Annotated in this window: 53 protein-coding genes (2 of these 53 only partly in view); 28 read left to right on the top strand and 25 right to left on the bottom strand. The window is 55.2% G+C overall.

All coding sequences use genetic code 11. The features are described from left to right. The 3 genes from CWM52_RS12395 to CWM52_RS12385 all read right to left on the bottom strand — a co-directional run. A protein-coding gene (locus CWM52_RS12395; RefSeq protein ID WP_100684390.1) for a carbohydrate porin crosses the window boundary here: on the bottom strand, positions 1-564 show its 5' portion. It extends 789 nt beyond the left edge of the window; only the first 564 of its 1,353 coding nucleotides appear in the window; the start codon lies at positions 562-564; its stop codon lies beyond the left edge, outside the window. A 118-nt stretch (positions 565-682) separates the two neighbouring features. Next, positions 683-2,116, bottom strand: coding sequence for a glycoside hydrolase family 32 protein (locus CWM52_RS12390; protein ID WP_100684389.1), 1,434 nt, complete (start codon positions 2,114-2,116; stop codon positions 683-685). An 18-nt stretch (positions 2,117-2,134) separates the two neighbouring features. Beyond that, complete coding sequence (locus tag CWM52_RS12385; RefSeq protein WP_100684388.1) at positions 2,135-3,376, bottom strand: MFS transporter; 1,242 nt, start codon at positions 3,374-3,376, stop codon at positions 2,135-2,137. A gap of 245 nt (positions 3,377-3,621) precedes the next feature. On the opposite strand from CWM52_RS12385, the gene CWM52_RS12380 reads away from it, so the two are divergent. Next, positions 3,622-4,617: a LacI family DNA-binding transcriptional regulator gene (locus CWM52_RS12380; RefSeq protein WP_100684387.1), complete on the top strand. Its 996-nt coding sequence runs from the start codon at positions 3,622-3,624 to the stop codon at positions 4,615-4,617. On the opposite strand, the gene CWM52_RS12375 is transcribed toward CWM52_RS12380, so the two are convergent. Both CWM52_RS12375 and kduD read right to left on the bottom strand, forming a co-directional pair. Next, complete coding sequence (locus CWM52_RS12375) at positions 4,618-6,036, bottom strand: sugar porter family MFS transporter (protein ID WP_100684386.1); 1,419 nt, start codon at positions 6,034-6,036, stop codon at positions 4,618-4,620. Positions 6,037-6,413: 377 nt separating this feature from the next. Continuing rightward, complete coding sequence (gene kduD, locus CWM52_RS12370) at positions 6,414-7,175, bottom strand: 2-dehydro-3-deoxy-D-gluconate 5-dehydrogenase KduD (RefSeq protein WP_100684385.1); 762 nt, start codon at positions 7,173-7,175, stop codon at positions 6,414-6,416. 536 nt (positions 7,176-7,711) lie between these two features. Here kduD and CWM52_RS12365 point away from each other — a divergent pair. Then, positions 7,712-8,887 (top strand): oligogalacturonate lyase family protein, encoded by a 1,176-nt coding sequence (locus tag CWM52_RS12365; protein ID WP_100684384.1) that lies wholly within the window; start codon positions 7,712-7,714, stop codon positions 8,885-8,887. Positions 8,888-9,105: 218 nt separating this feature from the next. Here CWM52_RS12365 and CWM52_RS12360 read toward each other — a convergent pair whose 3' ends face one another. The 3 genes from CWM52_RS12360 to CWM52_RS12345 form a co-directional block, all read right to left on the bottom strand. After that, on the bottom strand, positions 9,106-9,801 hold the full coding sequence (locus CWM52_RS12360; protein WP_100684383.1) for an oligogalacturonate-specific porin KdgM family protein: 696 nt from the start codon (positions 9,799-9,801) through the stop codon (positions 9,106-9,108). 253 nt (positions 9,802-10,054) lie between these two features. Further along, the gene (locus tag CWM52_RS12350; protein WP_100684381.1) at positions 10,055-11,233 is read right to left on the bottom strand and encodes an acetyl-CoA C-acetyltransferase; all 1,179 of its coding nucleotides are present in this window, start codon (positions 11,231-11,233) and stop codon (positions 10,055-10,057) included. Positions 11,234-11,338: 105 nt separating this feature from the next. Continuing rightward, complete coding sequence (locus CWM52_RS12345; protein WP_100684380.1) at positions 11,339-12,220, bottom strand: LysR family transcriptional regulator; 882 nt, start codon at positions 12,218-12,220, stop codon at positions 11,339-11,341. Positions 12,221-12,360: 140 nt separating this feature from the next. On the opposite strand from CWM52_RS12345, the gene CWM52_RS12340 reads away from it, so the two are divergent. The 6 genes from CWM52_RS12340 (at position 12,361) to CWM52_RS12315 (ending at position 17,706) form a co-directional block, all read left to right on the top strand. After that, the gene (locus CWM52_RS12340; RefSeq protein WP_100684379.1) at positions 12,361-12,822 is read left to right on the top strand and encodes a multidrug/biocide efflux PACE transporter; all 462 of its coding nucleotides are present in this window, start codon (positions 12,361-12,363) and stop codon (positions 12,820-12,822) included. A 133-nt stretch (positions 12,823-12,955) separates the two neighbouring features. Continuing rightward, the gene (locus CWM52_RS12335; protein ID WP_100684378.1) at positions 12,956-14,185 is read left to right on the top strand and encodes an amino acid permease; all 1,230 of its coding nucleotides are present in this window, start codon (positions 12,956-12,958) and stop codon (positions 14,183-14,185) included. A 115-nt stretch (positions 14,186-14,300) separates the two neighbouring features. After that, positions 14,301-15,167: an aldo/keto reductase family oxidoreductase gene (locus CWM52_RS12330; protein WP_100684377.1), complete on the top strand. Its 867-nt coding sequence runs from the start codon at positions 14,301-14,303 to the stop codon at positions 15,165-15,167. Positions 15,168-15,580: 413 nt separating this feature from the next. Then, the gene (locus CWM52_RS12325) at positions 15,581-16,276 is read left to right on the top strand and encodes a flagellar brake protein (RefSeq protein WP_100684376.1); all 696 of its coding nucleotides are present in this window, start codon (positions 15,581-15,583) and stop codon (positions 16,274-16,276) included. A 4-nt stretch (positions 16,277-16,280) separates the two neighbouring features. Beyond that, entirely contained in the window at positions 16,281-16,856 is a 576-nt protein-coding gene (locus CWM52_RS12320) for a response regulator transcription factor (protein WP_100684375.1), read from the top strand. A 133-nt stretch (positions 16,857-16,989) separates the two neighbouring features. Continuing rightward, positions 16,990-17,706 (top strand): EAL domain-containing protein, encoded by a 717-nt coding sequence (locus CWM52_RS12315; protein ID WP_100684374.1) that lies wholly within the window; start codon positions 16,990-16,992, stop codon positions 17,704-17,706. A gap of 46 nt (positions 17,707-17,752) precedes the next feature. On the opposite strand, the gene CWM52_RS12310 is transcribed toward CWM52_RS12315, so the two are convergent. The 8 genes from CWM52_RS12310 to CWM52_RS12275 form a co-directional block, all read right to left on the bottom strand. After that, positions 17,753-18,340, bottom strand: a complete 588-nt coding sequence (locus CWM52_RS12310) for a fimbrial protein (protein WP_416308807.1) — start codon at positions 18,338-18,340, stop codon at positions 17,753-17,755. A gap of 77 nt (positions 18,341-18,417) precedes the next feature. Beyond that, positions 18,418-19,401, bottom strand: a complete 984-nt coding sequence (locus CWM52_RS12305) for a fimbrial protein (protein WP_100684372.1) — start codon at positions 19,399-19,401, stop codon at positions 18,418-18,420. After that, a complete protein-coding gene (locus CWM52_RS12300) occupies positions 19,392-21,878 on the bottom strand; it encodes a fimbria/pilus outer membrane usher protein (RefSeq protein WP_100684371.1) in 2,487 nt (828 codons plus the stop codon). The genes CWM52_RS12305 and CWM52_RS12300 overlap by 10 nt, the downstream gene beginning before the upstream one ends. A gap of 11 nt (positions 21,879-21,889) precedes the next feature. Next, complete coding sequence (locus CWM52_RS12295) at positions 21,890-22,591, bottom strand: molecular chaperone (protein WP_100684370.1); 702 nt, start codon at positions 22,589-22,591, stop codon at positions 21,890-21,892. 95 nt (positions 22,592-22,686) lie between these two features. Next, a complete protein-coding gene (locus tag CWM52_RS12290) occupies positions 22,687-23,295 on the bottom strand; it encodes a fimbrial protein (protein WP_100684369.1) in 609 nt (202 codons plus the stop codon). A 481-nt stretch (positions 23,296-23,776) separates the two neighbouring features. Beyond that, on the bottom strand, positions 23,777-24,478 hold the full coding sequence (locus CWM52_RS12285; RefSeq protein WP_100684368.1) for an ArsR/SmtB family transcription factor: 702 nt from the start codon (positions 24,476-24,478) through the stop codon (positions 23,777-23,779). 6 nt (positions 24,479-24,484) lie between these two features. Then, the gene (locus tag CWM52_RS12280; RefSeq protein WP_100684367.1) at positions 24,485-24,874 is read right to left on the bottom strand and encodes an amino acid-binding protein; all 390 of its coding nucleotides are present in this window, start codon (positions 24,872-24,874) and stop codon (positions 24,485-24,487) included. After that, positions 24,867-25,193, bottom strand: a complete 327-nt coding sequence (locus CWM52_RS12275) for an antibiotic biosynthesis monooxygenase family protein (RefSeq protein WP_100684366.1) — start codon at positions 25,191-25,193, stop codon at positions 24,867-24,869. Before CWM52_RS12275 ends, CWM52_RS12280 begins: the two co-directional genes overlap by 8 nt. A gap of 385 nt (positions 25,194-25,578) precedes the next feature. On the opposite strand from CWM52_RS12275, the gene CWM52_RS12270 reads away from it, so the two are divergent. Further along, positions 25,579-25,791 (top strand): YdgH/BhsA/McbA-like domain containing protein, encoded by a 213-nt coding sequence (locus CWM52_RS12270; protein ID WP_015585822.1) that lies wholly within the window; start codon positions 25,579-25,581, stop codon positions 25,789-25,791. Between the two features lie 95 nt (positions 25,792-25,886). Here CWM52_RS12270 and CWM52_RS12265 read toward each other — a convergent pair whose 3' ends face one another. Then, positions 25,887-26,759: an EamA family transporter gene (locus CWM52_RS12265; RefSeq protein ID WP_100684365.1), complete on the bottom strand. Its 873-nt coding sequence runs from the start codon at positions 26,757-26,759 to the stop codon at positions 25,887-25,889. An 81-nt stretch (positions 26,760-26,840) separates the two neighbouring features. Here CWM52_RS12265 and CWM52_RS12260 point away from each other — a divergent pair, with 81 nt between their 5' ends. Next, complete coding sequence (locus CWM52_RS12260; RefSeq protein WP_100684364.1) at positions 26,841-27,347, top strand: MarR family winged helix-turn-helix transcriptional regulator; 507 nt, start codon at positions 26,841-26,843, stop codon at positions 27,345-27,347. On the opposite strand, the gene CWM52_RS12255 is transcribed toward CWM52_RS12260, so the two are convergent. Continuing rightward, positions 27,344-28,300: a nickel/cobalt transporter gene (locus CWM52_RS12255; RefSeq protein ID WP_100684363.1), complete on the bottom strand. Its 957-nt coding sequence runs from the start codon at positions 28,298-28,300 to the stop codon at positions 27,344-27,346. The genes CWM52_RS12260 and CWM52_RS12255 overlap by 4 nt on opposite strands. A 386-nt stretch (positions 28,301-28,686) precedes the next feature. Then, the gene (locus CWM52_RS12245) at positions 28,687-29,160 is read right to left on the bottom strand and encodes an Lrp/AsnC family transcriptional regulator (protein ID WP_100684362.1); all 474 of its coding nucleotides are present in this window, start codon (positions 29,158-29,160) and stop codon (positions 28,687-28,689) included. Positions 29,161-29,311: 151 nt separating this feature from the next. Between CWM52_RS12245 and CWM52_RS12240 the strand changes: the two genes are divergently transcribed. The 13 genes from CWM52_RS12240 (at position 29,312) to CWM52_RS12180 (ending at position 44,197) form a co-directional block, all read left to right on the top strand. Then, the gene (locus CWM52_RS12240; RefSeq protein ID WP_100684361.1) at positions 29,312-29,923 is read left to right on the top strand and encodes a LysE family translocator; all 612 of its coding nucleotides are present in this window, start codon (positions 29,312-29,314) and stop codon (positions 29,921-29,923) included. Between the two features lie 1,065 nt (positions 29,924-30,988). Beyond that, the gene (locus CWM52_RS12235) at positions 30,989-31,594 is read left to right on the top strand and encodes a tyrosine-type DNA invertase (RefSeq protein WP_100684360.1); all 606 of its coding nucleotides are present in this window, start codon (positions 30,989-30,991) and stop codon (positions 31,592-31,594) included. A 532-nt stretch (positions 31,595-32,126) separates the two neighbouring features. Beyond that, positions 32,127-32,723 carry a type 1 fimbria switch DNA invertase FimE gene (fimE, locus tag CWM52_RS12230; RefSeq protein ID WP_100684359.1) on the top strand — a complete coding sequence of 199 codons (597 nt, stop codon included), beginning with the start codon at positions 32,127-32,129 and terminating at the stop codon, positions 32,721-32,723. A 496-nt stretch (positions 32,724-33,219) separates the two neighbouring features. Then, complete coding sequence (gene fimA, locus CWM52_RS12225) at positions 33,220-33,768, top strand: type 1 fimbrial major subunit FimA (RefSeq protein WP_100684358.1); 549 nt, start codon at positions 33,220-33,222, stop codon at positions 33,766-33,768. Positions 33,769-33,840: 72 nt separating this feature from the next. Continuing rightward, positions 33,841-34,380, top strand: coding sequence for a fimbrial protein (locus CWM52_RS12220; protein ID WP_100684357.1), 540 nt, complete (start codon positions 33,841-33,843; stop codon positions 34,378-34,380). A 35-nt stretch (positions 34,381-34,415) separates the two neighbouring features. Beyond that, entirely contained in the window at positions 34,416-35,141 is a 726-nt protein-coding gene (locus CWM52_RS12215; protein WP_100684398.1) for a fimbria/pilus periplasmic chaperone, read from the top strand. 73 nt (positions 35,142-35,214) lie between these two features. Next, positions 35,215-37,851 (top strand): fimbrial biogenesis usher protein, encoded by a 2,637-nt coding sequence (locus CWM52_RS12210; RefSeq protein WP_100684356.1) that lies wholly within the window; start codon positions 35,215-35,217, stop codon positions 37,849-37,851. Positions 37,852-37,861: 10 nt separating this feature from the next. Beyond that, entirely contained in the window at positions 37,862-38,392 is a 531-nt protein-coding gene (locus CWM52_RS12205; RefSeq protein ID WP_100684355.1) for a fimbrial protein, read from the top strand. A gap of 12 nt (positions 38,393-38,404) precedes the next feature. Beyond that, the gene (locus CWM52_RS12200) at positions 38,405-38,908 is read left to right on the top strand and encodes a fimbrial protein (RefSeq protein ID WP_100684354.1); all 504 of its coding nucleotides are present in this window, start codon (positions 38,405-38,407) and stop codon (positions 38,906-38,908) included. Between the two features lie 17 nt (positions 38,909-38,925). Further along, a complete protein-coding gene (locus tag CWM52_RS12195; RefSeq protein ID WP_100684353.1) occupies positions 38,926-39,831 on the top strand; it encodes a fimbrial protein in 906 nt (301 codons plus the stop codon). 55 nt (positions 39,832-39,886) lie between these two features. Further along, positions 39,887-41,308 carry an EAL domain-containing protein gene (locus CWM52_RS12190; RefSeq protein WP_206057715.1) on the top strand — a complete coding sequence of 474 codons (1,422 nt, stop codon included), beginning with the start codon at positions 39,887-39,889 and terminating at the stop codon, positions 41,306-41,308. Between the two features lie 435 nt (positions 41,309-41,743). Next, positions 41,744-42,454, top strand: coding sequence for a lysogenic protein (locus tag CWM52_RS12185; protein WP_100684351.1), 711 nt, complete (start codon positions 41,744-41,746; stop codon positions 42,452-42,454). Between the two features lie 504 nt (positions 42,455-42,958). Beyond that, complete coding sequence (locus CWM52_RS12180; protein WP_100684350.1) at positions 42,959-44,197, top strand: MFS transporter; 1,239 nt, start codon at positions 42,959-42,961, stop codon at positions 44,195-44,197. A 161-nt stretch (positions 44,198-44,358) separates the two neighbouring features. On the opposite strand, the gene CWM52_RS12175 is transcribed toward CWM52_RS12180, so the two are convergent. After that, positions 44,359-44,631, bottom strand: a complete 273-nt coding sequence (locus CWM52_RS12175; RefSeq protein WP_100684349.1) for a GNAT family N-acetyltransferase — start codon at positions 44,629-44,631, stop codon at positions 44,359-44,361. Between the two features lie 11 nt (positions 44,632-44,642). Beyond that, positions 44,643-44,873 (bottom strand): 4Fe-4S mono-cluster protein YjdI, encoded by a 231-nt coding sequence (yjdI, locus tag CWM52_RS12170; RefSeq protein ID WP_100684348.1) that lies wholly within the window; start codon positions 44,871-44,873, stop codon positions 44,643-44,645. Between the two features lie 271 nt (positions 44,874-45,144). Between yjdI and CWM52_RS12165 the strand changes: the two genes are divergently transcribed. The 4 genes from CWM52_RS12165 to CWM52_RS12150 are packed head-to-tail and all read left to right on the top strand — an operon-like array spanning position 45,145 to position 49,877. Further along, entirely contained in the window at positions 45,145-45,417 is a 273-nt protein-coding gene (locus tag CWM52_RS12165) for a YtcA family lipoprotein (RefSeq protein ID WP_100684347.1), read from the top strand. 6 nt (positions 45,418-45,423) lie between these two features. Next, the gene (mdtN, locus tag CWM52_RS12160) at positions 45,424-46,452 is read left to right on the top strand and encodes a multidrug transporter subunit MdtN (protein WP_100684346.1); all 1,029 of its coding nucleotides are present in this window, start codon (positions 45,424-45,426) and stop codon (positions 46,450-46,452) included. Positions 46,453-46,461: 9 nt separating this feature from the next. Beyond that, a complete protein-coding gene (locus CWM52_RS12155) occupies positions 46,462-48,399 on the top strand; it encodes an FUSC family protein (protein WP_100684345.1) in 1,938 nt (645 codons plus the stop codon). A gap of 5 nt (positions 48,400-48,404) precedes the next feature. After that, complete coding sequence (locus tag CWM52_RS12150) at positions 48,405-49,877, top strand: MdtP family multidrug efflux transporter outer membrane subunit (protein ID WP_206057714.1); 1,473 nt, start codon at positions 48,405-48,407, stop codon at positions 49,875-49,877. 15 nt (positions 49,878-49,892) lie between these two features. Here CWM52_RS12150 and CWM52_RS12145 read toward each other — a convergent pair whose 3' ends face one another. Then, on the bottom strand, positions 49,893-52,622 hold the full coding sequence (locus tag CWM52_RS12145; RefSeq protein ID WP_100684343.1) for a LuxR C-terminal-related transcriptional regulator: 2,730 nt from the start codon (positions 52,620-52,622) through the stop codon (positions 49,893-49,895). A gap of 196 nt (positions 52,623-52,818) precedes the next feature. On the opposite strand from CWM52_RS12145, the gene CWM52_RS12140 reads away from it, so the two are divergent. Next, positions 52,819-53,598 (top strand): acetoin reductase, encoded by a 780-nt coding sequence (locus CWM52_RS12140; RefSeq protein WP_100684342.1) that lies wholly within the window; start codon positions 52,819-52,821, stop codon positions 53,596-53,598. A gap of 184 nt (positions 53,599-53,782) precedes the next feature. Here the strand turns inward: CWM52_RS12140 and CWM52_RS12135 are convergent, their stop codons facing one another. The 3 genes from CWM52_RS12135 to CWM52_RS12125 form a co-directional block, all read right to left on the bottom strand. Beyond that, positions 53,783-55,336 (bottom strand): peptide MFS transporter, encoded by a 1,554-nt coding sequence (locus CWM52_RS12135; protein WP_100684341.1) that lies wholly within the window; start codon positions 55,334-55,336, stop codon positions 53,783-53,785. Positions 55,337-55,948: 612 nt separating this feature from the next. Beyond that, a complete protein-coding gene (locus tag CWM52_RS12130; RefSeq protein ID WP_100684340.1) occupies positions 55,949-56,335 on the bottom strand; it encodes a VOC family protein in 387 nt (128 codons plus the stop codon). Between the two features lie 159 nt (positions 56,336-56,494). Continuing rightward, positions 56,495-57,671, bottom strand: partial view of an MFS transporter gene (locus tag CWM52_RS12125; protein ID WP_100684339.1) — the 3' portion only. 110 nt of this gene lie beyond the right edge of the window; only the last 1,177 of its 1,287 coding nucleotides appear in the window; its start codon lies beyond the right edge, outside the window — the gene reads right to left on this strand; the stop codon is at positions 56,495-56,497.

Genomic DNA, 57,671 nt, shown 5'->3' with positions numbered 1-57,671 from the left:
CAGCGGGAACATATCATAGGCTTCAAAGCGCCCGACCTTTATTTTCCAGTCATTTTCACGACCGAAGAAAAATGCCGCATCATCAAGATTCATTTTTCCGCGCAGATCCGCCAGTGGCTGCACGCTGAATCCGGCATATTTTCCGTCAGCCCCTTTACGCAGGCCATCAAAACCCAGCAAGATTCGGCCATTAATATCCCAGCGTTCTTTATTTCCCGGCGCCCAGTCTTTATTAGCCGAGGTTTTTACCGACGTCAGGCTGCCGGTCCGACTGGCGCCATCCATATTAAACTCAACGTCACCATAGAATTTTAACTCGCCAAAATCATTAAGCTGCAATGTCGGCTTCTTCGCCCCGGCGGCGGCCGTCACCGCCGCGGCCGGCGGCTGCGGCTGTTGCTTCAACGCACGAATCTCCGCCTCCGCGCTGCTCGCCCGTTGCTCTGTCGCTTTCAGGCGCTGCTCCATCTGCGCCAGCCGCTCTTCAAGCGAAACGGACTCCTGCGCACTCACCGCGGGAATCAATATAGACGTCAGTAAACATCCGACCCAGATATTTTTCATCGGCAAACCCTTTATTATTATTTCAAGGAAGGTACTTTTATTTATGGTAAAACCGGCGACAGCGACAATAATAACCCGCCCGTCGCCACGAACGGGTTATTAACAACATTATTTTAATTTATTCTAATTGCCAGGCACCCGCTTCCGATAATAAAGCGGTACCGCTCCAGGAAAATAAGGATAATTCCCGATGCGCCGCCTGCGGATAAATACGGCTACTCAGGCAGGCCTCGCCATCATTAACAAATACTTCGACTGAAGAGCTATCAAAGAACAGACGCAGTTTTAACGGCGATGTCATCGAGAGCGGGACACTCCGTACGCCGCACAGACCGTGCTGCGGATAGTGTCGCTCCAGCACCAGGCGCTGCATCTGCGCATCAACGTAGACCCGCAGCCCCTCGCCGAAGCTCAGCCCATACTGTTCTGCCGTACTGCCCGCGCAGTCCCAGTGCAGGATCACCTCCATCGCCTCACCGTTTTCCGCCATCAGCGACCGTTGGTTTTTCAGCGTGCTGACCGGCCACGGGAACCAGGCTCTGCGCAGGCACTCCACCTCTTTCGCCGGACGCATCTGCAGACGGTTATCGGCGCTCAACGTCAGCTCACGCGGCAGAGAGAGCATACCTGCCCAGCCATCCTGCTGTTCCGGCAGCGGTGATTCCCACATGTCCAGCCAGCCGATAACGATGCGGCGCCCGTCGGGAGCGAGGAAGCTCTGCGGAGCATAAAAATCATGGCCATGGTCCATCTCAACAAATTCACCTTCCCGGACAAACGGCTGCCCGGGCTGCCAGTCGCCGAGCAGATAGCCGCTCTGGAACAGGTTACGGTTGTGATAGCCCTGTGCTGCCAGCCCCTGCGGAGAGAACATCAGCACGCGCTTACCGCCGAGGGGGAAGAAGTCGGGGCATTCCCACATAAAGCCCATCTTATCTTCGGCTTCATCAAGGATCCCTTCGTCATGCCACTGGCGCAGATCGGCGGAACGATACAGCCGTACCTGACCGGTATCGCCAACGCGGGCGCCGACGATCATGTACCAGCTATCCCCTTCGCGCCACACTTTCGGGTCGCGGAAATGGTGCAGGCCCGGCGGGGTATCCAGCACCATACCCTGACGGTCAAAATGAATGCCGTCGCGGCTGGTCGCCAGACACTGCACCTGATAAAGGTTGGCTTCGTCGCTGGGATCGCCGTGGAATTTATGTCCGGTATAGATCAGCGCCAGCGTATCGCCATCCACCACGGCCGAGCCGGAGAAGCAGCCATCTTTATCCTCCGGCCCTTCCGGCGCCAGCGCCACCGGCAGGTGTTCCCAATGGACTAAATCCTTGCTGCGCGCATGACCCCAGTGCATCGGCCCCCACTGCGTGGAGTAAGGATGATGCTGATAAAAGGCGTGATACCAGCCGTCAAACCAGACCAGACCATTGGGATCGTTGATCCAGCCCGCGCGGGCGGCGAGATGGTAGCGTGGATACCAGCGCAGGTTTAACGTCTCGCGTTTCGCCTGCAGTTCCTGTTCAGCGTTAGCAACGGTGTACATCATATTCTTCACTCTTTTCATTCAGATAGCGGAGGGTTGCGACATCATCGGATCGGAAGATGAACGACTGGATCGCAACAAGAAAATGGAGATAAAGGTGGTGCAGAACACCAGCAGTCCCATAATCAGATAGGACTGGGCGAAGCCGTATTTCTCATAGCTGTAGCCCGCCAGCGGCGACAGCACCGTAGCAATCACCGAGCTGGTGCAGGCGAAGCCCACCAGATACAGCGTGGAAGAGAGGCGTTTATCAAAATTTAAGCTGTTGTATTTAAAGATGGCGACCAGCAGTACCGGCAGTTCCACCGCATGCAGCAGCTTGGTGATGGAAATCAGCAGCGGCCCTTCCACCAGCCCGGAGGCCACCATGCGCATCGCCATCACCATCCCGGCGAAGATCAGACCGTTTTTCGCGCCGATGCGGTTAACCAGCCACGGCGCGCAGAACATCCCGGCGGCTTCAAGGAACACCTGGAAGGAGTTCAGGTAGCCGTACATCGCGTTGCCTTCCTGCAAGGTCGCAAACTGGGAAGAAAAGTAGACCGGGAACTGCTGGTCGTAAACGCCGTAGATACAGGTGCCAATCACGAAGAAAACCAGCGCCCAGAAACGCGGCAGGGTCAGCAGACGCAGGGCGTCTTCCAGCGTCACTTTACCGCCGGATACCGCTTCCTGCATGGCGTGCGGCGCGGAAGAGACCCGCAGTCGCGCCAGCAGAATAAAGAACACCAGGCCGGAACCGCTGGCGACCGCAAAGTTGAGTTTCGGGTTAATGTTAAACAGCAGCCCGGCAAAAAAGGTCGCCACCGCCCAGCCCAGCGAGCCCCACATACGCGCCCGACCAAACTCAAACTGGCTCTGGCGCGCCACGCGTTCGGTGTAGGATTCGAGGACTCCGATACCGCCGTTAAAGGTTAAGCCGATATAGATCCCGCCAAAGATACTGCCGAGCAGCACGTTTATTTTCAGCAGATAACCAAACAGCAGATACGCCGGTCCGGAGAGGATCAGCAGCACGGTGATATACCAGAGCAGATTTTTACGCAGCCCGAGTTTGTCCTGGATAAAGCCGTAACACACCTGGGCAAACAGCGCTGATACGGAAAGCACGGCATAGATGATCCCGGTATCCCCCGGCTTAAGCCCCACTTCCTGGTGCAACCAGATAGAGAGCAATGAGCCGGAAGAGGACCAGGTGACAAAAAAGAAAAACAGTAACGCACTGAGTAACGGATAGCTGTGAGAGTGATGGGCTTTCATCATGACTTTCTCGTGTAGGGGTAATGCATGCAATGGTAACGTTAACAAAAAACATAAATCATGCCGTTTTACTGAGATACATGATGTTAATCACAAAAGTTAACGTTAACATAACAGAGGTGCGATCGCGATCAAAGAATCCGCTCCACTGACAGAACACGGCGTGCGATAGAATATCGTATGATCCTTTTACATCAGCGACTTAGTTGTATAGCCTGTTGCATGGCGGCAACGGTGGAGTGGGAAATATGGCATCCTTGAAAGATGTGGCAAAACTGGCAAACGTATCTCTGATGACGGTTTCACGGGCGCTGAACAACCCGGAACGTCTGAAACCCGAAACGCTGGCTCGCGTTCAGTCTGCTATCGAGCAGACCAACTACGTCCCCGACCTGTCAGCCAAGAAAATTCGCGGCGCGCGCGCCACGCCGAATACCATTGGCGTCCTGGCGCTGGATACCGTCACCACGCCGTTTTCGGTTGAGATCGCGCTGTCTATCGAAGAGACCGCCCGCGCGCACGGCTGGAACAGCTTCGTGGTGAACATGTTTTCCGATGACAGCCCGGAAAACATCGTCGACCTGCTGCTCTCCCACCGCCCTGACGGTATCATCTACACCACCATGGGGCTGCGCCAGGTGCCTGTTCCGGCCAAGCTGCTGACGCTCCCCTGCGTCCTCGCCAACTGCGAAAGTCTTAACGACCCGATCGCCAGCTATATTCCTGATGATGAACAGGGTCAGTACGTCGCGGTAAAAGCCCTGCTCGCCGCAGGCTATCGTAATCCGCTCTGTTTACACCTTCCGGCCAACCATCTCGCCACCGTGCGCCGTCGCCAGGGGCTGGAGCGCGCCTGCCGCGAAGCCGGTATCGACCCGGATACGTTGGTGCACAGCTATATGGCCTTCGGCGATCAGCACTACCATGATATCCCCGCCGTGGTGCAGAGCCATCTCCGCGAGGGAAAACCGCGATTCGATGCGGTTATTTGCGGTAACGATCGTATCGCCTTTATGGTCTACCAGACGCTGCTGGCGCAGGGATTGCGGATCCCGCAGGATGTTGCGGTGGTGGGCTACGATAATATGGTCGGTATTGGCGATCTGTTTTTACCGCCGCTGTCGACGGTGCAGCTGCCGCACTATGATATCGGGCGCCTGAGCGCCCTGCATATTATTAACGGCGATAGCCATCGGGAAACGATACGCGTAGCCAGTCCGTGGCTACCAAGAGCATCCCTGTAATTAATTACCGATGTTGCGCAGCTTTTCACCGGACATCAGTCGGCGCTCGATGTGTTCGAGCGTGACGTTTTTGGTTTCCGGAATCAGCCAGAACGTCACGCCGATAAACGCCACGTTCAGCGCGGTATAGAGCCAGAAGGTCCCCGCCGCGCCAATGCTGTCCAGCAGCGTCAGGAAGGTGGCGCCGATAATCATGTTCGACACCCAGTTGGTGGTGGTTGAACAGGTAATGCCGAAGTCGCGGCATTTCAGCGGCTGAATTTCCGAACACAGGATCCATACCACCGGCGCGGCGCTCATCGCATAGCCCGCGATACACATCATGGTCATACCGACGGAAAGCCAGGACAGGCCGCGGGAGGCGGTGCCGTTATCAAACTGCATCAGGCAGTAACCCAGCACCAGCGTACCGATAGCCATCACGCTAAAGCCGATTTTCAACGCCGGTTTACGCCCGGCTTTATCGACGGTAAAGACCGCGATAAAGGTCGCAAACATAAAGGTCAGACCCACCACCAGCGTGGCAATCATCTGCTGCTCAGTGGTGGTGAAACCGGCCATTTTAAAAATACGCGGCGCGTAGTACATGATGATATTCATGCCGGTAAATTGCTGCATCGCCTGCAACAACATGCCAAGAAATACCGCGCGGCGGACGTTGCGATTGATCTTAAACAGCGCCCAGCCGCCTTGCTTCAGCTTCAGGCTTTCGCGGATTTCATTAAGCTCATCACGGGCTTTTTCCGAGGTATCGCGCAGCATGCGCAGCACCTCTTCCGCTTCGATATGGCGTCCTTTTTCCGCCAGCCAGCGCGGACTGTTCGGCAGGAAAATCACCAGAACGATCAGCAGAATCGCCGGCAGCGCCAGCACGCCCAGCATCGCCCGCCAGTTACCGCTGTAGCTGAATGCGGTATCGGACAGGAAGGCCATGACGATCCCCAGCGTCACCATCAACTGATACATACTGATCATCTTGCCACGCACGTTTTCACTCGCCATTTCAGAAAGATACAGCGGCGCGGTATAAGAGGCGATGCCCACGGCGATACCGAGAATGATCCTCGCTGCCAGCAGCATTTCGACGCTTGCGGCAAACGCCGATCCGATTGACCCGGCCACAAACAATATCGCCCCCGCCATCAGGCTGTATTTACGCCCCAGGCGGAAGGAGAGCCAGCCGTTGAACAGCGCGCCAACCGCCGCCCCCAGCATCATGCTGCTGACCACCCACTCCTGCAGTCGGCTGGATAAGACAAAATGATCGGTAATAAAGGGCAGCGCCCCGGCAATCACCCCAATATCGAGGCCAAAAAGCAATCCAGCCACCGCAGCGGCAATAGAAACAAACTGATTCATACGTCGGGTATCACGCTGGCTACGCGCCAGCACCGTCGAGCCGTCACTGATTGAGGTCATTTTTTTCCTGCCTGAGCAAAGTAAGACATGCAGTGAAAGTACGCGATCGGTGCGACAAGGTGTCAGGGATGAGACGTCAAAAATATGGACTAAATTGCTGGAATGACTTGTTTTGTGATGGACATTAAACTTTCTATTATTCCCGATTCATCAATCCATTTTCATTAACCCCTTTTATCTATTGGGATGTTGATGAGAGCCCGATGAAATGATATGGACGATTTTTAAATCCATCACCATATCAATATGGATAATTAATGTTCATCTTTCATCACCATTGCGTCGGTTGCCGCATCGGGAAGTGGCCTGCCCCCCGCCGCCAGCAATAAAAAAACCCTGCCGTCAAAGCAGGGTTTATCGCCTGTCGCCGCGCTGGCTTAGCGCGCCAGCCAACCGCCATCGACCGCCACGGTGTAGCCGTTAATGTAATCCGCTGCGCGGGAAGAGAGGAAGACCACCGGCCCCATCAGATCGCCCGGTAAACCCCAGCGCCCTGCCGGAATGCGGTCAAGAATTTCCCCGCTGCGCTGTTCATCGGAGCGCAGCTGCTGGGTATTGTTGGTTGCCATATAGCCCGGCGCAATCGCGTTGACGTTGATGTTGTACTTCGCCCATTCGTTCGCCAGCAGACGGGTCACCCCCATCACGCCGCTTTTTGATGCGGTGTAGGACGGTACGCGAATGCCGCCCTGGAAAGAGAGCATCGACGCGATGTTAATAATCTTGCCGCCGTTACCCTGGGCAATAAAATGCTTCGCCGCCGCCTGGGACATAAAGAACACGGTCTTGATATTCAGATCCATCACGTCATCCCAGTCTTTCTCGCTGAATTCAAGGGCATCCTGACGGCGAATCAGACCGGCGTTGTTGACCAGAATATCGATATGGCCAAATTCGGCCACCGCGCGCTCCAGCAGTTGAGGAATACCATCAATCTGGCGCAAATCGGCGGTCAGGCTGAGGAAACGACGTCCCAGCGCGGTGACGCGCGCAATCGTTTCTACCGGCTCGACAATATTAATGCCGACAATATCGCAGCCCGCTTCGGCCAGACCGAGTGCCATACCCTGGCCCAGCCCGGTATCACAGCCGGTGACAACCGCCACTTTACCCTGTAGAGAGAATGCATCGAGTATCATACTTTGTTCCTTAATCTTTCAGAGCCCGTACAACACAGGCAAGGTTCTATTTGTCCGATCCGCATCCCTCACGGTTGCTTACGCCAGGGAAAACGCTCTGGGTATGACCCACCTAAAAAATAAAACATAGTTTCGTTTTACTGTTGTCGACATCTTACCTTCGGGGAAAGTCGTTTTCAATTTTTATTAAAACAACGTTTCATATTTTTGTGGTCTGTTTAGCAAAAATGCAAAACAGATCGCCAGGCGAGAGACGGGAAAAGAAATAAAAATGATAAAATACAATAAATTAATTGACCTTTGAAAAATGGCGACAAAACGCAAAAAACGGGTATGAAAACAAAGTCAGCCTCGGTAAAGCGGAAGAAAGAGCAAAAAAACCGCGATCCAGTGCAAGATTTTATAGTGAATTGCGTTCGTCATCACAAACAATGAAACGATGTTTTGATAAATTAACACCCATCTTTTAAATAGACTTCCCTGGCTATACGTCCCCTGCCAACAGACGACATCGCGGGAAGGAAAAGGAGTACATCATGGCTAAAGGCATGCGGGTAAAATTGAATTATGCAGTCAGTCGCGATCCGGATACCGGCGCGGAGATCACCCGCTTAACCCCTCCGGAAGTCACCTGTCATCGTAACTATTTCTATCAGAAGTGCTTTTTTAATGACGGTAGCCACCTGCTGTTCGCCGGCGAGTTTGATGGCCACTGGAACTACTATCTGCTAAATATCGCGACAGCCGAGGCCGTACAGCTCACCGAAGGCGCCGGTGATAATACCTTTGGCGGCTTCCTCTCGCCGGATGACTCCACGCTCTATTACGTGAAAAACGACCGCACGCTGCTGGAAGTCAACCTTTCCACCCTCGAGGAACGTCAGGTCTATCGCGTCCCGGATGAGTGGGTCGGCTACGGTACCTGGGTCGCCAACAGCGACTGCAGCAAACTGGTCGGCATTGAGATCGCCAAAAGCGACTGGACGCCGCTTAACGACTGGCAGATTTTCCACGACTTCTTCCATAAAGGCCCGCGCTGCCGTCTGCTGCGCGTTGACCTGCAAAGCGGCGAAAGCCGCGTTATTCATGAAGAGAAAAAATGGCTGGGTCATCCTATCTATCGTCCGTTCGATGACAATACCGTCGCTTTCTGCCATGAAGGGCCGCACGACCTGGTCGACGCCCGGATGTGGATGGTCAACGAAGATGGCAGCCACGTGCGAAAAGTCAAAGAGCATGCCGCTGGCGAAAGCTGCACGCACGAGTTTTGGGTCCCGAACGGTTCGGCGCTGATTTATGTCTCCTATCTGAAAGGTCAGCAGGGACGGACGATTTATCGTTTCGATCCGGATACCGGCATCAATACCGCGCTGATGCAAATGCCCGCCTGCTCGCATCTGATGAGCAATTTCGACGGCACGCTGTTGGTTGGGGATGGCTCTGGTACGCCGGTGGATGTCAAAGATACCCGCGGCTACACCATTGATAACGACCCGTATCTCTACGTCTTTGATGTTGCGAAACAGGCTTACTTCCGCGTTGCCCGGCATGATACCTCCTGGGCGACGGTCGCCAATAGCCGTCAGGTCACCCATCCGCATCCTTCGTTTACGCCGGACGATAGCGCGATTTTGTTCAGTTCGGACAAAGACGGGAAACCGGCTATCTACCTGGCGAAACTGCCAGCGCACCCGGAGATGCTACAGGCGTAGCATCCGTATCGTTTTTGAGTGTGTTTCTGTTACTGGCCTTGCCCTCCTACACGGGGGGCTTTTTTGCTGCATGTGACCCGCCCCTCCGCAGGCCCTCGCAACAACGCGAGCGGCAAAACACGCTTTCACCTCAATCAACGCGAAAGGAAGCGCCGCCGGACCACAAAAACAGAAAACCCCGGCTGACGGCTCCGGGGTCATGACGGAAGAGGGTTTTATCAGAAGCTGTAAGCTACCCCGACGCGGAAACGGGTCTGGCGATCGCTGCGATCATTTACGCCCACGTTGCCCACTTCACCATATGGCGCCCAGTTTTTGTCCAGCTTATAGGCCAGCTTCACGTTGTACTCCTGGGAGTACGGCTTGTTGTCGTTGCGCTTCACGCCCTCGGTGCTGCGGGCATAAACATAGTTCAGCTCGGTACGCCAGTTGCCCATCACAAACCCGGCCCACGCATCGCCACGGTTCACTTTATCGTCTTCTTTACCGGCGTTCGCCGGGTAGCGGGTATAGTCGTAGCGATAACGAGCTGCCACGTAGAAACCATTATCGAAGCTGTACTGGACGCGCAGATTGGGTTTGTAGATTGAGCGGCTATCGTTGCTCTCAATATTAAACCCCGGCGTCACGGAGAAGTTCTGATTCGCCTTCCACTGCCAGCTAATAGTCTCTTCGTGGCCATTGCCGACAAAATCTGAATACGGCTGCGCGGTATTATCGCCGCCTGACTTCCACTTCGCCTCAACGGAGAAGCCGAATCCGTTGGCAAAGCGATGGGAGACCGAGACGCGGTCGGCATTGGTTTTATCCGTCTTACCTCCATCAATAAATTCATGACGCAAATCAACCGTGACGGCGGAAGCGGAAAAGGCTGCGGCACAGAGCGTAGCAAGGGCCAGAGATCTTGCAAACATAGGGCACCCCTTCAAAATTAAAATTATGTTTCTATTTTATGAAACTTTATTTTATTTTTTAAGGAATATAGTTTTAGTGATCAAGATCGTAATTATTTGTTTCAAAAAACATGGCACAGCAGGACGTGACCACGCTCAACAAAAAGGGCCTTTATCGCCCCTTTTTCGCTGAATTTTCCCGGTTCTGCGGGAAGAAAAACCAATAAAAAAGCCTCCGCAAGGAGGCTTGAGAAGCAGGTAAAGCAAAGAGGGATTAGGCGCGTTCTACCGCCAGCGCAACGCCCTGGCCGCCGCCGATACAGAGCGTAGCCAGCCCTTTGCGGGCATCGCGTTTAATCATCTCGTGCACCAGAGACACCAGAATACGACAGCCGGATGCCCCGATGGGATGGCCCAGCGCAATCGCTCCGCCGTTGACATTGACCCGGCGCTCATCCCATTCCAGCACTCTGCCGACAGAAATCGCCTGGGCGGCAAATGCCTCATTGGCCTCGATAAGATCGACCTCATCGAGCCGCCAGCCCGCCCTTTCCAGACAGCGGCGCGTCGCGTGTACCGGCGCGATCCCCATCAGTGCCGGATCGACGCCGACGCTGGCAAAAGCGCGGATCCGCGCGAGGATCGGCAGCCCCAGCTCCTGCGCTTTCGATTCGCTCATCATCATGACCGCCGCCGCGCCGTCATTGATGCTGGACGCGTTGCCCGCGGTCACCGAGCCCAGCCGATCGAAGGCGGGTAACAGGCTGGCCAACCCTTCGGCGCTGGCATCGACCCGCGGCTGTTCATCGGTATCAACGGTGCGCGGCACCCCGTTCAGCTCGGTCATCACCGGCACAATCTCGTCGCGAAAGCGCCCTGAATCAATCGCCCGCCGGGCCTTATGCTGTGAACTCAGCGCCCAGGCATCCTGCAGCTCGCGGCTGATACCATATTCACGCGCCAGGTTTTCCGCCGTGACTCCCATGTGGTAGTCGTTGAAGGCATCCCACAGGCCATCATGAACCAGGCTGTCAATCAGCTGGCTGTTGCCCAGCTGAGCGCCGGTACGGCTATCGGTGAGAACGTGCGGCGCCCGGCTCATATTTTCCTGGCCACCGGCAATCACCACGTCGGCTTCGCCGCACTGGATTGCCTGTGTCGCCAGATGCAGCGCCTTCAGTCCGGAACCGCAGACATCGTTAATCGTAATGGCGGAAACGGTATTCGGCAGCCCGCCGCGGATCGCCGATTGACGGGCCGGGTTTTGCCCGGTCCCCGCGGTCAGTACCTGCCCGAGGATCACCTCATCAACACGTTGCGGATCGATGCCGGTACGTTCCACCAGCGCCTTAACCACAAGACTGCCCAACTCTACCGCAGAGTGGCGCGACAACGTCCCCTGAAAACACCCGATAGGGGTGCGCAACGCACCAACGATTACGACATCTTTCATCCTCTACCTCTGCCCTGCCTCTGCGCAAAGAAACAGCAACATAGTAGAGAATTGTTATCAAAAAATTTCGCAATTGTTTAAAAAAAGTGAGACAAATCACAAAGATTAGCCCCGCGTGGCGGGTTCCTGGCGCTGTAAATGCTGACGCAGCCAGCTTCCGGCTTTCCCCGGCGGCGCCTTCTTATTCCACAGTAAATCAACGGAAATCGCCCGCGGCCAGCCGGGAATGTTCAGCGCCACCAGCGTGCCTGAACCGGCAAACTCCTCCACCAGCGCGCAGGGTAAAATGCACCATCCCAGCCCCTGTACCGTCATGCTGAGCAGCAGTAAATAGTTCGGCGCCGACCAGACCTGCCCTTTCGCTGGCTCCAGCGAGCTGGCCAGAAAAGTGCTCAGGCGTAGTTCTCGCCAGCTATGCAGCTCATCCCAGGCGACCCGTCCCTGTGCCGCCAGCGGATGCGCGGGGGCCACGTAGATAGCCATCGCCGTTTGTAACGGCAGGCGGGTGCTGCCAATCTCCGTCGGATAGCTATCCCTGGCCTCAATCAGCCCCACCTGCGCGCGCTCCTTCTGCAACAGGTCAATGACATCCTCATCTTCCCCTATCAGACACTCAAACTCGGTGTGGGGAAAACGACTATCGAACTGCTGCAGCAGATCCTCCAGCACATCCGGGTGCAGCGTATCGGAAAGCACAAACGTCAGGCGCGCTTCCGTTTCATCAGACAGGGAAATAGCCAGCTCATCGAGCCGATCGCTGGCCGCCAGAATCGCTTTGACGTAACTCAGAACCTGTTCGCCCTGTGGCGTCAGCGTGGGATGGCGGGTCGTGCGGTCAAACAGCGCGACGCCCAGATCGGCTTCAAGGTTAGAAATGGCGGTGCTGATGGTGGACTGGCTTTTGCGCAGCCGACGGGCGGCGGCGGAAAACGACCCGCAGGCCACGGCTTCAACAAATGCGGTGAGAGCTTCAGGAGAATAGCGCATGAACTATCTACTTTATCGATGGAATCCATCTTTTTTTTATCATATTTATCCATAAAATGCGGAGGAATTTCTCAGAATCGGTTCTCTCCCTGTCGCAGAAGAACCGGTCAGAACAACGGCTTTTTCGGAGGTAGCAAGCCATGCAACAGAACACATTTCAGCGCAAGACGCTGACAGAGCGCATTATCCATGCGGTCAGTTTTGAAGGACTCGCCACGTTAATTCTCGCCCCGACCGCCGCCTGGCTGATGCAGCGTTCGGTTCTTGAAATGGGTGGGTTGAGCGTGCTGCTCGCGACGCTGGCGATGGTATGGAACCTGATATACAACGCCGCTTTTGACCGCCTCTGGCCGGTATCTCGCGTGGCGCGGACCCTGAAAGTCCGCGCGCTGCACGCCATCGGCTTCGAGTCCGGGTTTATTGTTATCGGGATCACCGCCGTGGCGCTGCTTCTCGGGGTCTCGCTGATCCAGGCGTTTATGCTGGAAATCGGCTTTATGCTGTTCTTCCTGCCCTACACCATGCTGTTTAACTGGGTATGGGACACGTTGCGCGAGCGCGTACTGAAATATCGCCAGCAGCGGATCCTGGCGCGCAGCTAACAGTTCTTCATCGCCGGGAGGATGCCCGGCGCCCCCTGTCTTATTTGTCATCCGAAAGTATCGCAACGGCTCATTCATTGTTGTGGTAAATTACACTCCTTTTTTTTGTTCTTACGGTTGATAAATTCACACAATGTCTAAAATTTGGTCTAAAGAAGAAACTCTTTGGAGTTTTGCCTTATATGGCACTGCCGTAGGCGCTGGCACCCTGTTTTTGCCGATCCAGCTGGGGTCTGCTGGCGCCATTGTTCTGTTCATCACCGCGCTGGTCGCCTGGCCGTTAACCTACTGGCCGCACAAAGCGCTGAGTCAGTTCATCCTCTCCGCGAAAGCTGCGCCCGGCGTCGGGATCACCGGGGCGGTTAACCATTACTACGGCAAGAAAGTGGGTAATCTGATCACCGCGCTCTATTTCCTCGCCTTCTTCGTGGTGGTGCTGATTTATGCCGTGGCCATCACCAACTCGCTCGCCGAGCAGCTGGCAAGGCATACGCCGATTACCCCCGTCGTTCGCGCCATGCTAAGTCTGGCCGTGGTCATGGTGTTGAACCTGATCTTTTTGATGGGTCGCCATATCACGATTAAGGTGATGGGTTTTTTGGTGTTCCCGCTGATTGCCTGCTTCCTGTTCTTGTCTCTCTATTTAATCGGCGACTGGCAGCCTGAGCATCTCACCAGCCAGTTGCAGCTGACCTCACAGACCTTTCACCAGGTCTGGATCTCGATTCCTGTGATGGTTTTCGCTTTTAGCCATACACCCATCATTTCCACTTTTGCTGTCGATCAGCAGGAGAAATATGGTGAGCTGGCGATGGGTAAATGCAAAAAAATCATGAAAGTGGCCTATACCATCATCTGCGCCAGCGTGCTGTTTTTTGTCTTCAGCTGCCTGCTGGCGATACCGGTCTCCTATATCGAAAACGCACGTAACGAAGGGGTGACCATCCTCTCCGCGCTGTCGATGATGCCAGGCTCCCCGGCGTGGCTGTCGGTAACAGGCATCGTGGTCGCTGTCGTAGCCATGTCGAAGTCATTTCTCGGCACCTATTTTGGCGTGATTGAAGGCGCCAGCGAAATTGTGAAAACGTCGCTCAATCAGGTCGGCATTCGCAAAAGCCGCGCCTTTAACCGCGCGATGTCGATTCTGCTGGTCTCGACGCTGACGTTCATGGTTTGCTTTATCAATCCGAACGCCATTTCCATGATCTACGCCATCAGCGGCCCGCTGATCGCCATGATCCTGTTCATCATGCCGACGCTGTCGACCTATATCATTCCCGCGCTCAAACCCTACCGTTCAGTGGGTAATTTCATCACCCTGGTGGTCGGACTGCTGTGCGTTTCGGTCATGTTCTTTAGCTAATCTTCCCCTCTGCGGCGGCGGTTATCACCGCCGCCGCACGTTCTGCCAATATTCCTGCCATCCGGACTTCTTCGCCAGGTTTACACTTAGGGTTTGCACATCAGGGGGAGTCGTCATGTCCAGCGTAAAATTATCCGGAAGCGGAACATTAGGTCAGCGCCAGGTCTATCGTCTGGGCTACGGAGCCATGCAGTTAGCTGGCCCCGGCGTATTCGGCCCGCCAGCCGATCCGCAGGCCGCTATCCGTGTCCTGCACGCCGCGGTAGAGGCGGGAGTCAATCATATTGATACCTCCGATTTTTACGGCCCGCATATTACTAACCAGCTGATTCGCAAAGCGCTCCATCCTTATGCCGACGATCTTTGTATCGTGACGAAAGTCAGCGCACGTCGCGATGAAAAGGGCAACTGGCTACCGGCGATGTCGCCTGAGGAGCTCACGCAGGCGGTGGAAGATAACCTGCGTAATCTGGGGCTCGATGTCCTGGAGATCGTGAACCTGCGCAGTATGCTTGGTACCCACGGACCGGTAGAAGGTTCGCTGGAAGCCCCGCTGACCACGCTGCTTGAGCTTAAAGAGCGTGGCCTTATCCGCCACATCGGCCTTAGCAACGTAACCGCGAAACAGGTGGCCGATGCGCAAAAGATGACGCCCGTTGTCTGCGTGCAAAACCAATATAACGTCGCCAGTCGCGCAGACGATGCGCTGATTGATGAACTTGCCGCACAAAATATTGCCTACGTCCCTTTCTTTCCGCTGGGGGGATTTACCCCGCTGCAGGCCCAGGAGCTGAACGACGTTGCCGCCGCGCTGGAGGCGACGCCGATGCAGGTTGCGCTCGCCTGGCTGCTGCAGCGTTCGCCTAATATTCTGCTGATCCCGGGCACCTCTTCGCTCCAGCACCTGCAGGAGAACCTGGCCGCAGGCGCGTTAACCCTGCCTGCGCAAGCCATCGCTACATTAGCGAAACTGCAGCGCTGACCCTCATCGGCACACCTGTGCATTTCCCTGTGCACAGGTCCGTGCCAGACGCCATTTTCTCTCCGGCTATTTGTCTGGAATTAGCCCAACGCGGCTGGCACTATATATCCTAAAAACGGCGATATGTTTGCACTATTCTGCGCTCAACAACCCTATATATAGCATTGATTTATATCCTTTTGACAAGTCTCCTTATTGGGGACTTTTGTCGTTTATGCCTTCCCCGGAATTTTTTCAACGCTTAATTACAGGAAAAACAATATCTGATTCGACGTTTATACAAATCAATTTGGCGATAAAGATAGCTAATAACATCGGACGCTCATAAAAACATCTGGTTAATGCAATCAGAATGTTGGTATAGGCATAAGAAAAATTAACTACACACAATAAAAAATCAACAAGGATTTTACATGACAGAGGGAACAATAAAGACCAGTCGGTATGAAATCATTGCTATTTTCAGGGAGGAACTGAGAAAACGCTCCGGGATAGAGATTTTCTTTAATAACAAAAACATCATGACCCAGATTACCCGGGTAGATTTTGCTGAGTTCCATATCGTCACCCATAGCAAGATCCCACCCGGACATAAATATAAATTCATCCTGCATAGTGATTCAGGAAAGATTGAGTTCAGTTCGACGCAAAAGAAGAGTTATAACACCGATGCGGAGCGCGGCAATAAAGTCTCCTTTGCCTTACCGGAATGCATTCACGTGGTACAAAGACGCCGCGCCCCCCGCATTCGGCTGCACCACCGTTATGACTTTTTTTGTCGTGGTCGACACAGGAATGGCGAAAACTATCTTTTCGAGATTAAAGATATTTCGGATGGCGGCTGCGCACTGATGGCGAAAAGCCCGAATCTGAAGTTCCTCACACATAATTCAATCCTCAAAAATTCAGTTCTGTCTCTGGCTGAGTATGGTGAAATCACCATTGATTTAGCCATTAAAAATGTTGTTGAAATGACCTTCGATGAAGACAGTGAAAGCTATCACCAGGTTTCCTGTCAGTTTAAATTCCGCCACCGCGAAGATAAGATCAAAATAGAGAAAATGCTGCTCGATTTGATTCTGGAAGCTAAGCGAAAAAAGAGAGTCTGACCCCTTGGACAGGATATTTTTGTATACCGATGATAATTTAATCGGTCAATCAATTCATAGGTATCTGCTTGATAAAAATAAAGACATTACCACCTTCCGTTATCAGGATATCACTCAGGGGGCAATCGCTCCCCTGTCTGGGATCGTTATTTTTAACGTCATTCATAAGGACTTTTCTGCTGCCAACACGATGTTATTGCTCAACAATATGCGCTGGTGTCTTCTGCACTGCACCCGGGTAATCCTGGTGGTCAGAAGCGATATCGCCAGCCTGTTCAGCGAGTTAATAACTATAGATAACACCATGATTATTACAGAAAAAACATCATTACACGATTTTTATCGCGCCGTCAGCGCAAGCGCAGACGGCGGCGATTTTTCCCTGCCGAAGAAGCTCTCCGCCAGAGAACGCCAGGTGCTGGAGCTGACCATGGCCTGCCATAACAACAAAAAGATTGCCAGCCTCCTGAATATTGACCATAAAACCGTTTACAGCCACAGGATTCATATCATGCAAAAACTAGGCATGCAGAGCTCGCGGGCGATGCACGATAAAATCGTCGACATGTATCAATGCTAGAAAAACCATACCCCAATCACAACCGGACAATTAATTGAAAGGTTACTTTTAATAAACATTCCAAACTGCAGGTATGTCACTTATAATATTTTCACCCTGCAGTAATGTTCTGTAAAATTCCTGATACGAAAAAATGAACGCTAAAATATTTTCTGACCATAACTTATCCCGTGACGACATCTCTGTTCGCTATGTTTTTCAAAAAATGTTCTCTCCGCAGGACACCCTCGTTGCAGTGGAATGTTTAAGCCGCTTCGACTCTATTCCTGTGGCCCCTGAATTTTTCTTCCTTCATGCCAATGCAGCGCTCCGTGAAAGTATTTTTATGGAGCAACTGGCATTGATTGAAAAGCATCAGGCATGGTTTATTGATAATGGCATTTCCGCCACAATCAATGTCGACGATCATATTCTTGGCATTTTGCACCAGCCGCAAATCGAAGCCTACATTAACCATCTGAAGTGTGTGCATTTTGAAGTTACGGAAAATGCCAAAGGCCTGCTTAATAATGCATTAGCCAGCTGGAACGGTCCGCAGACGTCCACATTGTGGCTCGACGATTTTGGTTCTGGTTATGCCGGCATTAGTGCTATTCGCAGATATCATTTTGATTATGTCAAAATTGACAAAGATTTATTCTGGCACCTCATGCAGAAAGAATACGGACGACCGCTGATGGATGCCCTGGTGACCTTCCTTTCACGCAATAACCACAATGTTATTATTGAAGGTGTCGAGAGCGAAGCGCATAAAAACTGGCTGCAGGGAATGGAGTGGTTTGCTATTCAGGGTCATTACTGGAAAGAAGTCAGCATTGAACAACTGGTTCAGGAAAAGGTTAGCGCATAAAAATACCGGGGTCATGCGGTATTTTTATACGCTAAATACCGCACGCTTAATTATACACCAGTTCCCAGGTTGCCCAGCTGGTCAGTGGACCGGTGGTCGCCTTTTCCGGGGACGGCGTGACGTAGCCGATATAATAAGTAAATACGCCGCCATTAACCGATTTTTCAACAATCGGTACGCGGTTTTGTTGCGGATCGGCGGGGACAATTTTATTACTCTTATCCAGCGTATTGTTATCATTCGTTGACAGCGCCAGATAGATATTCCGCGCCCCATCCGGTAGCGTGTTCGCCAGATAGCCCGCATTTTCATTCGCGACAGCTTTGATCGTAAATCCATCAATCCAGCGCACATTCACCGCACGAATCTCATTTTTATCCGCCGCGCCGCCATCGTGGCGGAGCTGGCAATTCGACAACTCAAGCGTGAAAGACTGCGGCTTCATAAAGGCGCCGGCCCCGCGGTCGTGGACTTCCGTCAGGTTCACCGGCGCCAGCCAGACGTTGCCGCTGCCGGCATTATTACCGCCGTTAAGCGCGACGCTGCAGGAGATATCCGTTACCCGGCCAACAAAATCAACGCGTCCGTTATCATAATTGGTCATAAAACCGTAGGCCGACGAAGCGGCAAGCATCGCGCCAGCGACGGCCAGCCTGATGCATTGTTGGCTATATGTGCCACATCCATATTGCTTCATGCCCGCCTCCTGAATTAATCGTACGTCAGGTTAAAGATCATGTGCGATTCCACCTCGCCGGTGCTCGTGGCCGCCGCATACTGATAAAAACGCGCAAAGAAAGGCAACGTGATGTAGCGAGTTTCCTGATTGTTTAAGGTACCGATGTTGTACTTTTTGTTGAACTCAACCGGCACGCCAGATTTCAGTACCTGGATCCCAATCCCTTTGGCAATAGAGCTACCGGCTTTTTCGTTCAACAGCGCTCCCCGCGTGACGGTAGTGCCGGTTGCCAGAGTACCCGAGAATGAGGCTTCGATATTGGCATAACCGGATGCGCTTAGCCCGCCGCTGCACTGCAGCTCAATATTAAAATTTTTGCCGCCGGCGTAGGTGCCAACGCCGTTTAGATCGCTGCGCTTAATGGTCCCGACATTAACGTTCATATTCTTCCCGCTCAGTACCGTACAGGACGGCGAGACCACGGTTATGGCATTGGCGCTCAGAAACGTCACCAGGATCGGGTTATTACCGTATTCCCAGTCATAGGAGGTATATTTGCCCGCCGCCAACGTACCGCTGCCGGTGACGCTCGCGGTTTTAATGACCTCCAGCGTAAAACGCGACCCTTCAAGAGAAAAATTCCCTCCCCCTGTCGTAAACGAACCGGGATAGACAATATTGACTGTTGAACCACCGCGACTGAAACGCAGTCCGATGCCAGGTACATTGGTGGAATAAACTTTGTTTCCCAGATCAGTGACCCCTGGAGCAACAATGCTGGCTTTGAAAACGGTGGTACCGGAGCATCGATAGTTAACGCCAGTTCCCGCAGGCATGGTCCAGTTTTGTGTGGCGATGACGCTCCCCACGGCTAAATCAGGATTCACAACCACTCTGCCTATGGCCATATCCAGCTGAACCGTAGGTGCCGGGCCACGGGTACAGGCAGCCCAGGCGGAGGTGGTTCCCAGCACCAGCAAGCCAATAAAAAGTGTCAGTCGTTTACTCAGCGACATAGCGTTTCCTTTGTTTTTGCCTGACTTAAATTTACCGAACACTGTCCACCGCTCCACTTAACGGTCGCGCGCTCAACGCTGGCATCGCTGATAAACATCATGCTGCCCTGGCCGACAACGCCAATCTCTTTGCCGCTCGGATCAAAAATGCTGGCAGCGAACGGTAGCGGCTGGTTATTCGCCTGACGCGCCTGAATCGTCATGTTGTTCTGTACCGTGGTGCCGAACGAGACCTTCACGACGCTGCCTTCCCACGGCACCACCTGGGCCACGGTACGATCGAAGGCAATATCATCCTTGCTGCCCTTCGGGTCGATCTCGATGGCGTTAATCCGGTACGGGCGCAGATAAGGCAGGATGGCATAGCCGTTGCTGTCGACGCGGGTACCCGGCGAGCCTGGCAACATAGCGCCTGCGGCATCTTTGGCTTCAATCAGCGCCATGGTGTTGCCGCTCTCCGGTGAGAACACCACGCCATGACGATGGGCAATAAGCGTCCCGCTGGCGCCCAGCCCGCTCTGCCGGTAACCTTCGCCCTGGCTATAGCTACCGTTAAGGGTGGTCCACGGCGTGCGGTAGCTGCCGTTTAAGGCGACATCATGCTGACCACCGCTCGCCGCCGTAGTTGAAATGCCGTAGTTGAGGTTGTTCTCACTATCCAGCGAGCCGTTGATCCCTATCTGCGAGCTGCTAAAGCGCGAGTTATTAAACGAGGTATTCGACGTCAGGTTGGCGGTACGGTTTTCGCCAAACCACAGCGGATAGCTGAAGTTCAGCGAGATGCGATCGTCACGCCGGTGGCCGGAATTATCCGGCGTATACACGCGCTGCGCGCTGGCTGACCATGAGAGGCGACCGAACATATTGTTGTAGCTAAGCTGGTACTGCTTCTCGGTACCCGAACGGTTCCAGTAATCTGCAATCTGGCCGCTGAGATAAAAACCGCCCCAGCCGTCCGGCAGGTTCTGGTTAACGGTGAAGGTCATCCCGTTTTTCTGCCGCCACAGGGTATAGTTGCTATTGCGGTTCTTCTCCTGATCGACGGCATACAGCGCGTCGTTCAGGTTATAGTAGCCTTTCGTGGAGTAGCGGTACGCCGCCAGCACGATGCTGGTCTGGGTATCGGTAAACATCCGGTTAAAGGTGGCGCGATAGCTCTGCCCTTTTTCATCGAGGGTATCGCTATTCAACCGCGACTGGGTAATGTCAAATGACAGCGCGCCAATACCGGTATTCATCCCGGTACCCAGCAAAAACGCCTGATAATCATCAAAACCCGTCACGCCGGTGTAGCCGGTAAACATGTTGCTCAGGCCACGCTGCCAGGTGGCCTGGTAGAGCATAGGCTTATTGCGCAGCGAATTATCATCGACTTTACCGGCCGACAGCGCATAGCGGGTCATGCCGGGACGCAGCAGCTGCGCCACCGACGCATACGGCACGCTGAAGACCTGCACCGATCCATCGGCCTCTTTTACCGAAACCTCAAGGTCGTTACCGTATCCGGACGGGTAAACATCCTGCAAAGTGAAAGGCCCCGGCGGTACCGTGGTCTGATAAATAATATTGTTGCCCTGGCGCACCGTCACCAGGGCGTTGCTCTGCGCGACGCCGCGAATTTCAGGCGCATAGGAGCGCATCCCGTCCGGGAACATGTTGTCATCGGTTGACAGATTGACCCCACGCAGGCCAATGGTGTCGAAGAATTCGCCGTTGGTAAATATCTGCCCGCCGCTGACAATCGAGTTGATTTGCGGGATTGGGCGCTGAAGATAGGTCTGGTTGCTGTTCCAGTGCGCCTTCCCCTGCTGCTGCTGCCAGTTGAGGTTGCCGATATGCTTGAGCAGCCAGCCATCCCACGACAGACCGGCATTCATGCCGAGATAGGCGCTGCTGTTATCCGAACCGTTCGCCGCTGAGCTGTGGCTGGTCCAGGTGTTCGCCATCCAGCCAAGATTGAGCGCCGCAATGCCTTTATCCCAGAATTCCGGGCTGACAAAATTTTTCAGGCGTTGATCTTCGTAGATTTGCGGTACGGAAACTTCCAGCCGCAGAGAGGACTGTATCAGGTTATCTTTGACGTTTTCTTCATTACGCCACTCCTTCAGACGTCCACAGTAACCTTCCTGCTGGCTGAGCTGAGGATTGAGCTTTTCTGCCGAAATGCCATAGCGCTCAAGCATGTCACGGGTGTAGCAGATCCCCATGTTGCCATCTTTATCGCGGGTGACATTCAGCTCATAGCGCCCTTTCCACTCATTGTTGGTATACACATCGAGCGAATAGGTCCCTTCCGTAATGGCGCTGGCAGAGAAGCGAGACAGATCGACCTTTTCCCGGCTACCAACGATAAAACCATCGTTAAACTGGTAAACCGTTCCCGCGCTTTCCTGTCCGCTGGAAAATGGCGGAAAGCAGAACAGCGCCACGGCGATCGCTGTACTTAATCTTCCCGGGCAGATAGACCTCTGCTTCATGATAGTGTCCCTTATTTAACGGTTACTTTCACTGCCACATCTGCGCCATAGTCATTGATATTATTGATAGTCAGGGTCTCGCCTCGGCTCACGGAAGAAGAGAGGGCCACGGTCTGACTGGACTGCGGAGCAAGCATCACCGTTTTGCTGTTCAGGGCTTGACTGCCATCGCGGGAAATACGGCTTACGGTGAGATAAAATGGCGTAGGGTTGCTGATTGACAGACTGCTCCCGCTGGCTGAAAGCGCTAATTTCTCCGGCGCCGCGTCGCGGTTACCCAGCCCGGCAGGACGGTAGATGAACTTAAAGCGCGAACGGATCGCCAGTTGCAAAATGTTCTGCCCTTCATTTTTTTTATTAGCCTCTACCGGTGGGATTTCCAGCAGATTCAGCCACCACAGCGTTTCTTTATTTTGCGCCAGTCCGGCGGCGCTACCCAATTTAATACGTAAAGTCTGGCCGCTCTTTGCATCGACGCGTGAAATCGGGGGCGTAATAATAAACGGTGTGGTAATCGTATCCGGCGTAGCATCGGCATTGCCGTTATCCAGCCAGGCTTGCGCCAGCGCCGGACGGTCTGCGGTATTAGAAAGCTGTACCGTTATTTCTTTTTCATTTCCCGGATAAATAAAGCGGGTGCCGTTGACAATAATATTATTGGCACTGGCCGCAAAACTAAAAATGAAACAGAAAAAAAGGACAATATGCTTCATGCTGACCTCAGAAGAAAAAAAATAAGCGGCAGCAATGGCCGCTTTATCATTGTTTTAAACCGCCTGGAACAAGGCGGTTTTATTTCTGGCGATAATTACTGGTAAGTAATTTCGTAGGTCGCGTAGCTGTTAACCACACCGGTAGTTACAGTATTCGGAGTACTGGTCGCGTAACCAACGAAATAAGTGAAGCGTGCGCCATCCTGAACGGCAGAAGAATCACCGGTAGCTTTAGGCTGAGTGCTGTCGCCCGGGATGATTTTGTTGCTCAGGTTGGTCGCAGCGTCAGTAGACAGAACCAGCTGGATGTTTTTCGCGCCAGCCGCTTCGGTGTTAGCCAGGTAGCCAACCTGCTTGCCCGCTGCGCTTGCCAGCAGGTTACCGCCGGTCCAGTTCACGCCCAGTTTGCTCACGTCATCCTGCTTAGTACCGTCGGCAGCCTGACAGTTGGAAACATCGATGGTGAACGATTTCGGTTTCAGGTAGGTGTCTGCGGTGGCAGCTTTCACTTCGGTCAGCGTAACCGGAGACAGGTATACGTTAGCATCGCTACCCTGGCCGTTGACGGAAACAGTACAAGATACATCGGTAACTTTACCGAAGAAATTAACCTGGCCACCACCCACGGTAGTATCAGCAGCGTTCGCTGCGGTCATACCGAAAAATGCTGTTGCCATCGCTGCAGAGAGAAGAACCTTTTTCATTGCCATTTCCTTGTCAGAGTGAGTTTTATATCAATGAACCAACAGTAAATCTGCACAGAGTCAGAAGCGTTATGCGATGCTCACTTGTGCAACTGTGAATAGAAACTTCGACTGACCGGAAGCCGCAATATTTAAGGCGTCAGGACATGAATTCCGTAAAGAATCCGTTAATGCTGTCGGCGTCAAAGAATGCTATTTTCGTTGGTAAATATACATTTGCTTATAACTTGTTACACCGGGCTGGTGATAAATTTCAACTATCAATCACCATAAAACAATAGTTAAAAACAACACTCATGTTATTTACATCAGAAGGGACAAGGCGCGAGAGAGATATTTCGAACGGGAATTATCATGGCAAATAATACGAAGCCATGACTATAGAGAACACTCTGAATAATACTGAGAGGTGGGTTACTGAAATAGCATAAAGCTGGTTAAAAAAGTTTTTAATCCTGGCCATCAGGCGTTGAGCGGCCCGCTACAGCTGCAGGTCGAAGTGCTGGCGCAGCGCGAGCCGGCCTGCGCGGGTGATACTTACTTCGCGAAATCCCGGCGTCAGGGTGAACCAGCCTTTTCGCTGACCATGGTCCAGCAATGCGGCCCCCACGGCGCCACCGGGATGGAAACGCCGCTCGCTCCAGTCCAGACATGCGCAGCATACCCTGCGCCGGTTCCCGCCCGGCAAGATAATGCCTGAACGGGCAAACTGCGTCTCGCCGAATGCTGTCAGCGCGCTACCGTCCGGCACGATCCACGCCTCGCGCAACAGAAAATCATAGATAGCCACCGCCACTTCACCGGCAAGGTGATCGTAGCAGGTCCGGGCGGTACGCAGATTCGCCGGGGTCCGGGTCGTCAGCACAATCGCGCTTTTTCCGGCCATCGCCATCATATTCTCCAGCAGTCCGGCGACATCGGCGCCCGCCAGCCTGTAATAGCGATGCCGCCCCTGCGCCAGACAAACCAGCAAACGGGAACTGACCAGACGGCTGAGATGAGCGCTGGCGGTCGAGGCCGAGACCTCGGCCACCGTCGCCAGCTCCGTCGCGGTCCACGCGCGCCCATCCATCAATGCACAGAGCATTTTCATCCGTGACGCATCGGCCATGGCAGATGCCAGCACCGTGATGGCAACGGCCAGCGACTCATCATCTTCAATAACATGGGCGGGTTTTAGCATAACGCCTCACAACGTCGTGGCCCAGGAACGCGTGACTTCCTGCGCCAGTGGAAAGTTATCGGTCACCAGAATCAGGCGGTTAGCATGATCGCTGTATTGCGTCAGGATATTCACTCCGTGGGCGGCCAGCGCGTGGGCTATCGCCCCCAGCTCGCCGGGCTGTTCCTGTTTTAAGCGGCGAATAAGCGGCAGGTAAACACCCGTTACCGGGATCCCCGCCTGCTCCAGCACCGCTCTGGCCCGCTCCCCCTCGGCCACCAGAAAATGGGCATGGCATTGCTTGCCGACGGTGAAAACACCGCCCCCTTCAAGTCCCACGCCATGTTTCCCCAGCGTGTGACCTAACCGCGCCAGCTGGCCGGGACTATCTGGCAGGATCACATGAATATCATACATCGCCGCGCTCCTCCCGCACTTCTGAGCCCCAGGCGCGAATGACCTGCACAATGCGAATCTGGTAAGAGGCAAAAAGGGTCGCTTTCCCCTCCTGCTGGGCCGCCTGATGGCAGAGATTGTTTTTCCAGGCCCGCACCGCCTGTTCATCACGCCACCAGGACAGGGACAGGATCTTGCCCGGCGTGGTCAGGCTTTGAAAACGTTCAATGCTAATAAAGCCGTCAAGCGTAGCGAGCAACGGCTTCAGCTCCGCCGCCAGCGCCAGGTAACGGGCCTGTTTTGCCGGGGTGACATCGGCTTCAAAGAGTACCGCAATCATCGTGTCGTCCTTCCTCAATCCACAGTGACGCCACTTTATCGTATCCCCACAGGCCGATACTTCGCTGCTAAACGAAGTATGCCCACCCCAGGAAAGCGGGAAAAAGACCGTCCGTACATTCATTCAGGCAATCCCTTTGCGTAATTTTTCAAAAAAAGCACATGGCGATAACAATATTTTTCCATTCATAACACCCGTTAAGAACAGAACAACACGTTGTTTTTTAATTAAAAAATAAACATACCTTCAAGATTTGGTCATCTTACTGACATGAAAGTGTGATCTAAATCGCACTTTTTGCCACTCTGCTTATAATTAGCAGGCTTATTATAAGTCCATCGAAAGCACCACGCTTTCCACCTGAAAAGTTAAAAGGAAAAACACCATGAAAAACGTAAAATTACTTGCCGCCGCCGGTATGCTCTCTCTGGTTTCTTTCGCCAGCTTCGCTCAGCACCCGGTCAGCGTAACGGCTGATACCCTCGACAGCGCAGAAGCGAAAATTGCGACCATTGCTAAAGATCAAGGCGCGTCTTACCACATTACCGAAGCCTATACCGGTAACCAGGTTCATATGACCGCTGAGCTGTCGAAATAAGAGAATGGTTGCAGAGGGAGCTGCCGGACAGGCCGCCAGACGGCGGCTGGTTTCGCTCCCGCCGCACCCTAACTACCCAGCAATGTCGGGCCCCTTTATGGGGCTTTTTTTGTTAAGGCGCGCTGTATCGACAGCACGCTCAGCAACACCACGATAAGCCCCACCAGCGCGACCCCTTCAATCTTCTGACCGAGAAAGATCCAGCCCAGAAGCACTGCCGTTACCGGGCTCAGCAGGCTGAGCGCGGATACAGCGACCGATGGGAGACGGCTAATGCCGCGAAACCACAGCCCGTACGCAATCATCGCGCCAGCCACGCAAAGCCACAGATAGCCTGCCGCCTGAGTCAACGTCACCCCCTGCAGCGGCGGATCCACCAGCCATGCCACGGGAGCCAGCACCACGCCGCCAGTCAGCAATTGCCAGCCGGTCAGCGCCACCACCGGCAGCGAAATCGCCCAGCGACGAGACAGCCAGGTCCCCAGCGCCATGCTGACCGCCCCTGAGAACGCCGCCATGATCCCCAGCGGATCCAGCACCGTATGCGGCGACAGCAGCAGCAGCGCCATGCCGATAATGCCGGTCACGGCCGAGAGCACCGCCACCCACGGCGAACGCTGCCTGTCGACACACCATGCCAGCATCATGACCAGCAGCGGCTGAATGGCCCCAATCACTGCCGCCAGCCCGCCGGGTAAACGGTAAGCGGCAATAAACAGCAGCGCCTGAAAAGCGCCAATATTGAGGATCCCGGTCACGATAAGCTTCCACCACTCATTGCGCAGAGGAAAACGGCGGCACCAGATAAGCAGCGCGATCCCTGCGGGCAACACCCGCAGCAGCGCCGCAATAAAAGGTCTGTCCGGCGGCAAAAACTGGGAGGTGACAATGTAGGTCGTCCCCCAGATAGCCGGGGCCAGGGCAGTCAACAGCAAATCGATAACGGGCGAGCGCGAGAAAAAGGTCATGATTTTATCTTCACATCAAGGTAAATTAGTGGCTAAAGTATGTATCGATAAATGTCTTGATATCAAGATAAGTGAGCACAATTGGACAAATCATCCCAGGCTGACGCCGTAGATCGGATTCTTGAACAGTGGCAACGGGAGCGCCCGGATCTCGATTGCAGCCCGATGGGCCCCATCGGGCGCCTGAAGCGCTGTACTCTGCTGCTGGAGCCGCGCATCGAGTCCGCCTTTATTCGCCACGATCTGGTGCGCTGGGAGTTTGACATGCTGGCCACCCTTCGCCGGGCCGGCGCGCCGTTTATCCTCTCTCCGACCCAGCTTTTCTCTACGCTGATGATCACCTCTGGCACCATGACGCACCGGCTTAAGGCGCTGGAAAAACGCGGATTTATTACCCGCTTACCCGACCCTGACGATGCGCGAAGCCTGCTGGTCGCCCTGACTGAGACGGGACGCGCGCGGATCGATGAGGCGGTGGAAAGCCACGTGGAAAACGAACGCCAGCTGCTGGCCGGACTCTCCGCAGAGCAGCGCCAGCAGCTGGATCAGGCGCTCAAGGTCTTTATGCGCCTGTTGGAAGGGCCCTAGCAACCGGCTGCAATATAATCGCCATTGGCGCTCATCGGGACTACGGTCAGAAACAGCACCCAGGCAAAGAGCATCAGAAGGACGCCGCCGGCAATTTTTACCGCCGGCAGCAGCCATTTCAGGCGACCGTCATCCCAGGCCACCAGGCTGACCGCCCGCTCACGCGCGTAGCGTACTGCCAGCGAGAGGCCGAGAATCGATAATGCTGTCCCCAGCGACATCGTCATGACCGCGGCAATTCCCCAACTGACGATGCCCAGCGCATTGGAAAACAACAGGATCATTATCGCCCCGCTGCAGGGTCTGGCGCCGATGGCCAGAACCACGCCGAGCCGGGTTTTCCAGTCAACATTCGCCAGCTCGCGGCCAACGCCATGGTGCCCGCAGCCGCAGTTTTCGCGATGTTCATGCAACGGAGTCAGCGTCGCGATCGTCATTTTTCGCGGCCGCAGGCTTTTGAGCGTTTGATAAATCACAAATGCACCAAACGCCCCCACCATCAGGGCGCTGATTTTCTCGACGTACCAGCGGCTGGTGCTGAGATCGCCGGATGCAAGATTCAGCCCGACGGCCAAAATAAACACAAACAGGATAGCGCTCACCCCCTGCATCAGGCTGCCAAGAAATGGCACCACCCGCGCCGCCAGCAGGCTCTCTTTGTTGGTGCTGAGATAGGTGGTGACGATAAATTTACCGTGCCCGGGGCCAACGGCATGCAGCACCCCATAAAGGAATGCGCCGCCCAGCAGCCACATCCCGCCGCTATACTGATGGTTATTAAGCTGCAAAAGATACATCACCAGGTAGCGATGGAGCGTAATTTGCGTCGCCAGACACCACTGTAAAAAAGCCCCCCAGTGTGCATACAGCGTCAGTCCGACCCACAGCAGCGCCAGCAGAGGTAATCCCAGCGACAGCAGACGCCAGTCACGGGTAAGCATGCGAGTTGTCATCATTTTTTACCATTAAGTGAATCTGAATTGCCGCCCGGCGGTGGCGACAAGCGGCGCCACCAGACAGCCACGAGAGCCGCTTTCATAAAGAAGAGTTCCCCTTCTTCTGGGTGGTCAACGTTTATGCAAAGTATACGCAGTTGATGGAAATCGAATGAAAAAAATCGACAGGTAGCCTGGGGCTTCGCTGTCCTGTGATTTCCCGACGAATGACCCACCTGTACCTTTCTGAGTCGTCTGCTGCCAGCCGATGAACGCATCGCTATTCTGGCGCCAATCTCCCTGATGCCCTGCGTTTATCGAGGGCGCGGTTGCCGCGCCCGCCCCTTAAGATTCAGCGCAACATCTCTCCCTTTAGCAGCAATGCCCGCCTGCCAGCGGGCAGATCAACGCGTCAGGTTTACGCTTTCCAGCGGAAAGGGACGATCCTGCACCACGGTTTTCATCACCAGCGTCGAGCGCAAATGCTGCACGCCGGGCATCGCCGAGAGCTTGTCATCATACAGTTTTTGAAACGCCTGGAGATCCCGGGTGACCACGTGCATCAGGTAGTCCGGATCGCCAAATAGCCGCTGGGCCAGCACGATCTGGGGGATCTCTTCAACCGCCTCTTCAAACGCGCTCACCGCTTTTTTATCGCCTTCTTTTAAGGTCGCAAACACGATGGCCAGGAAATTAAAGCCCATTTTCAGGGGATCCAGGTTAACCCGATAGCCGGTGATAACCCCTTCCTGCTCCAAAGCCCGCAGCCGTCGATGACAGGGCGAGAGGCTCAAATTGACCCTTTCAGCCAGCTCAGTAATCGACAGACGACCATCGGATTGCAGCTCAGCAATAATTTTTCGATCTATGCTATCCATTTGGAAGATTTTCTCTTAAACAGGTTATTTTCAGCATAACATTGAAAGCTTATTTCCCGTAAATCCCGATATTCTTTTCCTCAACAGAATACGGATACAGACGGGGGATCGTTATGCGCAAGACCTTAAAACACGGTGGAGAGAACCGATCATGGAGATGAGTTTTATCGCCGGATTCTGGGTGGTCTCTTTCCTGCTGATCATCACGCCCGGCGCCGACTGGGCCTACACCATCAGCGCCGGCATACACGGACAACGGGTGCTCCCTGCGGTTGTCGGGCTGATGTCCGGGCATCTGCTGGCGGCCATGATCGTGATCGCCGGGATCGGCGTGGCCGTCACCGGCCACCCGCTGGTGCTGTCGCTGATCACTCTGCTGGGCGCGGCCTATCTGCTGTGGTTGGGGATCGCGATTTTGCGGCATCCCGCCACGCCTGACGCCGCACCGCAGCAGGCCGGAAGCTGGAACCGTTGGGCGCTAAAAGGGTTATGTATTAGCGGGCTGAATCCAAAAGTCTTTCTCTTATTCCTCGCCCTGCTGCCCCAATTTACCGATCCTGAAGGACGCTGGCCGCTGGCGCTGCAAATGTCGGCCCTGGGCAGTATTCACCTGCTGACCTGCACACTGATCTATTTTCTGGTGGGCTACGGGTCAAAAAGGCTATTAACTCACCGGCCAGCAGCGGCAAGAAGGGTCAGCATGATTTCCGGAACGATGATGGTCGCGATAGCTATTTTACTCTTCTACAGCCAGCTGAAATAAATCCGCAGACCCGGGATGAACAAAATAGATTGACCTCAGTTTAAGTTATTTGTGCCCTCCCGACAGGAGGGCCATCGCCCCGGCTGAATATTTCGCGACGAGATTTTGCATCTATTTGCCGTGAAAAACACCGTTTCCCTCCGCTACCGGTGAAGGACTCCAGATAACTCCAGTAACCTCCATAAAATCGCAAAACCGCGGCTTAACAAACAACGGGATAGCTAGCCATCGCAAGTGAAAGGAGTCAAATAACTCCAGTAAATCCATAGCCTTCTCCATTTTCAGCGCGCCGCGCTGACCAAATCGCCCTCCGCTCCTTTAGCGAAATTAAGCCCTGCGGCGAGGGAGCGCTGAGGTCTGCGGGCTTATTATGACTATTCTCAAACATAATTTTGCAGTATGGTTTAGGCGATGTTGTAGTGATGCGGTGAATGCTATCCAGGCGAGTATATCGTTCTTCGCATTCTGCGAAATGCTTCGCAGAATATTCACCAGACTACAGCCGGAATTCACTTTAGTGAGGAATGGCCGCGGTTTAACGGGCATTTAATTATTAGCAGATCAGACACGAAAATCATTCAACCTGCGCCGCGGCGACAAGGGAGAACCCGGAGATGATTTATCCATCCCCCTCTGCTGAGAGATGCGCAAATCGCGATATCTCCTGGCACAGCGGTATGTATAAGGATGTTGATATCCGTAGGGCTGGCGTCGGAGCAAGGCCCTGCGCCTCAGTATCCCCGGCGTTCGCAACCAGGAGGAATGAAGAATGATCGGGACAGACTACCCCCCAGGAACAGCATCATTGTTTAACAAAAAAGTATTTAATTCATTGTGTTACATGAAGCCGTCCGTTCCAGCACGTGGAGATACTTCATGATTCAACTCACTACCTGCCTTCTGATGACCCGGTTCAGCTTGCTACGAGCTGAAGTGCGTGACACGTTTTAAAAGTACCTGGCGCGATGGCGAAATATAAGAGAAAAAATGTTCAACTGGACAACAATACTGACCTGACGACAACGAATAGTTCGTAATGTACGCCTGCAATTAAAAGGGAATATAATGAAGAATAATGCCGATATCAAAAAAAGGAACTTCCTTACTCAGAATGAGATTGAGTCGCTTCTTAAAGCAGCGAATACCGGGGCACATGCTGCCCGCAATTATTGTCTGACATTACTCTGTTTTATTCATGGATTCCGCGCCAGCGAAATTTGTCGCCTGCAAATCTCCGATATTGATTTACGCTCTAAGTGTATTTATATCCATCGACTTAAAAAAGGTTTTTCCACTACCCATCCTTTACTGAATAAAGAGATTCAGGCACTAAAAAACTGGCTGGATATTCGAAAAACCTATCCACATGCCGACAGTGAATGGCTGTTTTTATCGCGTAAAGGCAATCCTCTTTCCCGCCAACAGTTTTACCAGATTATATCCTCCTCCGGAGGCGCCGCTGGATTAACCATTGAAATTCATCCCCACATGCTTCGCCATTCATGCGGATTTGCGCTGGCGAATATGGGCATCGATACCCGCCTTATTCAGGACTACCTCGGCCACCGAAATATCCGCCATACCGTCTGGTATACGGCGAGCAATGCCGGGCGCTTTTACGGCATCTGGGACAATGCCAAACAGAAGCAACGTAACAGCATTTTGCAATGATGCTCCGGGCGTCAAAAGGAGTTGACGCCCGATACTGTCGATGGTGTGAAAATGAACAACAGCCGTACACATTAATAAATATTAACCATACGCTAATTACGATTATTGTTCCCGCAAGTTCTTATTTCATTCATAATCCGCTTCCGCTTGATACCCTTGTAAATACTCAGGATTTAAGTTCGTTATTTATTGTCTGATAAAACCATTCAGCATTATATTTTCCGTCTAAACCCATCCCCTGATTAACTTTTTTCCTTGTGATTTGATGTACCTGGCGAGAAGCCTTGATGCTCCTGTTGTGATATGTCATAAAATCTATAAAAATAAGAATTGTCGTCTGGCTATATTTTAACTATGTGTAAATGTAATGTGACCATCTATTTTTACAGTTCCAACCTCATGGCAACGTGAAGAATGAACTGTATCTGTGCCTTTATATAATACGCCCGTCACACTGCGGATTATTTTTTAACCGTCCTGATAATTGCTTCAGGGCGCTGTCTTCGTGCAAATTAATTTCAGGAGCATTGTTGTGAATCGACGTCGTTTTCTTACCGCCAAAGAAGTTCAGGCCATGATGCAGGCGGCACAGCAGGGACCAACCGGAGAGCGGGATTATTGCCTTATCCTGTTGGCCTTTCGTCACGGGATGCGCATCAGCGAACTGTTGGATCTGCACTATCGCGATCTTGACCTCAATGAGGGCCGCATCAACGTCCGTCGGTTGAAGAATGGATTTTCGACCATCCACCCACTGCGATTCGACGAGCTGGAAGCGATTGCGCGCTGGACCCAGGTTCGCGCCGGCTGGAAGGCGGCACAAAAAACCAATGCGATTTTTATTTCACGCCGCGGCACCCAGCTTTCCCGCCAGCAGGCCTATCGGATCATCCGTAGCGCCGGAGAAGAGGCCGGAACCGCTACCCATACCCACCCGCATATGCTGCGCCATGCCTGCGGCTATGAACTGGCGGAAAGAGGCACAGATACACGTTTAATTCAGGATTATCTGGGTCATCGCAATATTCGGCATACAGTACGTTATACCGCCAGCAATGCCGCGCGTTTCGCGGGGTTATGGGAAAGAAATAACTTGCTTGAAGAAAATTCTCACGGTCAAAAGAAATGATTTATCTATTTAATAAATAAAGATAAATTTAAAAACGAACAAGTCAATTGGGGCCAAACTGTTTATATCATAAAAATGTTTTGCAAACTTTTGCAACCGGCAAGTACATATATTCTCACAAATTAATTTCATCCGATTGATTACAATCACATTTTACCTTTAAGAAACTTTACTTATCTCTCCATCCTTTCCGCTTACCCGCCACCTCATCCGCGCTGGCCTCGCCCGACAACTGACACTCTTCAAAACAAAAACTCAGATAATAAAACCAATTAATAAAGATACAACAGATTAATAAACCAAAAATATCCTAAAAAAATACAAAAAATTAGATATTTATCTCAATGAGTCAAAATGGCCCCAATTGACTCATCAGTTGGGCGAAAACTGCGCAGAGCCGGCAGTCGAACCATTCGGCTGATACATGGAATGCCTGGAAGGCACGACGACTGCCAATTTCGGTTCGTAATATCGACATTGTTTAAAGGAAAACAGCATGAAAATCAAAACACTGGCTATCGTTGTTCTGTCAGCCCTGTCTCTGAGTTCCGCGGCGGCCCTGGCTGACACCACCACGGTTAATGGCGGCACAGTGCATTTCAAAGGGGAAGTGGTCAACGCGGCCTGTGCCGTTGATGCTGGCTCTATCGATCAGACCGTTCAACTGGGCCAGGTTCGTTCAGCCAAACTCGCTACTGCAGGCAGCACCAGCTCTGCGGTCGGTTTTAACATCCAACTGGATGATTGCGATACTACCGTTGCAACCAAAGCTTCCGTTGCGTTCTCCGGTACTGCCGTAAACAGCACCAACAGCACCGTTCTGGCGCTGCAGAACTCTGCTGCTGGTAGCGCAACCAACGTCGGCGTACAGATCCTCGACAGCACCGGTACTCCGCTGGCGCTGGACGGCGCAACCTTCGGTGCGGCGACTACCCTGAACGACGGTACCAACGTTATTCCTTTCCAGGCTCGCTACTACGCGACTGGCGCGGCAACCGCAGGTATTGCTAACGCCGACGCAACCTTCAAAGTGCAGTACGAATAATTCACTCATGATGCAAGGACGCAGCCCGGGCCAGGATGGCCCGTTATCAACGACAGGACTGGGGTGATTACGATGCAAGGAATGAAATCTGGCCTGCTGTTTTTTTTACTGTCGCCGCTCGCGCTGGCCGGAAACCACTGGAATGTGACGTTACCCGGCGGAAACATGCGTTTTCAGGGCGTCATTATTGCCGAATCCTGCCGCGTTGAAGCGGGAGACCAGCAGTTGACGGTCAACATGGGGCAGATCAGCAGCAATCGGTTTCATTCGCCAGGGGAAGATACTGACCCTGTTCCTTTCGATATCCATCTCCAGGATTGCAGCACCGCCGTCAGTCAACGGGTTGGCGTCGCCTTTCATGGCGTTGCCGATGGCAAAAATCCGGACGTGCTTTCGGTTGGCGAAGGTCCCGGCATCGCAACCGGTATCGGCGTCGCGCTGTTCGACAAAGAAGATCGCCTGATCCCGCTCAACAGCCCACCGGGCGCCTGGTCACGACTGTATACCGGCCCCACCACGCTCCATTTTGTCGCCAGATATCGGGCGACCGGGCATCAGGTTACCGGCGGAGCCGCAAATGCTCAGGCCTGGTTCTCTCTGACCTATCAGTAATTAACCAGCAGGCATACCGGATGCAGGACATAACGGTGAGTATAAAAGGGGAAAACGTGAGAAAGACACTGGGGATGACACGCTGCTTACTGGCGGGCTTATTGATGACAGCAACCGTCGGTTTCGCTGCGCGCGCCGAAGCGGGCGTGGCGCTGGGGGCCACCCGGGTTATTTATCCCGCCGGACAAAAACAGGTGCAGCTGGCGGTGACCAACAATGACGACAACAGCACCTATCTGATTCAGTCGTGGGTTGAAAACGCCGGGGGTCAAAAAGACGGGCGCTTTGTGATTACCCCGCCGCTGTTCGCCATGCAGGGCAAAAAAGAGAATACGCTGCGCATTATCGATGCCACCAACGGCACGCTGCCGCAGGACCGGGAAAGTTTGTTCTGGATGAACGTGAAAGCCATCCCCTCCATGGATAAATCAAAGCTTAGCGATAACACGCTGCAGCTGGCGATTATCAGCCGCATCAAGCTCTATTACCGCCCGGGGAAACTCGCGCTGTCGCCGGATCAGGCGGCGGAGAAGCTGACGTTTCGCCGCAGCGCCAACACGCTGACGCTGAAGAATCCCACCCCCTACTACCTGACGGTGACCGAACTCAATGCCGGCACCCGGGTTCTGGAAAATGCGCTGGTCCCGCCGATGGGGGAAGCCTCGGTAAAAATCCCGTCCGACGCCGGACGCGACATCACCTACCGGACGATTAACGACTACGGCGCACTGACCCCACGGATGAAGGGCGTACTGCAATAACCACGGGGAAATCGTGTTCTCCCCTGAAATATAAAAAGAACTGACAGCCGGGCGACTTCGGACCGGAGGGACTATGCCACATCTGAAATATGGATCGGACCGCCAGGGCGCCCGGCATGCGCGGCGCCGCGCGTCGGGATCGGCTCGCGTATTTGCCCGGTTCCCTTTTGCCCTTTTGCTGGCCATGCAGGCCTTTTCCGCGCAGGCGGAACTGTACTTTAACCCACGCTTTCTTGCCGATGATCCTGCCGCAGTGGCGGATCTGTCGGGTTTCGAAAAGGGTCAGGAGGTGCCGCCTGGCACCTACCGGGTCGATATCTATCTGAATAACGGCTTTATGACCACCCGCGATGTGACCTTCAGGAGCGGAGAGAACCACCACGGCCTGACCCCCTGCCTGACCCGCAGCCAGCTGGCCAGCATGGGCGTCAACACCGCCGCCGTGTCCGGCATCAATGCCCTCGCGGCCGATGCCTGCGTGCCGATGGCGGAGATGATCAAAGAATCGACCAGTCGTTTTGACGTCGGCCAGCAGCGCCTGTATCTGACCGTGCCGCAGGCTTTTATGGGCAATCGCGCGCGCGGATATATCCCGCCCGAACTGTGGGATGACGGCATCACCGCCGGGCTGCTGAACTACAACTTTACCGGCAACAATGTCCATAACGACATCGGCGGCAGCAGCAACTATGCCTGGTTGAATCTGCAAAGCGGCCTCAACCTCGGTGCCTGGCGCCTGCGCGATAACACCACCTGGAGCTACAGCAGCGGCGGCAGTTCATCGAACAACGAGAATAAATGGCAGCACGTCAATAGCTGGATCGAGCGGGACATCGTTCCCCTGCGCTCGCGCCTGACGCTGGGCGACAGCTATACCAACGGCGACGTGTTCGATGGCATCAACTTCCGCGGCGCCCAGCTGGCCTCTGACGACAATATGCTGCCGGACAGCCAGAAGGGGTTTGCCCCGGTGATCCACGGTATCGCCCGCGGCACGGCGCAGGTCTCGATCAAACAAAACGGCTATGAGATCTATCAGAGTACGGTGCCACCGGGACCGTTTACGATCGACGATCTCTATGCCGCCGGGAACGGCGGCGATCTGCAGGTTACAGTAAAAGAAGCCGATGGCACCCGCCAGGTGTTCACCGTCCCCTGGTCCACCGTGCCGGTCCTGCAACGTGAAGGCCATACGCGTTTTGCCCTGACGGCCGGGGAATACCGCAGCGGCAACGATCGGCAGGAGAAGCCCACCTTCTTCCAGGGCACGCTGCTGCACGGCTTACCGGCAGGCTGGACGCTGTATGGCGGTACCCAGCTGGCAGACCGCTACCGGGCATTTAACCTCGGGCTGGGGAAAAATATGGGCGAATTCGGCGCCGTATCGCTGGACATCACCCAGGCCAACGCCACGCTCCCCGATGACAGCGATCGCCAGGGGCAGTCGCTGCGCTTCCTCTATAACAAATCACTCAATGAGGTGGGTACCAACATCCAGCTGGTCGGCTATCGCTACTCCACGCGCGGCTATTTCAGCTTCGCCGATACCACCTACAGCCAGATGAGCGGCTACGACGTGGTGACCCAGGATGGCGTGATTCAGGTGAAGCCGAAGTTTACTGACTACTACAACCTCGCCTACAGCAAACGCGGCAAGGTGCAGGTCAGCGTGACTCAGCAGATCGGGCGTACCTCCACGCTCTATTTAAGCGGCAGCCATCAGAGCTACTGGGGCAGCGGCAAAGCCGATGAACAGCTGCAGGCGGGGCTGAACGCCGCCGTCGACGATATCAACTGGACCCTGAGTTACAGCGTGACCAAAAACGCCTGGCAGGAAGGACGCGATCAGATGCTGGCGGTCAACGTCAATATTCCGTTCAGCCACTGGATGCGCTCCGACAGCCAGTCCGCGTGGCGACACGCCAGCGCCAGCTACAGTATGTCGCACGATCTTGATGGCCGGATGACCAACCTCGCCGGGCTGTACGGCACGCTGCTGGAGGACAACAACCTGAGCTACAGCGTGCAGACCGGCTATGCCGGCGGCGGCAACGGCGGGAGCGGCGGCACCGGATACGCGGCGCTGAACTATCGTGGCGGCTACGGTAACGCCAACGTCGGCTACAGCCGCAGCGATGGTCTGAAACAGCTGTACTACGGCGTGAGCGGCGGCGTGCTTGCCCACGGCAACGGCATCACCCTGAGCCAGCCGTTGAACGACACGGTGGTGCTGATTAAAGCCCCGGGGGCCGACAACGTGAAAGTGGAAAACCAGACCGGGGTACGTACCGACTGGCGCGGCTATGCGGTGTTGCCGTACGCCACTGAATATCGTGAGAACCGCGTGGCGCTGGACACCAACACGCTGGCTGACAACGTCGACCTGGATGATGCGGTGGTCAGCGTGGTGCCCACGCACGGCGCCATCGTGCGTGCGGATTTTAAAGCTCATGTCGGGATGAAGCTGCTGCTGACGCTGACCCGTCATGGCAAGCCGGTCCCGTTTGGCGCCATGGTGACCTCAGCCAGTAACCAGAGCAGCAGCATCGTGGCCGATAACGGGCAGGTTTACCTGAGCGGTATGCCGCTGGCCGGCAAAGTACAGGTGAAATGGGGTGAAGGCCCCGATGCCAGCTGCGTGGCCGAATATCAGCTGCCGCAAGAGAGCCAGCAGCAGGCGCTGAGCCAGCTGTCTGCCGTCTGTCGCTAAGGAAGAAATGATGATGACCAAATCGCTGTATCTGTTGGGGGCCGTGCTGTCGCTGACCATCGCCAACGCGTTCGCCGCCGACAGTACCCTCACCATCAGCGGATATGTCCGGGATAACGCCTGCGCGGTGGCGGGCGAGTCGAAAGACTTTACCGTCGACCTGATGGATAACGCCGCTAAACAGTTCAACACCATTGGCGCGACAACGCCCGTGGTGCCGTTTCGCATCGTGCTGTCGCCCTGCGGCGGTTCGGTGACGGCGGTCAAGGTGGGCTTTACCGGCGTGGCGGATAACGACAATACCAGCCTGCTGAAGCTGGACAGCGGCGCATCGGCTGCGGCGGGCATGGGGGTACAGATTCTCAATGGTCAGCAGACGATGCTGCCGCTGAACGCCCCCGCGACGGCAATCGCCTGGACGACGCTGACACCCGGGCAGACCAATACCCTGAACTTTTATGCGCGGTTGATGGCCACCCGGTTGCCGGTGACCGCCGGGCACGTCAACGCGACAGCGACATTCACGCTGGAATTTCAGTAACCGGAGGTTGAGATGAAATGGATCCCCCGAGAATGGCTTCTGGCGGGCGCGCTGGCTCTGGCCTGCTCTCCCCTGCAGGCGGCCGATATCAGGATCACCGTTAACGGCAAAGTGGTCGCCAGACCCTGCACGGTTTCCACGAAAAACGCCACCGTCGATCTCGGCGACCTGTATACCTTCAGTCTGATCCCGGCGGGCGCCGCTTCGGCCTGGCACGGCGTGGCGCTCGATCTGAGCAACTGCCCCGTCGGTACCTCGCGCGTCACCGCCAGCTTTAGCGGTACGGCGGACGCCACCGGGTATTACAAAAACCAGGGGACCGCCGGCAATATCCAGCTAGAGCTGCAGGATGACGGCGGAACCACGCTGAACAATGGCGCCACTAAATCGGTGCAGGTGGATGACTCGACGCAGTCCGCCCGCTTCCCGCTGAAGGTCAGAGCATTGACGGTCAACGGCGGCGCCACTCAGGGAACCATTCAGGCGGTGATTAGCGTCACCTACACCTACGCCTGAATCAGGAGAGTAAGTTGATGAAAAAAATGATAACCCTGTTGACCACGCTGCTACTGTTGGGCTGGTCGGTGAATGCCTGGTCCTTTGCCTGCAAAACCGCCACCGGGGCGACGATCCCCATTGGCGGCGGCAGCGCGAACGTTTACGTCAACCTGACGCCAGCGGTGAACGTCGGGCAGAACCTGGTGGTCGATCTCTCCACGCAAATCTTCTGCCATAACGACTATCCGCAAACCATTACCGACTACGTGACCCTGCAGCGAGGCTCCGCCTATGGCGGGGTGCTGTCGAGCTTTTCCGGTACCGTAAAGTATAACGGCACCTCCTACCCCTTCCCTACCACCACGGAAACCTCGCGGGTTATCTACAATTCAACCGCCGATAAACCCTGGCCAACCGTGCTCTATCTGACGCCGATCAGTACCGCAGGTGGGGTGGCTATCACCTCCGGCTCCCTGATCGCCGTGCTGATTCTCCACCAGACCAACAACTATAACGGCGACTCCTATCAGTTTGTCTGGAACATTTACGCCAACAATGATGTGGTGGTGCCGACCGGCGGCTGCGATGTTTCCGCCCGCGATGTCACGGTGACGCTGCCGGATTATCCTGGCTCCATGGCCGTTCCGGTGACGGTCCACTGCGCGCAAAACCAGAATCTCGGCTACTACCTTTCCGGCACTACCGCCGATACCGCCAGTTCGGTCTTCCGCAATACCGCGTCGACGTCGGCGGCGCAGGGGATTGGCGTGCAGATGACGCGTAACGGCAGCATCGTCCCCGCCAACAGCACGGTGTCGCTGGGTACGGTCGGCACTTCGCCGGTCAATCTGGGGTTAACCGCCACCTATGCGCGCACCACGGGTCAGGTGACGGCAGGTAATGTGCAGTCCATTATTGGGGTGACGTTTGTCTACCAGTAAGGGCTGCGCGACGCAGGCCTCCCCGCCGCTAGACTATATCCTCTCGCCGTGTGCGATGGCTGGCGAGGGGCTGTCTTCCCTGATGGACGACGGCGGCCTGCTGCGGCCCAGGCGCCTGTTCCCTCAGCTTCACGAGGCGCTGTTAATCCCCGATATTGTGACCGTCAGGCGTATCGTGGTTTTTTTACCCGACGATCCGTTCTGGCTGCTGCTCACTCTGCGGCAGGCGGGGCTGCTGCTGAAACACAGCGCCGTTCCGCTGCCGATGCTGATCCTCAGCCGTAGCCCGGCCAACTGGCTGTGGCAAACGCTGTTACACCAGGTTGGCAGACCGCGCCATCTGGCCTGGGTACGGGCCGTCGCCTCTGATTTACCCTGCCGACAGCTGGCGGCGCTGCTCAGGCCCGACGGCGGGCAAAGCTATCCCCTGCTGGCGCAGCTGGCGTCTCAGGAGAGGGTCATCTGCGCTAAGCCAGCCGCCGGCGTGAGCAAACCGGAACTGAGTACCGCGCTGGACTGGCTGCGGGGATTCAGCATCAATGATCAGGCGCAACGTCGGGGGCTTAGCCACAAAACCCTCTACACCCAGAGAAGCTCAGGACTAAAAAAGATGGTTGAACATCATCCCCATCTGGCCAGCCGTTTCCCCGGCAGCCACACCAAAGGGCAGAAAACGAGCGCGGTCGCCGCGCTCTCCGCTTTTGAACGTGAGTTCATCCATGCCATTCACTGTAGGCAAATTTTCCCGGTGTTTCAGCCCATCACCGATGGTCGCCTGATGTTGCAGGGCATCGAGGTGCTGTCGCGCTGGCGACGCAATGGCAATGTGCTGTTGCCCGGCGAGTTTTTGCCGCAGATACGCTCGGAGTATGCCTGGCTGCTGCTCACGGCGTTCGTCCTGCAGGAGGCCGTGCAGAACATCAATCAATACCCGGGCGACTATTATTTCGCGATTAACATCCCGCCGCTCATCGCCACCAACACCAACATTATCCGGATGATGGAGGCGGCGCGTCAGCAGTTACAGGAACCGCAGCAGGGCGAGAGGCTGGTACTGGAATTTGCCGAAACGGTCGATCTTAACCTGCACAGTAAAACGGGCGACACGATCACCCACTTACAGCAGCAGGGCTTTCGCATCATGCTCGACGACTGCTTTTCACGCAGCAGCGTCCTGTTTCCGGTCCGCACCGTGCGCTTTAATGAGTACAAGCTGGATATCAGTATCGTGAACGATCTGCAGCGGGATCCGCACGCGCTGGCGCTGATCAAGAGCCTGATCTATTACTGCCAGCTCTCCGGCAGTCGCTGCATTGCTGAGGGGGTCGATAGCCTGGAAAAATTCAATATGCTGAAGGCGTTGGGAATCGATCGTTTCCAGGGCTATCTCATCTCACCGCCGGTCACTGGCGATAACCTGGAGGATCTTATTCAGCGCTTTTCGCCAGGACGCCACCCTACCAGTATTGCCGGATAAGTCGCCCTCGAGTTCCACTTCCGCCCGGCATGAAAAAACCGACCATTCGGGCCGGGATTCTCATTTAAACCTCAGTCCGATGCCGATTGAAACCGCCATTACGGATTGATGGCAGAACCCCTGGCACCGGGTTCGCCGTCGCAGCGGGAATAGCGGGTACAGTCCGCCTGCTCTCGATAAGCAGCTACGGGTTACTGGTGGCTGGGCGAGGCTGCTCAATCGTCTGCGTTTCGGCGTATGATTAGCTGAAAAACATTCGTGGCCAAACAACTATATAAGACTGTTCATAAAAACTAACTACGCCTCATTGTTCATGCAAAAATAAGTTTATCTTAAGGTTTGCCAAGGAAATATCATTGACGAACCTTTTATTTAAAGGTTAAATTAAAAGAAATCAATTAAAGTTTAACAATTAAATATTATAAAGAGGTTACAATGAATGTAACATTAATTTCGAGTATCATTGGTGGTTGTTTTGCTATAGCTTCCGTAGTAATTTCCGTTGGAATTACTACGTACAATCAGAATAGAGTCAATAAAATAAACAATGCCATGGAGGCGAAGAGGAAACATCAATATTACCTTGAACCATTAATTAGGTCAGCCGCCGACTTGCAAAGTCGAATTTATAACATACTGGAAGGTGGGTTCATTGAGAGGTATTATCATAATGGAAATGAAAGAAATAAAAATTATGTTATAAACAATACTGTTTTTCTTGTAGCTCAATTTTTTGCATGGACCGAGGCTGCTCGCATCGACGTTCAGTTTCTTAACCTGGAAAATGATTTAAAAACTCGTAAACTATCCGAACTGCAGAGTAAAATATACTCATTGATACAAACAGATAGCCTTGGCCCTCATTTTGTTTTCTTTGCGGGAGAACAAAGAGCCATTGGTGAACAGATGTTAATCAAAATGGATAAGGGATACAACTGTATAGGGTATGGTGAATTCTTAAAAAAAGACTCATTTTGTAACGAATTTTTATTTGAGGAACTGAGAAATGAAGTTATTAAAATGACGAAAAACATACATGGCTATCGCGCCAGGCTGCAGAAATTGCAACATGCACTAATTGATTTACTTGATTATCTTGATCCCAATGAAGTCAGAATCAATAATCATGAGCGTTCTAAAATATAAAAATAACTCCTGACCTTGAAGAACTAACTACCTAGAAAGAGATTGCTAAATAACTAGAGAGCATAAAAAATAACCTCACAATGAAATTCGAGGCCACTCTCAAATGGCATTGGCTGACTCCTCCCTGGTGACAGGCTGAATAATTTACGCCGTCAGTTAAGAAAAGCGCCAACAGGGCGGTCCGGCAAAAGCATGATCAAGGCGGCCCCAGCCGCACATCGGCGTGAAAGCCGGCGGCCCTCATTACCCCTATCCTTGTCCTCTGCGGCGGCTGGCGGCGTATGCCCGCCGCCCCCGCAAATAACACGCCTGCGACCAGGGGCATAGACTTAAACCAGTTTACGCTAAGCGTCGGGTGGCAAAGCGCACGCCTTGCCACTGCCCGAAGACACAAGATGCCGCACCTTGTCAGGTGGTAAAAAATAATGAAAGTCCCTGACGGACTTCACACCAGACCGCCACGATGATGCCGGGCGGAATATTGGCTTTAAATGGGATAAAACTATGGGTTCACAGGTATCCGCGGCGGAAGATTCACTACTGCGGCACAGGTCGTTCGTCACCTTTTGGCTGGCGCGCACCTGTTCATCATTTGGTTTTCAGATGTTTTCGGTTGCCGTTAGCTGGCAAATTTACGCCATCACCCATAGCGCGATGGCGCTCGGGATGATCGGTCTGATGCAATTCTTACCCTCGGTCCTGCTGGCTCTCCCTGCGGGACACCTTGCGGATCAGTTCGATCGGCGGCGGATCGTGCTGCTTGGACAGTTTATTGAATGGGTCGCATTACTCGGACTAGTCGCCCTGACGCTACTGCATTGGGCGGACAAAATTGAAATCTGGGGGCTGGTCTTTTTAATCTCGGTGGCAAAAGCGCTGGAGTGGCCGGCGATCACTTCGATGCTGCCGACGCTGGTGCCGCCGCCGATCCTTGCGCGCGCGATGGCGGCCAGTTCCGTCGGAGGACAGGCGGCGGTGATTATCGGCCCCACCCTTGGCGGTCTGCTGTACGTGGCGGGTCCGGAGGTGGTGTATGGCGTATCCGCGCTGTTCTACCTGCTCTCTATTGTGCTGGTGAGCCAACTGCGCTACGAGCGGCCGCCGCAAACCCGCCTGCCGATGAACCTCAAGAACCTGTTTGCCGGAGTACATTTTATCCGCGAGCGAAAAGATGTGCTGGGCGTGATTTCGCTCGATCTGTTTGCCGTCCTTCTTGGCGGCGCGACGGCGCTGTTACCGATCTTCGCTCAGGATATTCTCCATACCGGCCCCTGGGGACTGGGGATGCTGCGCGGTGCGCCATCGGTCGGTGCGCTGCTGGTGGGCGTCTGGCTCAGTCGCCACAAGCTGGAGAAGAACGTGGGTCTGATCATGTTCGCCTCGGTGGCCGGCTTTGGCCTGGCGACGCTGGTGTTTGCGCTTTCTGCCCGGCTGTGGCTTTCCCTGCTGGCACTGGCCGCGCTGGGCGGGTTTGATATGGTGAGCATGGTGATTCGCGGCGCGCTGGTGCAGTTGGATACGCCAGACGATATGCGCGGTCGCGTGAATGCGGTGAACGCCATCTTCATTAATACCTCAAACCAACTGGGGGAATTTGAATCCGGCCTGCTGGCGGCGTGGATAGGGGCCGTACCGGCCGCGGCGCTTGGCGGGATTGGCACGCTGGTGGTGGTCGCGATATGGATGACCATTTTCCCGCATCTGCGCAAAAGGCAGAAGCTGGAAAATGAAGGCGCGAGCTGATTGCAAAAACGCGCCGACAGCGATGATGGACATTGTGCGATACGCTGGAGCCATACTGGTGCATGACTATTATTCGCCATCAGCGGCAGAAACAGGCATCCCGAATGCAACCGCCCTTCATCACCAATAATTGAGCACCGGCTGAGACCGGTGCCTTTATTTCAGGCCCGGATATCATCGTACTCGCGGGTATTATCAAACTCATGTTTAGCGAAGGGACAGAGTGGGATAATTTTACGCTGCTCTGCGCGCATCTTTTCCACCACTTTCGCCACCAGCTGTTTACCCACCCCCTGCCCTTTCAGGCTCTCATCGACATCGGTATGTTCAATAATGCTGAGATGCTCGCCGGTGGGGACAAAAACAATTTCCGCCACCTGATTCCCCGCCGCATCATTGACGTAAAACTTGTTATGACCTTCCAGTATTTCCATCATTTCCTCGCTTATTTCTGGCGATACTTCAGGGCGCCGCTCGGGCAGGTGTCGATTACCCGCACGACGGTGGCGACATCCACTTCATCCGGGATGATCCACGGTTTACGCTTCAGGTTGAAGAGTTTTGCGCTACCGCGAACGCAGTTTCCCGAGTGCTGGCAGATGTCCGTGTTGAAGTAGACATCAATCCTCTCTCCGGTATATGCGCGGTAGCCCGCCTCCAGTAATTCCTTATCCATGACATTGCCTCAGTTGTTTTTATTGTTCAGGAGCTAAGCATAGTCCTGCCAGCACAGACCAGCTATGAGGATATCCCAAAACCTCCGCTCATATTTGTGCTGAACTGTCTGTATTAATGCGAAATAAACGATTTTATATTCACTACAACCTCAGCCTCGACCTTGATTACCCAGTTAAAATAGCGCATGCGAATTTCCCCATTCGCTTTTATTTCGCCGAAAGGGCGATTAAACTCACACCACAATGGTATGAGTGCTCAGGAACTATCCTTTGAATTATCGAGTGAAGCTGGCCCGCCCGGCGCTATTATTTATATTCTCCTTTCTCTCTGGTTGTTCATTATCACCAGCGATTCCGGTATTAGGCGCCGCATTTCCTGGCTGGTTCTTCTGTTTATTGGGCGGCGTGTTGTTACTCATACCCTGTCATATCCTGATCGTCCGCAAAGGCTGGCAATCGCGTTTTTCTCCGCTGGTATTTAGCTACCTGGCTCTGATGTTCCTGTTCGCCACGCTCCTGTGGTTCCTTTTCTTTGTGTACTAAGCCCCTATGACAAACTCCAGCTCAAGCGTATTACGGAAAAAGTGGCCTCTGCTGGCCCTCGTCCTCGCCGCGATCGTGGCGCTTATCCTGGTTATCTGGCAGCTTCAGACCTCGCCGGAAACCAACGATGCCTACGTCTACACCGATACCATCGACGTGGTGCCGGAGGTGAGCGGCCGGATCGTGGAGATGCCGATCCGCGACAACCAGCGGGTGAAAAAAGGCGATCTGCTGTTTCGTCTCGATCCGCGCCCGTATCAGGCGCTGCTCGATGATGCCCGGGCGAGGCTGACCACCCTGGATGCGCAAATCATGCTGACCCGGCGCACAATCAAGGCCCAGGAGTACAACGCCCAGTCCGTCGCCGCCGCGGTAGAGCGCGCAAAGGCGCTGGTTAAACAGACCACCTCGTCACGTACGCGTCTTGAGCCGTTAGTCCCGCAGGGCTTCGCGTCGCAAGAAGATCTCGACCAGGCGCGAACCGCCGAAAAAGCCGCCCGCGCGGAACTCGACGCCATCCTGCTGCAAGCGAAACAGGCCTCGGCCGCCGTCACCGGCGTTGACGCCATGGTTGCCCAGCGGGCGGGGATTCTGGCGCAGATCGCGCTGGCGGAACTGCACCTGGAGTTTACCGAAGTCCGGGCGCCATTTAACGGCGTGGTGGTGGCGCTGAAAACCACCGTCGGCCAGTACGCCTCGGCGTTAAAACCGGTGTTTACCTTAATGGATGACGATCGCTGGTATGTCATCGCCAACTTCCGCGAAACCGATCTTAAAAACGTCCGCCCCGGCGTAGCGGCCAGAGTCACCATCATGACCAACCATGATAAATCGTTCGCCGGCGTGGTCGATTCCGTCGGCTCCGGCGTGCTGCCTGAAGGCGGGAGCGTGATTGAAGGCCTGCCGATTATTCAGAAGAGCATCAACTGGGTTCATGTGTCGCAGCGTTTCCCGGTGAAGATCGCGGTAAAAGATCCTGACCCCGAACTCTTCCGCATGGGTGCCTCCGCCAGCGCCGTTCTTCAGCCTCAGTAAGAGGGCACTATGCAGAACCTTTGGTCATTTCTCACCCGCGAACTCCGCGACGCGCCGGGACGGGCAAACTACACCCTGCGTCTGACCCTGAGCTGCGCGGTGCTGATCGTCCTGTTTATGACCCTGCAGATCCCTTTTTTAGCCGTGGCGCTGATCGTGGTGTTTTACGTCAGCCAGCCCAACGTGCTGATGATAAAGCTGGTGAGCGTGGTCTTTTTCCTCACCGTCAGCGTGGCGCTAGGCGGTGTGCTGCTGATCATCAAATGGACTTATGACTACCCGCTGATCCGCCTGGTCGCCTCGGTCGTGCTGTTTTTCGGCGCCATCTATCTGATGCGGGTGCTGGGCAAACTGGGGATGGCCTTTTTCGTGGTCGCCCTGGTGGTTATCTACGCGCAGACGTTCCCCTCGATGACCAGCCAAAGTGAGATTCTGGTGCGCCTGCTGCTCTGGCTGTGGGTGGTCATCAACCTCGCCATTGTGGTCACGCTGCTGGTCAACGCCGGCTTTCAGCAGGCTTTTCCCGGTTATCAGTTCAAAGCGAGGATGGTGGTTTTGCTCCGCGAGGTGGCGACGCTTCTCGCCCGACCGAATGCCAGCTCTGCGCCGACGTTCAAAGAAATTGCCCGACAGTTCGCCGAGCTTCAGTCGCTGTATAAGCAGGCGACCCGCTCCAGCCCCGAGATAGCCGACAACCCGCAGGCGTGGCAATCCCTGATGGCCGCCACCCTTCACTGCTATCACCTGGCCGCGCTGCTTCAGCCGGAAGAGGCCCCTTCCGCCGGGCGTCTACAGCTTGCCGCCGCGCTCTCGACGCTGGCGCAGAATCTGGACGTCAGCACGCTCCCGGCAATCCTGCCGGAGGCCACTGCGCGGGATACGGCAAACCCTGTTATTTTGCAGGAGATGGCGACTACGCTGAACCAGCTGGCGCGTGGCGAACCGGTGCCGCTACCGGCGGGGGAAGAGGAAAAAGCGCCCCTGCTGCTGCCTGACGCCTGGTCGAACCCCGCCTATTTGCACTTCGCGCTCAAAACGCTGCTGGCAACGCTGCTGTGCTACGTTTTTTATACCGCCGCCGACTGGCAGGGGATCCACACAATTATGCTCAGCTGCGTGATTGTCGCTCAGCCGGGGCTCGGCGCGACGCTGCAGAAGACCTGGCTGCGCATCGGCGGCGCCCTGCTCGCGACCCTGCTGGCGCTGCTAATGATCGTGTTTATTCAGCCGCATAGCGAATCACTCGTCGGTCTGCTGGCGATGACTCTGCCGGTGATGGCGCTGTCGGCCTGGATAGCCGCGGGGTCTGAACGCATCGCCTACGCCGGGATTCAGATCGGTTTTACCTTCTCGCTGGCGTTTCTCAGCTGGTTTGGCCCGCTGACCAATTTGACCGAACTGCGCGATCGCGTCATCGGTATTTTGCTCGGCGTGCTGGTCTCTTCGATTGTCCACCTCTACCTGTGGCCGGATAGCGAAGCCCCGCAGCTCAAATCGCGGCTGGCCGACCTCTACCGGCAGATTGCGAATGACCTGCGCGCCAGTCGCGACGAAGTGAAATTAGTCCCGCTGTTTCACGCCCTGAACCGCGCCGAAACGCTGATGCATCGGGTGGCGGCTGAACCGCTGAATGCTTATGCCCACCCGCATCCCGAGGCGAAAACCTGGCCGGTGAAGGCCACCTGGACGCAGGCCCTCGAAATCGTGCGCTTCAGCGAAGGCTACCGGCTGTACGCCGCTCCAGGGGATACCTTTCTGCGCCGCTGCGCCGGGTCGCTTGAGACCTACGCCGATGATATCGACCAGCAGCAGACGCCCATGCCGTTCGGCGAGCTTCGGCCCGACCCCGGCAATCCTTTTGGCCCCCCGCTGGTCACCCTGCTGACGACATTGCCAGGCTGGTCGTCCGCCCCTTCAGCGCTTTCGCGACAGGCAGATAAGTCATGAGAAAAATGGACACCGCGGCCCGCTTCCTGCGCTACTCACCGCTCGCCTTCGCCCTGACGCTGGTTACCGGCTGCGCCTTAATTCAGGACGATCCGGGCCAGGTCACTATCGTGAACCCGCAGCAGGCTGAACTCGCGCAGGTGATTCACCTCGCCAACAGCGGCTGGCCAGCGGCCAGATGGTGGGAAGGCTATCACGATGCCCAGCTCAATATGCTGGTCAACCGCGCGCTGCAAAACTCCCCGACCCTGCAGGCCGCCCGGCTGCGGATTGCGCAATCGCAGTCCACCATTGAGCTGGCGCAGTCGGCAATGGGTGTCCAGGCCACCGCCGTGGCGGCCCAGAACCGGCTGCGGGTTACCAACAAACAGTTCACCTGGCCCTACTCTTACTCGCTGCCGGTCGATAAAAACGGTCCGTGGTACACGCTGAATACCGTCGGCGTCGGCGCCACGCTGAATATTGATTTGTGGGGAGCCGATCGCGCCCGCGTTGCCGCCGCCATTGGCGAGAAAAATGCGCGACAGGCCGAAACGGCCGGAATCGAGCTGGATCTCGCCAGCAGCGTGGCGCAGCTGTACTTTGCCATGCAGGCCACCTTCCAGAAGATTGCCTTGTTGCATCAACTGGAAGAGATTGCCCGTCTCTCTGTGCAGGCGCATGAGCACCGCAGCCGGCGCGGCGTTGAGGATAGCGTGGATATCGCCAATGCCCAGGCCGAGCTGCTGGCGGCGCAACAACAGGTGATTACGGCAAACGGGACGTTGACGCAGTACCGGGAAACATTGCGGGCGCTGATCGGCGCCGATGCGCACAGCATGCCGGAGATCCACCCGTTCCCGCTGCCGACGCTACAGGAGACGCTGCCCGACTCGCTCTCCTTTGAACTGCTGGCCCGCCGCCCGGATCTCCAGGCGCTGCGCGGCTATGTCACGGCATCGTTAAGCCAGGTCGATGCGGCGAAAGCGGCATTTTACCCGCACTTTGATATCAAGGCGTTCTGGGGATACAACGCCCTGAGCGTCGGGGATCTGTTTAAATCGTCCTTCCAGCAGTTCAACCTTCTGCCGGGCCTGTATCTGCCTCTGTTCGACGGCGGCCGACTGAATGCCAATCTGCAATCGGTCCGTACCGCCAGTAATATTCTGATCAAGCAGTACAACCAGGCGGTACTGGATGCCGTGCGCGATGTGGCGATCGGCTCCAGCGAGCTGAACGATCTGAATCAGCAGGTGGTGTTACAGAAGCTGAAGGTGACGGCCGCCATGGCCACCTCCCGCAGCGCCAGCGCCCACTATCAGCGAGGGCTGGTCAGCTACTATGCGGCTCAGGAAGCGCGTCGGCCCGTCATCGCTCAACAACTGCTCCTGCTGGATATCCAGGCGCAGCGGTTGAGCAGCGACATTACGCTGATTAAGGCCTTAGGCGGGGATTACCGCGGCCCGGCGCTGGAGAATCTGGGGCAACAGGCGCGCTGAGGCGCCGCTTGCGCGTCAGTCGAATAACTGCCACTCGCGCGCCCGATTCAACGCCTGAATCCGACCATTGACCTGTAGCTTTTCGTACAGCTGTTTGAGATGCCATTTCACGGTTTCGGCAGTAATTCCTAAGGCCCGGGCGATCTCTTTATTGGAGTAGCCTTCGGCGATCAGCCCCAGCGTCTGCTGCTCCCGCTCGGTCAGGCGAAGCTGCGCGGGCGCCCGACGGCTGGCCAGCGGCAGGACTCCGGCCGCGCTGAATCTGGCGAGATGCTGCGCCAGCGCCTCGCTGAAGCCCTCATCGTGCCCCCCGCGTTGCTGAATTGCCGCCAGCAATGAGGCCATCTCCTCTCCGCCATCGAGCAGGCTGCGCCACAGCTTCTGCTGAAAGGCGCGACGCAGCGTCGGGATCCCCAGCGTTACCGCCCGCTCCTGTTCTCCGGCGCGCCACAGGGCAATGGCCTGCATAAGCCGCAGGCGTACCGCAAACAGCCACTCGCCGCCGCGCTCCTGCTCAGCGGCCAGCGTATCGAGCTGCCGCGCCGCCGCCAGCGGTTGTCCACCGGCCATCAGCATCCGGCTGTGACTGAGGGTTAAACAGGCGCTCACCACATCATTTTTCTCCGCGCCGGGGGACAGCCCCTGCAGGCGACGAAGCAAACTGTCGGCCACCGCGCGATCGCCGACGTGGAGCGCATTGGCAATACGCTCAGCCAGCAGCGGCGCCTGCGCCCGCAGCCATCCGCGCTGAACCGCCAGACCTTCGGCATGCAGCAACAGCGATGTCATCTCATCCGTCTGCCCATGACGTTGCGCCAGCTTCGCCAGCACGATGTAACAGCGGCTAAACCCATCCGGTGGGCAAAAGTTATCGATCGTCTCAAGACGTAGCGTCAGCAGAGTGGGGATGCGCTGCACCTCCCCCTGCTCCCAGGCGATTTCGGCCAGAATCGGCGCCAGGGTGGCACCGCTGCTGGAGTGAGGACCGGTCTGCTGTTCGGCATACTGTAGCGCTCGCTCCGCCTGCCGCTGCGCTTCGGCCAGATTGCCCTGGCGCAGGTATCCCTGGGCCATGACAAACGCCCGGTAGACCTCCACGAACAGATTACGGTTCGCCACCCGCACGCCCGATACCCGCTGCTGGACATCCAGCGCCTGCTGTGGCCGGGCGTTCGCCAGATGGCAGTAGCTGAGAATATTGCATACCAGACCATCCACCCAGATATCGCCGCAGGGCACCTCATGCAGCAGCGGTTCCACGATAGCAATGCTCCGGGCAATATTGTCGGCGAAGGCTTCGCAGATAGCCCGGACGACGCGGAGCTTCACCCATGAACTGTGGGCAATCTCGCTGCGGTTGGCGACCGCCAGCGACTCAATGGCGTCCAGCAGTTGGCGGGCATCGTGAAAGCGAAAGCGGTGCGCGAGCGCCCAGGCGAGATTGGTTTGTAGCTCGATACGGGAAGGGTCCAGATTGGCCGGCAGATAGCGGATCCAGCGCACCATCGTCTCGATATCGCCCTCTTCCGCCAGTGACTGCACGCCGGCTTCCGCATGCCCGGCGCCCGTTTTTCCGCCTTCCAGCGCATGGCGAATCGCCTCCGCCCACAGCTGCTGGCCGGCAAACCAGTTGCTGGCCTGTTCATGCAACACACGGATATCCACCTGCGCACTGTGCTGCAGACGATACAGCAGCGCTTCACGCATCAGTGGGTGGTAACGGAACCAGAACCCGTCCGTATCAAGAGCGGAGAGAAACAGATTGTGCCGGGCTATCCACGCCAGCATGGCTTCTCCGTTGCGTTTCCCGGTCACGGCATCGCACAGCGACGGATGCAGGCGGTTGAGTATTGAGGTGCGCAGAAGAAAGTCCAACACCCCGGCGGGCAATGGCGCAAAGATCACCTCTTCCAGATAGCGGGAGAGCGCGCGGGAGGTGGTATTCAGCTTGCCGTCGGTCGGGCAATAACGGGCGCTGCCGCTTGCTAAAGCCGCCATTTTCATACCGGCAACCCACCCCTCCGTGCGGGCAATCAGGCGCGGGATCTCCTGCGGGTCCGGCGCCGGGGAGATCGAGGTTGAAAAATAGGTTCTGGCCTCCGCGACATTAAACCGCAGCGCATGATCATCGATCTCCACCAGCCGATCCTGCATGTGCAGACGGCTCAGCGCCAGGGGCGGCTGGCTGCGACTGGCAATAATCAGATGCAGAGACGGCGGCGCGTGGTTCAGCAGCCAGTTCATACCATCATGAATCTCCGGGTGGGCGATATTCTGATAATCATCGAGAATCAGAGACAGCGGAGCCGGATAATCATGCAGCTGGTTGACGAGCCCGGCGAGAAACAGCCGGAAGTCGTCTCCGGGAGCGCCCTCCGGCAGAACCTTCTCCGCTTGCCAGAGCGGCCGCAGCGCCGCCTGCAGATAGCGCATAAACAGCAAGGGCGTACTGTCATCTTCGTCAATGCTCAGCCACGCCAGCGAATCGCCCTGCTGCTGTCGATGCTGATACCACTGGGCCAGCAGCGTGGTTTTGCCGAACCCGGCGGGGGCGCATACCAGCGTCAGCGTGCTGGCGAGCGCGGCGTCCAGCCGCTGCAGCAGACGTTCACGCGGCTGCAATACCCCCGGCGAACGCGGCGGCGTAAAGCGAGTCGCAATAAGCGGCAAGGTGCGCGCAAGGCGGAACGGTTCTTGATGCACAAATCCGCTCAATGCGTCATCCGTCGGGGGTAACAATTCCATAGCGCCATGACCTCCTCATCCCATGCATACGCCATTATCCCCCCCAACCGGGGGGTAGGCCACGTTTATCCATACCTATAAAGTAGTTTTATCCTTTGCCACCGATGGGCGATACGCCAGGTCTGCGCCTGCGTACAGCGAACCTTTCTCCATCAGGCATCCATCGTTTCTTAATCAGTACAAGGTGTGTACAGAAATGGCTATCGAAAATAAAGTTGCTTTAGTCACCGGTGCCGGTCAAGGCATTGGCCGCGGTATTGCTTTACGTCTGGCCAAAGAGGGTGCGTCGTTAATGCTCGTCGACGTGAACCCGGAAGGGATTGCGGCGGTTGCCGCCGAAGTTGAAGCGCTGGGTCGTAAGGCCGCCACCTTTGTGGCGAATATTGCCGAACGTGACCAGGTGTATGCCGCCATTGACCAGGCAGAAAAAGAGCTGGGTGGTTTTGATATCATCGTCAACAACGCGGGGATTGCCCAGGTGCAGGCGCTCGCCGACGTGACGCCTGAAGAGGTCGATCGCATCATGCGTATCAACGTTCAGGGGACGCTATGGGGCATCCAGGCCGCGGCGAAAAAATTCATCGACCGTAAGCAAAACGGCAAAATTATCAACGCCTGCTCCATTGCCGGCCACGACGGTTTTGCTCTGCTGGGGATCTATTCCGCCACTAAATTTGCCGTTCGCGCCCTGACCCAGGCGGCGGCGAAAGAGTACGCCAGCCGCGGGATCACCGTGAACGCCTACTGTCCGGGGATTGTGGGGACCGGCATGTGGACCGAAATCGATAAGCGTTTTGCCGAAATTACCGGTGCGCCGGTCGGCGAGACCTATAAAAAATATGTTGAAGGGATTGCGCTCGGCCGTGCGGAAACGCCGGACGATGTGGCGAGCCTGGTCTCTTATCTGGCCGGCCCGGATTCCGACTATGTTACCGGCCAGTCGATCCTGATCGATGGCGGGATTGTTTATCGTTAATGCCCGCTGCGGGTCATCTCAGACAGACGGCCCGTTTTCCCGCCCTCTTCTTATTACACAACCGCTGACCTCCCCTGAGCGCGTGCCTCCTCGCGCTGGCAGATGGCTATTTGCCGTTAAACTGCAGGCGAAAAAAAGCTGGCGCATCACGCGCCAGCCTGCAGAGTGTCGCTTTCCGTTGCCGTCAGGCTTGGGTCAGCGGTTTCTGTGCGGCTTTGTCCTGGGTGTTTTCCAGCATCCGACGCACCGGTACGATCAGCACGCAAAGTACGGCGGCGCAGATCAGCAGCGCAATCGAACAACGCGCGAAGAGGTCCGGCAGCATATCCAGCTGGTCGGCCTTCACATGGCCGCCGATCAGGCCAGCCGCCAGGTTACCCAGCGCACTGGCGCAGAACCACAGCCCCATCATCTGGCCGCGCATTCTTTCCGGCGCCAGCAGCGTCATGGTCGCCAGGCCAATCGGGCTCAGGCACAGCTCGCCCAGGGTCAGCATCAGAATACTGCCTACCAGCCAGAATGGTGATACGCCGGTCCCACCGTTGTTCAGCACGTTCTGTGCCGCCAGCATCATCAGGCCAAAGCCCGCTGCGGCGCAGAGAATGCCGATGACGAATTTGCTGATGCTGCTCGGGCGGACGCCATTACGCGCCATCGCCGGCCATGCCCAGCTAAATACCGGCGCCAGCAGAATAATAAACAGCGCGTTGATTGACTGGAACCAGACCGCCGGGATCTCAAAGCTGCCGATCATACGGTTGGTATAATCATTGGCGAACAGGTTGAAGGAGGTCGGCTTCTGTTCAAATGCCGACCAGAAGAAGGCGGCGGAAACCAGCAGAATAAAGCACACCAGCAGACGGGCGCGCTCTTTGCGACTCAGTCCGGCGAAGGCAAACAGATAGATAAAATAGAGAACAACCGAAGCGGCAATCACGTATACCAGCATACTGGCAACGGCAACAGGGTTAACCACAATCACGCCCTGCGCAATCAGCGTGATAATCACCGCGGCACCCACGGCCAGCGCCAGCAGCCAGGCACCCACGCCGTTCTTCTTCGCCACCGGACTGTTCCAGGTTGAATCGAGGCCCACTTCGCTGTCGTAACGCTTCATCGCCGGTACCGCGAAGACCCGGAAGATAACCAGCGCCACCAGCATCCCGATGCCGCCGATGCCAAAGCCCCAGTGCCAGCCGTGTGATTTTATCAACCAGCCGGAAATCAGCGGCGCGATGAACGACCCCATGTTGATGCCCATGTAGAACAGTGAGAATCCACCGTCACGACGCGCATCTCCTTTCTTGTACAGCGTGCCGACCATAACCGAGATGCAGGTTTTGAACAGACCCGATCCCAGCACGATGAACATCAGCCCGATAAAGAACAGGTTGTCGCCCAGCACCGCTGACAGGGCAATCGACAGATGACCCAACGCGATGAGAATCGACCCGTACCAGACCGCCTTTTGCTGGCCCAGCCAGTTATCCGCCAGCCAGCCGCCCGGCAATGCCGCGAGGTACATACTGCCGGCGAAGATACCGACGATCGCCGAGGCATTTTCACGCGCCAGTCCCATTCCGCCGTCGTAAACCGTGGCGGCCATAAACAGAATCAACAGGGGACGAATACCGTAAAACGAGAATCGCTCCCACATTTCGGTAAAGAACAACGAACCCAGCGGATAAGGATGACCAAAGAAGGTCCGGCTTTCATTTTTATTCACAGAGGAATGCATAACTTCTCCAGATAAGGTGCACCGCAGCACAGAGAGACCGCGGAAAGCGTGTTAGCCATTTTTACACTGGCCAATCATTTACATGGGGCATGATGTTTTTTAACCATTTGATAACCAGCATCTGGTTTTGTCTAGCCCCTTACCCCCATCTTTTAGATGAAAAGTCGACAAACGTCTACTTTTATAGATTTAAAGTTGGCTGACAACAAAATGTGATTGACATCTCAAATGATAACAATGCATAGTATTATTTGTTTATAAACAACAACTTAATAAAATACACATTCATACTCATGGATAGCATGCGTCGCGGATAAAACGCGATAAAAAGTAGGGTAAATACGAGGTTGGTCTTCACGACAGGGGAAAGTCTCGATAAATCACGCTCTTGATGATTTAGTCACCGCGTGATGCTCGCGTACGCAAACGGCGGCGAGCCGGACAGAAGCCATATGACGCAGGCGACGGCTATAAACGACTCCATTTCTCAATCTCTTCAATAACCTGACGCGGTGCAGAATAACAAATACCGTACTCCGCGCATTGGGTTCTGCCCGCCCTTGCCTGCGGACAGGGCCGCGCTGAACCGCCGCGCTGTCCTGGGCCCCCAGTCTATGGCCACTCCCGGTTCTGAAGCACCACCCGATAGCCGTCATCATCGACAAAAGTGTTGCCATTGATATCCCAGTAGGGGTTAAACGAACTCAGCGCCCGAAAACCCGCCGCCGTCATTCTGGCGCACGCCCGCTGCCAGTCGGCTTTATCGGGGTAATACAGCACGAGCAGGTCTTCATCGGTCGGCGCAGGCTGTCGCGGATGTTCATGACAGTGGGTGAACTCGATATGCCAGGCCAGCTCCGGACGGCCCACCATGACCCCGCTAAAGCCGGCATGATTGACGAAGTCCGCGATTCGCATGAGCTCCAGCCCTTGAGTATAGAGGGCGCAGGTACGTTCAAGGTTGGTGACGGGTCGGGCAATTCGCATATGGCTGAACATGATAACGGGCTCCCGCGGGGCAAAATAAGTTTCCGGAATGGGCAACATCGCCCCTACTGTACCCGGGTTTCAGATGGCGATTTGTCGAGAAGAGCCGTGGTTTTGCCCGTCAGTCTCCTGTGGCAGTGGAACAGCATTGCCACAGGAGAGAAACGTTAATCAGGCTTTACTGGGTAATGCGCTTACGGCATGTGAACTTTTCACTGTCAGCGTGACTAGCGCAGAACATAGCAGAGCGGCGATCATAAAGATAAATGCGCTGTTGTAGCTTCCACCGCTGGTTTGGATCAGCCAGCCGATGATCGGTGCTGAAACAACCCCCGCCATCTGACCGCCAAAGTTAACGATACCAGACGCCCGCCCCATGATATTGCTGGGGATGGTATCCATCAAAATGCCCCAGAAAGTGGCCATGGCGAAGAACATGAACAGAGCTGAAACGCACTGATAAACCACCGCCATATCCGCGCTGCTCACGCTGAAGGTCAGGTAGAGGAAACCCGCGGCAATAACTGAGGTCACAACATATAAAGTTTTACGCTGAGGTTTGAATTTGTCTGAGCAATATCCGCCTAACAATGTTCCACCTGCGCCAAACAGGAAGGGGATTGCCGCCATCACACCGGTTTTGGCTAACGAGAACTCACGAACGGTAATCAGGTAGCTTGGTAACCAGGTTGAAAATCCCCAGAAGGTAATATCAAACAAAAACCAGATACCAGCCATCTGCCAAAGCACCGGCATTTTCAGCACGTCTTTAAACGCAATAGCGCTGGTGTCTTGTAAACTGCCCCGATCGTCAGCGGCCAACTCCACCAGATCCTGTTGCGTGATAGCAGGATGATCTTTCGGGTTGTCTCGCGTAAACAAGTAGATACCCGCAGCAATAAACAGCCCCGGAATACCCAGCACAATAAAGACCATGTGCCAACCAAACGCTCCGATAATGCTCGCCGCAACCACAACCGCCAGCGCCGGGCCTAAGGTATTTACCGTAGACTGAATCGCCGTGGCGCGGCCACGCTCTTTCGACGGGAAGTAGGTCGAAATCATCTTCCAGGATGCCGACGGGAAGCACCCTTCACCGATACCAAAGAAAAAACGTACGGCCAGCATCAGTGGCAACGTCAGCACCGCGCCGGTTAAGCTGGTAAAAACGGACCACCAGGCGATACCAATGGCCATAATTTTACGCGAGCCAAATTTATCCGCCAGCAACCCGCCGGGAATTTGAAACGCGGCATAACCAATAAAAAAGGCGCTAATAATTAAGCCCTGCTGCGTTGTATCAAGATTTAAATCTTTGCCGATATAGGGCAACGAAACGCTCATGACC

The sequence above is a fragment of the Raoultella sp. T31 genome (genome assembly GCF_002806725.1).
Lineage (GTDB): Bacteria > Pseudomonadota > Gammaproteobacteria > Enterobacterales > Enterobacteriaceae > Klebsiella > Klebsiella electrica.
Note: the sequence above shows the minus strand (reverse complement) of the source record. Positions and strands in the feature narration are given on the sequence as shown.

Excerpts from the sequence above, each read along its gene's own strand:
- CWM52_RS12390 (WP_100684389.1), bottom strand. The coding sequence starts at position 2,116 with ATGATGTACACCGTTGCTAACGCTGAACAGGAACTGCAGGCGAAACGC.
- CWM52_RS12385 (WP_100684388.1), bottom strand. The coding sequence starts at position 3,376 with ATGATGAAAGCCCATCACTCTCACAGCTATCCGTTACTCAGTGCGTTA.
- CWM52_RS12380 (WP_100684387.1), top strand. The coding sequence starts at position 3,622 with ATGGCATCCTTGAAAGATGTGGCAAAACTGGCAAACGTATCTCTGATG.
- CWM52_RS12375 (WP_100684386.1), bottom strand. The coding sequence starts at position 6,036 with ATGACCTCAATCAGTGACGGCTCGACGGTGCTGGCGCGTAGCCAGCGT.
- kduD (WP_100684385.1), bottom strand. The coding sequence starts at position 7,175 with ATGATACTCGATGCATTCTCTCTACAGGGTAAAGTGGCGGTTGTCACC.
- CWM52_RS12365 (WP_100684384.1), top strand. The coding sequence starts at position 7,712 with ATGGCTAAAGGCATGCGGGTAAAATTGAATTATGCAGTCAGTCGCGAT.
- CWM52_RS12360 (WP_100684383.1), bottom strand. The coding sequence starts at position 9,801 with ATGTTTGCAAGATCTCTGGCCCTTGCTACGCTCTGTGCCGCAGCCTTT.
- CWM52_RS12350 (WP_100684381.1), bottom strand. The coding sequence starts at position 11,233 with ATGAAAGATGTCGTAATCGTTGGTGCGTTGCGCACCCCTATCGGGTGT.
- CWM52_RS12345 (WP_100684380.1), bottom strand. The coding sequence starts at position 12,220 with ATGCGCTATTCTCCTGAAGCTCTCACCGCATTTGTTGAAGCCGTGGCC.
- CWM52_RS12340 (WP_100684379.1), top strand. The coding sequence starts at position 12,361 with ATGCAACAGAACACATTTCAGCGCAAGACGCTGACAGAGCGCATTATC.
- CWM52_RS12335 (WP_100684378.1), top strand. The coding sequence starts at position 12,956 with ATGTCTAAAATTTGGTCTAAAGAAGAAACTCTTTGGAGTTTTGCCTTA.
- CWM52_RS12330 (WP_100684377.1), top strand. The coding sequence starts at position 14,301 with ATGTCCAGCGTAAAATTATCCGGAAGCGGAACATTAGGTCAGCGCCAG.
- CWM52_RS12325 (WP_100684376.1), top strand. The coding sequence starts at position 15,581 with ATGACAGAGGGAACAATAAAGACCAGTCGGTATGAAATCATTGCTATT.
- CWM52_RS12315 (WP_100684374.1), top strand. The coding sequence starts at position 16,990 with ATGAACGCTAAAATATTTTCTGACCATAACTTATCCCGTGACGACATC.
- CWM52_RS12310 (WP_416308807.1), bottom strand. The coding sequence starts at position 18,340 with ATGCTTGCCGCTTCGTCGGCCTACGGTTTTATGACCAATTATGATAAC.
- CWM52_RS12305 (WP_100684372.1), bottom strand. The coding sequence starts at position 19,401 with ATGTCGCTGAGTAAACGACTGACACTTTTTATTGGCTTGCTGGTGCTG.
- CWM52_RS12300 (WP_100684371.1), bottom strand. The coding sequence starts at position 21,878 with ATGAAGCAGAGGTCTATCTGCCCGGGAAGATTAAGTACAGCGATCGCC.
- CWM52_RS12295 (WP_100684370.1), bottom strand. The coding sequence starts at position 22,591 with ATGAAGCATATTGTCCTTTTTTTCTGTTTCATTTTTAGTTTTGCGGCC.
- CWM52_RS12290 (WP_100684369.1), bottom strand. The coding sequence starts at position 23,295 with ATGAAAAAGGTTCTTCTCTCTGCAGCGATGGCAACAGCATTTTTCGGT.
- CWM52_RS12285 (WP_100684368.1), bottom strand. The coding sequence starts at position 24,478 with ATGCTAAAACCCGCCCATGTTATTGAAGATGATGAGTCGCTGGCCGTT.
- CWM52_RS12280 (WP_100684367.1), bottom strand. The coding sequence starts at position 24,874 with ATGTATGATATTCATGTGATCCTGCCAGATAGTCCCGGCCAGCTGGCG.
- CWM52_RS12275 (WP_100684366.1), bottom strand. The coding sequence starts at position 25,193 with ATGATTGCGGTACTCTTTGAAGCCGATGTCACCCCGGCAAAACAGGCC.
- CWM52_RS12270 (WP_015585822.1), top strand. The coding sequence starts at position 25,579 with ATGAAAAACGTAAAATTACTTGCCGCCGCCGGTATGCTCTCTCTGGTT.
- CWM52_RS12265 (WP_100684365.1), bottom strand. The coding sequence starts at position 26,759 with ATGACCTTTTTCTCGCGCTCGCCCGTTATCGATTTGCTGTTGACTGCC.
- CWM52_RS12255 (WP_100684363.1), bottom strand. The coding sequence starts at position 28,300 with ATGACAACTCGCATGCTTACCCGTGACTGGCGTCTGCTGTCGCTGGGA.
- CWM52_RS12245 (WP_100684362.1), bottom strand. The coding sequence starts at position 29,160 with ATGGATAGCATAGATCGAAAAATTATTGCTGAGCTGCAATCCGATGGT.
- CWM52_RS12240 (WP_100684361.1), top strand. The coding sequence starts at position 29,312 with ATGGAGATGAGTTTTATCGCCGGATTCTGGGTGGTCTCTTTCCTGCTG.
- CWM52_RS12235 (WP_100684360.1), top strand. The coding sequence starts at position 30,989 with ATGAAGAATAATGCCGATATCAAAAAAAGGAACTTCCTTACTCAGAAT.
- fimA (WP_100684358.1), top strand. The coding sequence starts at position 33,220 with ATGAAAATCAAAACACTGGCTATCGTTGTTCTGTCAGCCCTGTCTCTG.
- CWM52_RS12220 (WP_100684357.1), top strand. The coding sequence starts at position 33,841 with ATGCAAGGAATGAAATCTGGCCTGCTGTTTTTTTTACTGTCGCCGCTC.
- CWM52_RS12210 (WP_100684356.1), top strand. The coding sequence starts at position 35,215 with ATGCCACATCTGAAATATGGATCGGACCGCCAGGGCGCCCGGCATGCG.
- CWM52_RS12205 (WP_100684355.1), top strand. The coding sequence starts at position 37,862 with ATGATGACCAAATCGCTGTATCTGTTGGGGGCCGTGCTGTCGCTGACC.
- CWM52_RS12200 (WP_100684354.1), top strand. The coding sequence starts at position 38,405 with ATGAAATGGATCCCCCGAGAATGGCTTCTGGCGGGCGCGCTGGCTCTG.
- CWM52_RS12195 (WP_100684353.1), top strand. The coding sequence starts at position 38,926 with ATGAAAAAAATGATAACCCTGTTGACCACGCTGCTACTGTTGGGCTGG.
- CWM52_RS12190 (WP_206057715.1), top strand. The coding sequence starts at position 39,887 with ATGGCTGGCGAGGGGCTGTCTTCCCTGATGGACGACGGCGGCCTGCTG.
- CWM52_RS12185 (WP_100684351.1), top strand. The coding sequence starts at position 41,744 with ATGAATGTAACATTAATTTCGAGTATCATTGGTGGTTGTTTTGCTATA.
- CWM52_RS12180 (WP_100684350.1), top strand. The coding sequence starts at position 42,959 with ATGGGTTCACAGGTATCCGCGGCGGAAGATTCACTACTGCGGCACAGG.
- CWM52_RS12175 (WP_100684349.1), bottom strand. The coding sequence starts at position 44,631 with ATGGAAATACTGGAAGGTCATAACAAGTTTTACGTCAATGATGCGGCG.
- yjdI (WP_100684348.1), bottom strand. The coding sequence starts at position 44,873 with ATGGATAAGGAATTACTGGAGGCGGGCTACCGCGCATATACCGGAGAG.
- mdtN (WP_100684346.1), top strand. The coding sequence starts at position 45,424 with ATGACAAACTCCAGCTCAAGCGTATTACGGAAAAAGTGGCCTCTGCTG.
- CWM52_RS12155 (WP_100684345.1), top strand. The coding sequence starts at position 46,462 with ATGCAGAACCTTTGGTCATTTCTCACCCGCGAACTCCGCGACGCGCCG.
- CWM52_RS12150 (WP_206057714.1), top strand. The coding sequence starts at position 48,405 with ATGGACACCGCGGCCCGCTTCCTGCGCTACTCACCGCTCGCCTTCGCC.
- CWM52_RS12145 (WP_100684343.1), bottom strand. The coding sequence starts at position 52,622 with ATGGAATTGTTACCCCCGACGGATGACGCATTGAGCGGATTTGTGCAT.
- CWM52_RS12140 (WP_100684342.1), top strand. The coding sequence starts at position 52,819 with ATGGCTATCGAAAATAAAGTTGCTTTAGTCACCGGTGCCGGTCAAGGC.
- CWM52_RS12135 (WP_100684341.1), bottom strand. The coding sequence starts at position 55,336 with ATGCATTCCTCTGTGAATAAAAATGAAAGCCGGACCTTCTTTGGTCAT.
- CWM52_RS12130 (WP_100684340.1), bottom strand. The coding sequence starts at position 56,335 with ATGTTCAGCCATATGCGAATTGCCCGACCCGTCACCAACCTTGAACGT.